Origin of the sequence: Aquabacterium sp. A3 (genome assembly GCF_038069945.1) — a bacterium.
Classification (GTDB): domain Bacteria; phylum Pseudomonadota; class Gammaproteobacteria; order Burkholderiales; family Burkholderiaceae_C; genus Aquabacterium.
Genome location: NZ_JBBPEV010000004.1, coordinates 55,996 through 112,169, shown reverse-complemented (window position 1 = coordinate 112,169; position 56,174 = coordinate 55,996). Strand labels below are relative to the sequence as shown.

Below are 56,174 nucleotides of genomic sequence, written 5' to 3'. Positions count from 1 at the left end.
AGATGCCGCTGGCCATCGGCCCGTTCCACGTCCTTGGCCATGACCTGGTTGAGCGATTCCAGGGCGGTTCGTGCGCCCTGGTACTGCATCAGCAAGCCCACGATCTGGCCTGCAGGCGCCAGCGCTCGCCCAGACAACATGGTGGTGGCGATCAAGCCCCCCATGGTGAGCTGGCGGTCGGTGATGAGGTAGACCCCGATGATGACGATGGCCACAGACGCCAGTTGTTGCAGGGTGGCTGTGGTGTAGACCGCGCCGGACGACAGGCGTCGCATGCGCACATTGAGGGTGGCCAGAAACTGGTTGGCTCGTTCCCAGCGGGCCTGTATGAGGTGTTCGGCACCCTGGGCCTTGATGGTCTCGATGCCGGTGAGGCTCTCGACCAGGGTGGCGTTTCGCTGCGCGGCGGTCTGGTAGGTGCTTTGAGACAGCTCGTGCAGTCGATGCTGCGCGATGTAGCCCATCACCAGGATGACGACGAACACGAGCACGGCGGGGATCACGAGCCAGGGCGAGATCCAGACGATGACCAGCAAGAACAGCAGCGCAAACGGCAGGTCGATCAGGGCCGTGACGGTGCTGGAGGCGATGAAGTCCCGCACCTGCTCGAAGCCCCTCAGATTGGAGGCAAACGAGCCCACCGACAAAGGACGATTTTCCAGACGCATGCCCAGCACGCGCTCCATCAGCCGCGATGAGATCAACACGTCGATGCGGGCGCTGGCTTCGTCCACAAAGTGGCTGCGCAGCACCTTCATGAACAGGTCGCTGCCCAGCACCAGCACCACGCCGATGGCGAGCACCCACAGGGTCTCGGTGGCGTGGTTGGGCACGACGCGGTCGTACACGTTCATGGAAAACAGCGGAAACGCCAGGGCGAACAGGTTGATGAGCAGCGCGGCCCACAGCACGTCGCGGTACACAAAACGCTGCGCCTTGACCGGCCCCCAGAACCAATGATCGGCCCGCTCGGCCACCGGGCGGGGCGTGCGCTCGTCAAAACGGAAGTGCGGGCGCGCGAACAGCACCAGACCGTTGTGGCGCTGGTTCAGTTCGTCTTCGCCCATCGACACGGCGCCCTGGCCGGCCTCTGGCAGCAACACGCGCCATTGGCCGGACTGCCGTGGATCGGGGCCCAGCAGCACCAGCACGCGCTGGTCGGGGCCCAGGAGGATGGCCGGCAAGGCGCGCTGATCGATGGCCGACCAGCGCATGCGCTGCAGCCGGGTGCTGAGGCCCACCCGCTCGGCGGCACGTTCGGCCAGGTTCAGCGGCAAGGGGCCGTCATCCAGTGGCAGGCCCGCCGACATCGAAGCGCGCGTGGCATTCAGGCCGTGCAGCCGCGCCACCTCGACCAGAGCGTCCAGCAAGGGGTCGGGGGTGACCAGGTCATCCCTCAGTCGGGGCTCTGCGGCGGGGGGCGGCGCGCCGTGCTCAGCGGCTGGCTTGGCGGAAGGCTGTTCAGCGTGCTCAGAGGTCATACATGGTCGATGGGGCCAGGGCGAATGCGCTGGTCTGCCCCGGGCTTCACCGTATATCGGCGCAATAGACGCCAAATTGACCCGTTTGACGTTCTTCGAAGTAGCGCTGCAGCGTCATGCGCACGGTGCGGAACGCCAGCTCATCCCAGGGGATCTCGTCTTCGCGGAACAATCGGGCTTCGATGGTTTCAGGGCCAGGCGCAAACTCGGTGTCCAGCAAGCGGGCGCGGTAGAAGAAGTGGACCTGTCCGGCGCTGACCACGTTGAGTACGCAATACAGGCCCTGCATCTCGATGCGGGCCCCGGCCTCTTCGTCGGTCTCACGTCCAGCACCCTCTTCAGTGGTTTCGCCCAGTTCCATGAAGCCGGCCGGCAGCGTCCAGAAGCCCTTGCGGGGCTCGATGTTGCGTCGGCACAGCAACACCTGGTCTTCCCAGACGGGCAGGGTGCCCACGACGTTCAATGGATTGACGTAATGGACGTGCCCGCAACCGGGGCAAACCGCGCGGTCGCGGTTGTCTCCCTCGGGTACTTTTTGCTCCACGGGGGTTCCGCAAACCTGACAGTGTTCGATGCGCCTAGTAAACCACATGCTGGCAGTGTATAGGGCAATACACTGCCAGCGCATCGGCGTTCACGGACGTTGCTGCGTCACCCAGGGGGCAAAGCACTCGGTGACGAGCAAGGGGGCACCTCGCCGGCGAAATACCGAGTGTCGGGCCCACACGGGCGCGGGCTGGTCGACGGTGACGTGCAGCCAGGCCCGCCGGCGGTGTGACCAGGCGCGCCCGTGCGCCGGCCACCGTTCACCGTCGAGCGCACCGCGCTGGATGTCGCCATCCGTGAACAGGATCTCGGCCAGGGGCCTGCTGCCCAGGCCCTTGATGGCACGCCAGGGGCCTCGGGCATCGACGGCGGAGGTGCAACTGCGCGCCCACACGGCCGCCCGCCCGTCAACCCACAACAGCACCTCGCGCACATGCCCGTGTGTCTGCCCCCCCAGGGCGGCAGATTCCCAGGCCCACAAGCGCTGGTGCCCCTGGCGCAGCACCTGGACACGCACGGCACCCAGGCGCCTGAGTCGGGCCGTCAGCGAGCCCGAGGCGCTCAGCCATGCACGGGTGTGGCCATGATGCCTGGCCTGACTGGGCGCAGCGGGTGCGCGGGCGGTTTTGACAGCGCACATGACGCAGGCGGGTGTGGGCGATCGCAGGTACAGTGAAGCCGCGATGATAGCGACCTCGCTTGACAGGACCCCACCCGTGACCGGCTTTGACACCCACGCCCTTCGTCAGTCTGGACTGCTGCCCGAACTTGGGCGGGGGGTGCGTGCGTGGTTCAGCACCAGAGACCACGGTGTCAGCCAGGCGCCCTATGCCAGCTTGAACCTTGGTGACCACGTGGGCGATGTGCCTGCGGCCGTTCAGGAGAATCGGCGGCGTGTGGCTGCCGTCGTGAATGCCGAGGTGGCCTGGCTGGCGCAGGTGCATGGCCCCCGCGTGCTCACCTTGCAGCGCCACGGCATGCCGCCTCAGGACGACCCTTGGCGACCGGACGCCGCATCGAGTCCGGTGCAGGCCGATGGCGCCATCACGGCCGATCCGGGCGTGGCCTGCGCAGTGATGGTGGCCGACTGCCTGCCGGTGCTGCTGGCCGCCCCAGAAGGTCGCGCGGTCGGGGCGCTGCACGCCGGTTGGCGAGGTTTGGCCGGCGCCGGCGCCATGCAGGGGCGCGGCGTGGTGGAGCAGGGGGTGACGGCCCTGTGTGAGCTGGCCTCTTGTGACCCGGCGGATGTGCGCGTCTGGTTGGGACCGTGCATCGGCCCCGACGCTTTCGAGGTGGGGGCGGTGGTCCTGGAGGCGTTTGGCGTGTTGCCGAGCTTGAACCCGCTGGCGCTGCCACCGCAGTTCAAGCCACTTGTGGCGTCGTCCCCACAATCAGAGCCCAAGTGGCGGGCCGATCTTCAGGGGCTGGCTGCGCTGCGGCTGCATGGGCTTGGCGTTCGGCACGTCCAGGCCACGGCCCTGTGCACCGTGTCAGACCCCGGGCGGTTCTTTTCGTTCAGGCGTGATGGCGTCACTGGGCGGATGGTGGCCCTCATCGCCCGGGACGTCGACGGACGCTGAAGCGGACAGCCTCGCCTCCTGGGCTTCTGCAGCCCGCCGCGCACGGCGCCGAGCGGGCGTGCTCAAGATGTACATGACGATGGCCACCGGCGCCACGCCATAAAACAAAAACGTGATGATGGCACCCAGGACGGTGCCTTGTGGGTGGGTGGCTTCTGCCACGGTCATCATGACCGCCACGTACATCCAGGCAATGGCAACGATCCACATGGTGTTGAAACAGGCTTTGGCACCGAGGTTGCTAGTTCGATCAGGACACGGGGGCCCACGCGGGTGTGTCGCCTGGATGCTGCAGTGCAGCAACGCCAAGTTTCACATCGCGTCAGAATACGGCAACATGAACGTGGCACGCTCAACTGGGCGGGTTCATCGACTCAACATGAAGGAGACATATGGCAGACACCTCGCGCACGCGGGCCGGATCTCGCACGCAGGCCGCCACTGGCGCCCGATCCAGCACGACGCGACGCCCTCGCGCCAAGGTTTCGCCGCAGGCCGGCACACCGGTGTCCGAGCCCGATGGTATGGACACCGGCGCTGGTGCTGCCCACGCCCGCCAGGCCATGCCTGACTGGAATCAGCTGTTGAGCAGCACGCAGCAGGCCTGGCAGGAATGGGCGGGCAAACTGCCGGCGCAATGGCAGACGTGGTCGCCGGCCGATTTGTCCGCCATGGGTGCCCCTGCAGGGCTGGACCTCGGGCGGCTGATGAAGGGCTTTGAAGGCTTGCCCGCGATGGGCGCTGGTCTGGGCATAGGTGGCGCCGTCACCGAGGCGTGGACGGCCATCGGCGGCAGCATGGCCGACACCGCCAAGTCGGTGGCGGGCCTCAGCGTGGCGCCCGAGCGCCTCAAGGCCATCCAGGAAGACTACCTCAAGCAGGCCAGCGAACTCTGGAACAGCACCCTGGAGCAAAAGGCACCCACGGGCTTGCGCGACAAGCGCTTTGCGGCCCCCGAGTGGCGTGACAACACGGCGGGCGGTTTCATGGCGGCCAGCTACTTGCTCAACGCGCAGACCCTGCAACGCCTGGCCGATGCCCTGCAGGGGGATGAGAAGGCCCGTCAGCGTGTGCGTTTTGCGGTGCAACAGTGGGTGGACGCGGCAGCGCCCTCCAATTACCTGGCCTTCAACCCCGAGGCCCTCAAGAAGGCCGTGGAGACCAAGGGTGAAAGCCTGCAGCAAGGCATGCAGCACCTGATGCACGATTTGCGTCAGGGCCACCTGTCGCAGACCGACGAGACCGTCTTCACGGTGGGGCAGAACGTGGCCACCACCGAGGGATCGGTGGTTTACGAAAACCCGTTCTTCCAGCTGATCGAGTACAAGCCCCTGACCGCGAAGGTGCATGAGCGGCCCTTCCTGTTCGTGCCACCGTGCATCAACAAGTACTACATCCTGGACCTGCAGCCAGACAACTCCCTGGTGCGTTACCTGCTCTCGCAGGGGCATCGTGTGTTCATGGTCAGCTGGGTGAATGCCGACGAGAGCCTGGCCAAGGCCAGCTGGGATGACTACATTGAGCAAGGCGTCATCCGGGCCATCGAAGTCACGCGTGACATCGCCCAGGTCGACCAGATCAATGCCCTGGGCTTTTGCGTCGGCGGCACCCTGATGGCCACGGCCTTGTCGGTGCTGGCCTCGCGCGGCGTCGAGCCGGTGGCCAGCCTGACCTTGCTCACCACCTTCCTCGACTTCTCCAACACGGGTGTCATGGACGTGTTTGTGGACGAGGCCATGGTGCGCATGCGAGAGATGAGCCTGGGCGCGGACAGCCCCACAGGGGGTGGGCTGATGCGTGGCACCGAACTGGCCACCACATTTTCATTTCTGCGGGCCAACGACCTCGTGTGGAACTACGTGGTGGGCAACTACCTGAAAGGTGAAATGCCTCCGGCGTTTGACCTGCTGTACTGGAACAGCGACAGCACCAACCTGCCGGGCCCGATGTACTGCTGGTACCTGCGCCACACTTACCTGGAAAACAAGCTGTGCAAGCCGGGGGCGGCCACCACCTGCGGCGTGCCAGTGGACCTGGGACAGATCAAGGTGCCTGTGTTCATTTACGGCTCCCGCGAAGACCACATTGTTCCGTGGGATGCGGCGTATGCCTCCACGCAGCTCATGTCGGGCGATGTCACGTTCGTGCTGGGGGCCTCTGGCCACATCGCGGGCGTGATCAATCCCCCTGAAAAGAAAAAGCGCAGTCACTGGGTGACGGGCTCGGGCGTGCGTCGTCTGCCCGCGTCTGCCCAGGATTGGCTGGCCTCGGCCCAGGAGCAGCCCGGCAGCTGGTGGCCGGTCTGGTCAGAATGGTTGTCGCCACATGCTGGCAAGATGGTGCCGGCGCCGCGGCAAGCAGGCGACAAGACCCATCCGGTCATTGAAGCTGCGCCAGGCCGCTACGTGTTGAAAAAGGCCTGACCGACCCACAAGGTCGGACAGGTGTACCCACCCTCGAAGGAGAACCTCCATGAGTGACATCGTCATCGTTGCAGCAACCCGCACCGCCGTCGGCAAGTTTGGCGGCACCCTTGCAAAAACCCCGGCCGCCGAGCTGGGCGCCATCGTCATCCAGGATTTGCTCAAACGCACCGGCGTGTCCGGCGAGCAGATCAGCGAGGTGATTCTGGGGCAGGTGCTGCAGGCCGGTTGTGGCCAGAATCCGGCTCGCCAGGCCGTCATCAAGTCGGGGCTGCCCAACGCGGTGCCGGCCATGACCATCAACAAGGTGTGTGGTTCTGGCCTGAAGGCTGTGATGCTGGCGGTGCAGGCCATCCGTGATGGGGACGCCGAGATCGTGATTGCCGGGGGACAGGAAAACATGAGCCTGTCGCCACACGTGGTGCCCAACTCGCGCGAAGGCATGCGCATGGGCGCATGGCAAATGGTGGATACCATGATCAACGACGGCCTGTGGGACGTGTACAACCAGTACCACATGGGCATCACCGCAGAGAACGTCGCCAAACAGTACGGCATCACCCGCGAAGAGCAGGATGCGCTGGCCTTGGCGTCTCAACTGAAGGCCGCTGCGGCGCAGGATGCCGGCCGCTTCAAGGACGAGATCGTGCCGGTGGTCATCCCGCAAAAAAAGGGTGATCCCATCGTCTTTGCCGCCGACGAATACCTCAACCGCAAGTCGACGGCCGAGGCCCTGGCAGGGCTGCGTCCGGCCTTTGACAAGGCGGGCAGCGTGACCGCAGGCAATGCCTCGGGCATCAACGACGGCGCGGCCGCCGTGATGGTGATGAGCGCGAAGAAGGCCGAGCAACTGGGGCTGACGCCCCTGGGCCGCATCGCATCGTATGCCAGCGCTGGCCTGGATCCGGCCACCATGGGCATGGGCCCTGTGCCAGCGTCGAAGCGCGCGCTGGCGCGTGCTGGCTGGCAGCCTGCCGACCTGGACTTGATGGAAATCAACGAAGCCTTTGCCGCGCAGGCCTGTGCCGTGCACAAGGAGATGGGTTGGGACACCAGCAAGGTGAACGTCAATGGCGGCGCCATCGCCATCGGTCACCCGATTGGCGCGTCAGGCTGCCGCGTGCTGGTCAGCCTTTTGCATGAAATGAACAAGCGCGACGCCAAGAAGGGCCTGGCGTCGCTGTGCATCGGTGGGGGCATGGGCGTGGCCCTGACCATCGAACGTTGACCTGCCCGAACCCTGAGATCATCCTTTTCGAGGAGCAATGAGATGAGCAAAAAAGTAGCATACGTGACCGGTGGCATGGGTGGCATTGGCACGGCCATCTGCCAACGCCTGTACAAGGACGGATACACCGTGCTGGCGGGCTGCGGCCCCAGCCGGGATTTCAACAAGTGGCTGGATGAGCAAAAGGCGCTGGGCTACACCTTCTACGCCTCGGTGGGCAATGTGTCGGATTGGGATTCGACCGTGGAGGCCTTCCGCAAGGCCAAGGCCGAACATGGCCCCATCGACGTGCTGGTGAACAACGCCGGCATCACCCGCGACGGCATGTTCCGCAAAATGAGCAAGGCCGACTGGGATGCGGTGATCGATACCAACCTCAACAGCCTGTTCAATGTGACCAAGCAGGTTCTTGACGACATGGTTGAGCGCAACTGGGGTCGCATCGTCAACATCAGTTCGGTCAACGGTGAAAAGGGTCAGTTCGGTCAGACCAACTACTCGGCAGCCAAGGCGGGCATGCACGGCTTCACGATGGCTTTGGCTCAGGAAGTGGCCAACAAGGGCGTGACCGTCAACACCGTGTCGCCGGGCTACATCGGGACTGAAATGGTGCGCGCTATCCGTCCAGACGTGCTGGACAAGATCGTGGCCACGATTCCTGTCAAGCGCCTGGGCACGCCTGAAGAAATCGCCTCGATGGTGTCGTGGGTGGCCAGCGACGAAGCCGGCTTTGCCACGGGCGCCGATTTCTCGGTGAACGGTGGCCTGCACATGGGCTGATCACGGCGTCGTGCCGCACAGCGAACAACACCGCGCCTGGCGCGGTGTTGTTGTTTCAGGCCAGCGCTTCTTGCTCGTGAACGAGGCGGTCCAGGGCCGCGCAGACTTCGGCAAAGCGGCCGCTGATCACGGTGCGACGGGCATCGCTGGGGTCGGTGCTGATGCGCACACGCTGCATGGCCGACGTGGAGGCCGCGCGACCGTTGACCAGGCCGCACTGGCGGTGCAGCGTGGCCGTCGCGCATGACGCCGGGGCCGTCCATGGTGTGATGGGGCGTGGGCGCACGGGCGCAGCCGGTGTTGGACGAGGTGACGTGCCATCCGCAGCCCCAGAAGTCTGTGCTGTTGGCTGCTGGTGTCTGTGGGCTGACGCCTGTGGACTGGTTTCTCGTGCGAAGAAGGCGCGAGCGAGGTGGTGAATCATGGTGAACTCCTTGGACTTCAGCGAAGTTCGGCAGGATTCATACAGGGCCCACCGCGCAGGATTGCACCGCAGAGGCTGCGGCACGAATGCCCGCCACCTGCACCGTGGGAGTGAAGAAAACCGTGTCAGAAATCCTTGCGGATCAGGCCCACGGCCAGGCCTTCAAGCTCGAAATCAGGGGTGTCAGGGCCCACGAGGATGGGCTCGAAATCAGGGTTTTCTGGCAGCAGGGTGACGCCTTGGGCGTTGCGCTGAAAGCGTTTCACCGTCACTTCGTCGCCCAGCCGCGCCACGACGATTTGCCCATTGCGGGCCTCGCGCGTGCGCGCCACGGCCAGCAAGTCGCCGTCGAGGATGCCAGCATCTCGCATGCTCATGCCCTTGACCCGCAAGAGGTAGTCGGGCGTGCGCGTGAACAGGGAGGGTTCGACCGCGTAACTTTGTTCGATGTGTTCTTGTGCCAGGATGGGATGGCCTGCCGCCACGCGCCCCACCAGGGGCAGCACCAGTTGCTCAAGGCCGGGCAAGGGAAGGTTACCGGCCGTCAGGCCACTCAGACTGCCCAGGCGGCTTTTGCCGGCAGAGGCTGGCGCGCGGCGGGTTTCGTGCAGCCCCCGCAGCGTGCCGGCTTTGAGCCTGATGCCTCGCGAGGTGCCGCCGACCAGCTCGATCACGCCTTTGCGGGCCAGCGCCTGCAGGTGCTCTTCGGCGGCGTTGGCCGAACGAAATCCCAGTTGATTGGCGATTTCGGCCCGGGTTGGCGGCGCACCTGTGGTGGCGATGGCTTGCTGGATCAGCTCGAAGATCTCTTGCTGTCGCGGCGTCAGTTTGGGGCTATCGTTGGACATCTCGGGGGCGCTCTGGAAGAACGTGGCGTGAACCGGATGTCTGTCATTTTATACAGTACTGTTGGTTTGTCCAGTTAATTTTTTGAGGTGTTGATGCGCACATTGTTGGTCTTGGGCACGGGCGGCACGATCGCTGGCGTTCAGCGTCACGGTGACCCGTCGGGGGGGTACACGGCGGCGGTGCTGGGGGTCGATGCCTTGCTGGACGGGGTCGATGTGCCCGAGGGCTGGCAGGTGCGCGCCCATCAGGTGGTGTCGATCGACAGCAAGGACATGCGGTGGTCTGTGTGGCAGGCGCTGGCCAGCAGGCTGGCCGAGGGCCTGTCGGATGAGGGCGTGGCGGGTGTGGTCATCACCCATGGCACGGACACGCTGGAAGAGACCGCCTGTGTGCTGGACTGGTTGCATGATCAGCGCAAGCCGGTGGTGCTCACGGGTGCCATGCGTCCGGCCACGGCCGATGATGCCGATGGGCCCGCCAATCTGCGCGATGCCTTGTCTGCCGTGCAGGTTTTGTCGTCCAGAGGCCTCGGGGGCACGTGGGTGGCCATGAACGCCTGCTTGTGGCCGGGCAGTCTGGTGCGCAAGGTTCACACACGGGAGGTGAACGCGTTTGATGCCGGCGGCGCCCAGCCTTTGGCACGCAGGCTGCCCGATGGGGTGTGGCAACCGGCGATACAGGCGTGGCAGGATGGGCCGTTCCGTGCGGTACAGGCGCCACTGTGGCGATGGTTTGCGACGCAGGCCCGCCCGCGGGTGGAGTGCGTGAGCAGCCACGCAGATGCCGATGGCTGGGTGGTGCGTGCGCTGCTGTCGGCGGATGGCGCCGCCTCATTGAAGGGACTCGTGGTGGCCTGCACCGGACACGGGACGGTTCAGGATGCGTTGGCCGATGCGCTGAACGAGGCCTGCGCGCAAGGGGTGCAGGTCTGGCGCAGCACCCGGGTGGCGCGGGGTGGGGTGCTGTCCCGTGCCGATGATCGATGGCCGGCCGCCGGGCCGCTGACGGTGGCCCAGGCTCGGGTGGCGCTGGCCTTGCACCTGCTTGGCGCGCCACAGCGAGGGTGTGTCCGTGCCTTCTTCGATCGGCCCGAGGTGTTCAAGGTGGCGTGATGCGCAGCGTCACGGGGCCCCCGCCAGCGCGCAGGGGTTGCTCGATGCCTGGCGAGGTTTCACCCATGGGCACGGTCCAGATGCGCGCGACGTGATCGCCCGCCGGCAGGTCGATGGTGACGCGGCCCATGCCGTCGGTCACGCCAAAGTACGGGGTGTCCACCACGTGGATGTGCGCCATCATCCGGTCGTGGATGTTGCAGCCCAGCGTGGCCGTGCCCGCCTTGTCGAAGATCACGGGCTTGGCTGGCGTGCCCGCATACAGCTTGATTTCGAACGTTTTGGTCGGTGAGAACGAGTACACGTGGTGTCTCACCGTGTCGAAGTTCGGAAAACTCACCGAGGTGCCGGTTTGCACCACCAGCAGACCTGGCACGAAGCTGCGCTGTCGTTGCCCCATGTCGGCGCTGGCGCTGGCGGGTGCCGTGCGTGGCGCTCCTTTCACCTGAATGGACACGGCCGCGTTGGCCACCGCGTCGCCGCCAAAGGTGATGAGGTTGATGGTTTGGGGCGCGGCGCCGGCCAGTGTGGCCTGCAGACAGCCGGCAGCCATGGCGGTACAGATCAGTGTGTGCTTCATGGCTTGACGATGTCCCGTCGGGTGGGGGCCAGGCGCTTGAGCAGTTCGTTCTTCGCGGCTTGTGGTGCGCCCGCGCGGTTGATCTCGTCGCGCAGCATGGTCACCATGAGGTCGAACTCCGAACCCGTGATGCCCAGGTCGGCGTGCGAGTTGGCCATGGTCTCGCCCTCGTATTGGCAAGGTCCATCGGCCACCTGGCACACATAAGCGGCCACGCTGTCTTTCAAGGTGCTCATCTTGACGCCGTCAAACGTGCGACGGGTGCGCGGGTCTGTGGAGACCCGGTCCATGGTGCGATCGGTGATGACCTTCAGGGCCTCGACACCGCCAAACTGTTGATACAGCGGTGCGGACGTGGGCGTGGCGCAGGCACTCAGCAAGAGGGCGCCACACAGGCTGATCGCGCGGAGGGTGGGGCCGCTGACGAGGCGCATCGGTGGCAGGACTGGGGCAGAGCGAAACATGAGGCCTCCGGTTGGCGTCAGACATGGATGGATCAACTACATCTTGCGTGTTATCGGCCGATATGGATGCAGACATGAGGGAGGAAATCTGAGCCTCCCGAGCCGAAATGGAGAGCCCCATGCATCAGATCCTCCCCCTTGCGCATGCCGTGCGCACCATCGCGCGCGTCGTGCCCTCATGTGCTGGCCGCCTGACGGCGGTCTGGGCCTTGGCGGTGCTGGGCTGGTCGGCGCCCGCCGCCGCCGGTGATCGCGTGCTGGGCACCTGGGGGGTCAATCAGGTGGAGGGGGCCGCGGGCGGCGGATTGACGCCTTGGGCGGTCATCGCCGGCCAGGGCAGCAGCAACCAGGTGGGTGGGTCGGCCTACGTCACCCGGCTCAAAACCGGCGGCAACTATGAGCTCCACGTGACGGGGGCGGCCCTTGGCATCCATGACCAGGTCGAACTCAATATGTCACGCTGGAGCTTCAAGCTCAGCGACGTCGTGCCTGGTCGCAAGCTGGAGATGACCAGCGTGGGTGTGAAGCTGAAAGTGGCTGGCGATGTCTTGTACGACCAGGATCGCTGGCTGCCGCAGGTGGCCGTGGGCGTGCAGTACAAGAACGCCGACACCAGCGACCTGGTCAAGGCCTTGGGCGCCAGCGCCACCTCCGACATCGAGGTGTATGCCACGGCCACCAAGCTGTGGCTGGGGGCGGCCTGGGGGCGCAACCTGATCGCCGCCGGGGCGGTGCGCATGACCAAGGCCAATCAGTTTGGCCTGTTGGGCTTCGGTGGCCAAGGTCAGGATGCACGCCGCCTGCAACTGGAAGGCAGCCTGGGCATCATGCTTCGTGACGATCTGGTGCTGGGCGCGGAATACCGCATGAAGCCCGACAACCTGGCGTACAACGAGGCGACCGCGTTCCTGGAGGAAGACCACGCCTGGGATGTGTTCGTGGCGTGGTTTCCGCACCGCCTTGGCAGCCTGACCCTGGCCTGGGTGAACCTGGGCAACATCGCTGGCAAAAAAGACCAGGCGGGTGTGTACGTCTCGGGGCAGCTGTCGTTCTGAGGTCGCCCCAGCGGCTCAGCGGCCGCCGCTGACATCCAGGATGGCGCCGGCGGTGTAGCTGGCTTGTGGCGACAGCAGCCACGCGATCGCCTGGGCGATTTCCTCGGGCTGTGCGGCGCGGCCCATCGGCAGTGCCGTGGCCATGCGCGATGCGCGGTCGGGCTCTCCGCCCCTGGCGTGGATGCCCGTGTCGGTGATGCCTGGGCGCACCGCGACCACCCGAATGCCTTCGGCCGCCACCTCTTTGGACAGGCCTTGAGTGAACACATCGATGGCACCCTTGCTGGCCGCATAGTCCACATACATGGCCGGCGATCCGCTGCGCACGGCACTGCTGGACACGTTGACGATGACGCCACCCTGTCCACCGTGGCGTGTGGACATCCGGCGCACGGCCTCTCGGGCGCACAGCATGGGGCCCAGCACGTTGACCGCCATCATGCGTTGAAGTCGTGAGCCGCTCATGGCCTCCAGTCGGGCCGTCTGGTCCACGATGCCGGCGTTGTTCACCAGGCCGGTCAGGCGAGGCAATTGGGCGTCGGCCGCTGCGAACAGTTTGAGCACCTCGGTCTCGTGGGCCAGATCGGCTTGCACCACCACCGCCTGCGGTGCGCCCAAGCTCAGGCAATCACGAGCCACCGCATCGGCCAGGTCGGTTCGATGGGCACAATGCACCAGCAGGGCATGCCCCTGGCGCGCCAGCAGACGGGCCAGGGCGGCGCCGATGCCCTGGCTGGCACCAGTGATGAGCGTGGTGGCGTGCATGGCGCCACTTTACATGCCTTAACCTGTGCTTCGCGTGCAAGACATCGACACCCATCACACTGCCCTCATGACAAGAGCAACAACATTTCAACGCGGTCGCCTCTGGCGCTGGGTACTGGCCTTGGCCGTTGTGGCCCTGGCGGCCTGGGGCATCAAGGCCATGTTCTTCTCGGCGCCTCAGGCCCCCGAAGTGATTTCGGTACCGGTGACCCGTGGGTCACTGGAAGACACCGTGCTGGCCACCGGCACCATCGAGGCCGAAAAAGAGGTCAATGTGGGGGCGCAGGTGTCGGGTCAGATCAAGCGCCTGCACGTGGTGCTGGGCGATGAGGTGCGGCAAGGCCAACTGATTGCGGAGATCGATTCCACCACCCAGGCCAACGCCTTGCGCAATGCCGAGGCGCAGGTGGCCTTGTTGCAAGCGCAGCTCCAGGCCCGGCGCGCCAGTCTGAAGCAAGCCCAGGCGGTGCTGGCCCGGCAGCAGGCCTTGTACGCGGCCGATGCCACCTCCAAGGCCGAGCTGGACGCGGCTGAAGCGGCACTGGCGGCCAGCGAGGCTGATGTGGCCGTGCTGCAGGCCCAGATCCGCCAGGCCTCGATCTCGATGGACACCGCCCGCGTGAACCTGGGCTACACCCGCATCCTTGCACCGATGGATGGGGTGGTGACCGCCGTGTTGGTGGAAGAGGGCCGCACCGTCAATGCGGCCCAATCGGCGCCCACCATCATCAAGCTGTCCAAGCTGGACCGGGTGCTGATCAAGGCCCAGATCTCCGAGGCCGATGTGGTGCGGGTCAAGCCCGACATGCCGGTGTACTTCACCATCCTGGGCGAGCCCTTGCAACGCTATGAGGCGCGGCTGCGCACCATCGAGCCCTCGACCGAGGCCGATCAGACCAGCACCACGACGACCACGACCAGTTCATCGAGCACCACGGCCATTTACTACAACGGTTTGTTCGAGGTGCCCAACCCCGAGCGCAAGCTGCGCATCTCCATGACGGCCCAGGTGTCCATCGTGTTGGCCCAAGCCGACGACGCCCTGCTGGTGCCATCGTCGGCGCTCGGCAGCCTGAACCGCAAGACACGCACGTACGAGGTGCGGGTGCTGGAGGGCGATCCGCAGCGGCCCGATGCGCAGAAGATCGTCAGCCGTCAGGTCAAGGTGGGCTTGAACAACCGGGTGCAGGCTCAGGTGATCGAAGGGCTGGCCGAGGGCGATCGCGTGGTGGTGGGGGACGCCGCCATGAACGGCGGTGACGCGGGCACGCGCCGTCGACCGGGCATGTTCTGACATGGCAGATCACAGCTTGATTTCAGAGGGCGCACCGGCGTTGCTGGAGGTGCGCGACGTCTGGCGCGAGTTTCCTTCAGGCGATGGCGTGATCGCCGTGCTCAAGGGGGTGAGCCTGCGGATCCAGGCCGGCGAGATGGTGGCCATCATGGGCGCCTCTGGCTCGGGCAAGTCCACCTTGATGAACATCCTGGGTTGTCTGGACCGCCCCAGCCGGGGCGAGTACCGGGTGGCGGGTCAGCTCACCGCCGAGATGGCGCCCGATGACCTGGCCCGTCTGCGCCGAGAACATTTCGGCTTCATCTTTCAGCGCTACCACCTGCTGGGCAGCCTGAGCGCCGCAGCCAATGCCGAGATCCCGGCCATCTATGCGGGGCTGCACGCTGTGCAGCGCCGAGAGCGCGCCGCCGCTTTGCTGGGGCGTCTGGGCTTGAGCGACAAGCTGGGCAACAAGCCAGGTCAGCTGTCTGGTGGCCAGCAGCAGCGCGTGAGCATCGCGCGGGCGCTGATGAATGGCGGTGACGTGATCCTGGCCGATGAGCCCACCGGCGCACTGGACAGCGCCAGCGGCGCCGAGGTGATGCGCATCCTGCAGGAGCTGCACGCCGAGGGGCACACCGTGATCCTGGTGACCCATGATCCCAAAGTGGCGCAGCACGCCCAGCGCGTGATCGAGATTGCCGACGGTCAGGTGGTGGCCGATCGGCGGCAAGACACGGTGGATGGCGATGCCGAGTCGGTGGCGCTCACCGCCACCGCACGCCGGTCGGGTAAGCCTGCGGCGCAGGTGTCGCCCTGGCGCAGCCGATGGGATCGATTCACCGAGGCTTTTGCCATGGCCTGGCGGGCCATGGGTGGCCATCGCCTGCGCACCTTGCTGACGATGCTGGGCATCATCATCGGCATCGCCTCGGTGGTCTCCATGGTGGCGCTGGGCGAGGGCTCGCGCCAGAAGGTGCTCAAGGACATCAGCGCCATGGGCACCAACACCATCGACATCTTCCCGGGCCGGAACTTCGGCGATCGCCAGGCCGGACGCATCCGCACGCTCGTGCCGGCCGATGCCGATGCCCTGGCGTCTTTGCCCTATGTGGACAGTGTGTCGCCCAGCGTCAGCACCAGCGTCACCTTGCGCCGTGGCAACACCGAGGCCACGGCCAACGTGACCGGCGTGGGTGATCAGTTCTTCAGGGTGAAGGGCTACACGATTGCCCAGGGGCAGGCCTTTGATGCCGACAGCGTGCGCAAGCAGACGCAGGAGGCCGTGATCGACCCGAACACGCGCAAGGCATTGTTCGGGGCCGAAGAAGACCCGGTAGGTCAGGTGATCTTTCTGGGGGCGGTGCCGGTGCGCGTGGTGGCCGTGACGGCGCCCCAGGAGGGAGGCTTCTTCATTTCAGACAACCTCAATGTGTGGGTGCCTTACACCACCGCCATGCGCCGCCTGACAGGACAGGCGTGGTTGCGCAACATCACCGTGCGCGTGAGTGACAGTGCCCCACCGGCTGCGGCCGAGCAAGGCATCACCCAGGTGCTGACACAACGGCATGGCAGCAAGGACTTTTTCACGCGCAACAGTGACAGCATCCGCCAGACCGTGGAGAGCACCACCCGCACCCTCACGCTGCTGATTTCGTCCATCGCCGTGATCTCGCTGATCGTGGGGGGCATTGGCGTGATGAACATCATGCTGGTGTCGGTCACCGAGCGCACGCAAGAAATTGGCGTGCGCATGGCCGTGGGGGCGCGCCAGAGCGACATCCTGACGCAGTTCTTGATCGAAGCGGTGCTGGTGTGCCTGATCGGCGGTGTGCTGGGCATCGCACTGGCACTGGCCATCGGTGTGGGATTTGCCACCCTGGGCAGCGATTTCAAGTTGATTTATTCCACCGGCTCCATCGTGATGGCGTTCGGGGTGTCGTCCCTGATTGGTGTGGTCTTTGGCTTTTTGCCAGCGCGCCGGGCCGCCCAGCTCGACCCGGTGGCGGCCTTGTCCCGAGAGTGATCAACGCATGACAAACAATGTTTCTTGGGCCAGACGTGGCGTGGTGTGGTGCGCCGTTTTGGCGATGTCGGGGTGCGCCAGCGTGGCCACCACGCCGTCGACCGCCGGACTGACGGTGCCGCAAGCATGGCAGCAGTCGAGCACACCCCCCGGTGACGACGTGGCCGTGGTGTCAGGTGCTCCCTGGTGGACTGCGTTGGGTGACGCTGAGTTGAACTCGCTCATTGACCAGGCCCTGGCCCGCAACAACGACCTGGCGCAGGCCGCCGTGCGGGTGCGTCGGGCGCAGTTGGTGGCGGGCCAGGCGGCCAGCGATCAACTTCCCGAGGTGTCGGTTCGTGGCAATGCCAGCACGTCCGAGTCCTTGAGTTCTGGCGCTCGCAGTACCCGCTCGTATGGCGCCACCGCCTCGGTCAGCTGGGAGCTGGACCTGTGGGGTCGCCTGGCCGCCAACCGGCAGGCCGCCGAGCTGGAGGCCCAGGCCACCCAGGCTGATCGAGACGCCGCCGCCTTGTCCTTGTCGGCCACCGTGGCGCGGCTGTACTGGCAACTGGGTTACCTGAACCAGCGCGTGGTCGTGAGCGAGCAAAGCATCGAATACGCCCGCGAGACCTTGCGTCTGGTGCGTGCACAGTATGAAGCGGGTGCGGCCTCTGGCCTGGAGATGGCGCAGGCCACGCAGTCGCTGGCCAATCAGCAGGCGGCCCACACCCAGTGGCTGCAGCAGCGGGTGGAGGCCCTCCATGCCCTGGCCTTGTTGCTGGATGGGCCGCCAGGCTCGGTGGCCAGCGACGAGCGCCGCATGCTGGCGCTGACGGAGCTGCCGCCCCTGCAGGCCGGGGTGCCGGCGGCGGTGATGACACGGCGCCCGGACCTGCTGGCCAGCGAACTGCGCTTGCGCAAGACCTTGGCGACGGTGGACGCCACACGGCGAAGCTTTTACCCCGCGCTCACGCTCACCGGCAGTGTGGGCACGGCATCGGACGCCCTTGGCGAGGCTTTGCGCAACCCGGTGGGCACCCTGGGTGCCGGCCTGGTGTTGCCCTTCATCCTGTGGCGCGACATGCAGCGCAACGTGGCCATCTCACAGGCCGACCATGAGCTGGCCGTGCTGGCCTACCGGCAGGCGTGGTACCAGGCCCTGTCCGAAGTGGAGGATGCCTTGTCGGCCGAGCGGCAGTTGGCTGCGCAAGGCGAGCAGCTGGCCATGGCCGCCCAGGCCGCCCGTCAGGCCGAACGCCTCAGTGAGGCGCGGTACCGCGCGGGGGCCGCGCCATTGAAGACCTGGCTGGATGCGCAGGAAAGCCGGCGGCAGGTGGACATCAACCTGGCCCTGAACCGCCTGAACCTGCTGCAGAACCGCGCGACGCTGATGCAGGCCCTGGGCGGTGGCGTGTGAGCGCGCCGATGCGAACTGTGTATGCTGGCGGGCATGATCACCGTTCACCACCTGGAAACCTCTCGCTCGCAGCGCGTGCTGTGGCTGCTTGAAGAGCTTGGCCTTCCTTATGAGATCAAGCTGTACAAGCGAGATCCCAAGACCAAGCTGGCCCCGGCCGAGCTCAAGAAGATCCACCCGCTGGGCAAGTCTCCGGTGATCACCGATGGTGACCTGGTCGTGGCCGAATCTGGCGCCATCCTGGAGTACCTCGCTGAACGCTACGGCCCGCAGGCCGAAGGCGAGGCGGCCCGGTTGCTGACACAGGCAGGCACGCCCGAGCATCTGCAGCTGCGCTACTGGATGCATTACGCCGAGGGGTCGCTGATGAACTGGCTGGTGATGAAGTTGGTGTTCATGACCATCCCCACCCAGCCCATGCCGTTTTTTGCGCGGCCCATCGCGCGCATCCTGTGTCAGCAGGTGCAGGCCAAGCTGATCGACCCCAACCTGCAGTCGGCGGCCACCTTCATCAACCAGCACCTGGGCCACAACGCCTGGTTTGCCGGTGAGCGACTCACCCTGGCGGACTTCCAGATGAGCTTTGCGGTGTCTGCGTTGATGTCGCGCGGCGACATGGCCGCTCAGTGCCCGGCCATTCGCGCCTACGCCCGCAAGATGGAGGCACGCCCGGCGTACCAGCGTGCCCTGGCCAAGGGTGGCCCGGTGATCATGGGCGCTTGAGCGCCAGCCTCATGCGGCGGCGCCGCGGCGGCCGCTGCTGGCCAGCTTCAGCACCTGCAGGTAGCTCGGAGCCACCGGTGCGGCGTGTTTCTCTCGCAGCCAGCGGTGCATCTGCGGCAGGCGGTAGTAGGGCACCGAGGCCATCACGTGGTGTTCCAGGTGGTAGTTCACGTGCACCGGCGCCACCGTCATGCGGGCCAGCCAGCCAGCGCGGGTGGTGCGGGTGTTGAGGAACATGTCCCGTGAGCGGGGCAGGCAGCCGTGCTCGGCGATCGAGCGGATGCGCACGAACAGCGGCAACCAGCAAAAAAAGGCCACCAGCCAGGCGGTGTACAGCCAGGCCTGACCGAGGGCGGCCAGCACACCCAGCAACACACCGTTGGTGATGAGCAGGGGCCCCATGTTGCGCACGGTGGTCATGGCGATGTCCCACCAACTGCGCCCGGTCTGGGGCAGGCGCTCGATGTGGTTGGCCACCGTCCACTTGAACACACCTGCATCCATCATCACCAGGCCAAAAGCGATCTTCAGGCCAGTCAGGCCGGTGATGTCGCGCACCATCTTGCGCGCCAGCGATGCTCGGCTGACCGGGTAGTCGGCGTGCAGCGTGATGTCGGGATCTTCGTCGGTGCCCGTTTGGGTGTGGTGCCCGAAATGATGCACCTTGTACTTGGGCAGGTTCTGCCAAATGGGGCGGGCACACAGCCAGTCGGTCAGCACGTCGTTGGCCCAGCGGTTCTTGAACAGCGTGCCGTGAGAGCCTTCATGCTGCAGGATCGCCAGACACAACTGCCGGCCCGCGATCACGGCGCTGGCCAGCAAGAAGGTGATCACCCCGGGCCACAAGGCCAGGGCCGCGAATGCCGTGGCGATGACACCCCAGGTGGAGGCGATGGCCCAGGCCCCGCGCAGGTCAGAGCGCTGCGTCAGCCAGGCGATCTGGTCGGGCGTGAAGAGCTCGCTGAGCTTGCGGCGCGTGGCCGCGGGCATCTGGTCAGTGCGTGGTGTGGCGCTTTGGGTCATGGGCGTCTTTGGAGGGTTTGCCTCTGGCAGGCAGGTGTTGAAGCAGGCGGCGCCAGATGTCGTGTCCTGCACGGTCGAAGGCCACGACGGCTTCGGTGAATGCGCGGCGCGCCTGGGTGTCGACCAGCGGCTCGGGCAGCAGCGGATCGAACACCAATTGGCGGATCGCCTCGTTGCCCAGCAGGTACGACTCGCGCGCGGCGGTTTCGGCGTCCAGATCGTGGCTGCGTGCCAGCCACGCGTCCAGGCGCTGATGGGTGCGGCGGTAGGCCTGGGTGAGCCCCTGGCCATCCCAGAGGCTGCGTGCGCGGGTGTCCAGGGCGGTGTCCAGATCGCGGGCGATGAACACCGGTGCCTGGGCGGGCAAGCCCAGACGCTGCAGGCGGTCTCGGGTATCTGCAGCCCCACCCAGCAGGTTGGCTGGCCGCACATGCAAGGCGTCGTTCAGCGGTTTCATGCCCATCAGGGCCAGTGCGCGATCGCGCACGCGCAGGGCCTTGCGGTCGCTGCGTCCAAGCTCGGCGGTGCACACCATCAGCCAGTCGCCCGTCCAGGGGATGGTGCGAACCTCTGCGCTGCGCCAGCTGGAGAGCTCATCGGCGAGGCTGGCGGCGGCCGGGCCCAATTGGTAGGCGCCACGGCCTGACGAGGCCAGCAAGCCGGCCGCACCCAGCCTGACCAAGGCCACACGCACGCTGTTTTCACGGATGCCGAACAGGCTGGAGGCCAGCACGGCATCGCTGGCTTCCAGCGGGTCACCATCGGCCGCCAGCAGCAGGTTCAGGATCAAGGATTTGGGGCTGGGCGCGGTCACGGGTAAATCATTACCTGATGTGTTTGATATTGTCATTCTGTGTAATGTTTTGACGGGTGTCAAGTGTGAAGCACCCGGGAACCTGCGTCCGTTTCGGGGGTCAGTGCACGGTGGCTGGCTACACTGTGCCGCTGCGAGGGGCGTGATCAACAGCGGGCCATGGAAAGGACGGACATGCGGATGTCTTGGCGTTGTGTGGGGTGGGTGGTGCCCGCCGTCTTGATGGGTTGGGTGAGCGGGGCGCAGGCGCACCGCGCGCACCAGCATGGTGTGGCCGCGCTGGAGGTGGCCATGGACGGTGAGCGCCTGGAGTTGACCCTGCACGGCCCACAAGACAACGCCGTGGGTTTTGAGCATGCGCCCCGCACGGCGGCCCAGAAAAAGGCGCTGGCCCAAATGCACCAAAGCCTGCAGCAGGCTGATCGCTGGTTTTTGACCAACCCTGAGGCGCGCTGCACGGTTCAGGCGCGGGACATCGAGAGCGACCCCGAGCACAACGATGAGCACAGCGACATCGAAGTCTCGCTCAGCTACCGGTGTCAGGCCCCCGACCAACTGCGGGCGCTGGTGGTGATGCCCTGGCAGGCCTGGCCACGTTTGCGCCAGTTGCAGGCCACGGTGGTGGGCCCCCAAGGGGCACGCAAGGTGGTGCTCAAGCGGCCCGTCGGGCAGGACCAGGTCGTGTTGCCCTTGGCCGGTGGTCGCTGAGTGACGGTGAAGGTGTCGATGACGGCGTCGGAGGCGATGGCGGCAGCAGGCGCGCGGTCGGACTGGGCCGTGCACATCAGCGGGCTCAGGCACCGTTGGCCCGGTGCCCCACATGATCTGCTGAACATCGGTGAGTGGGGCGTGCGTCCGGCGCAGCGCGTGCTGGTGCTGGGCGCCAGCGGGTCGGGCAAGAGCACGCTGCTGTCCTTGCTCGCGGGCGTTCATGTGCCGCTGGATGGGCAGGTGAAGCTGCTCGGGCAAGACTGGGCGGGCTTGTCTGCGGCCCGGCGAGACACCCGGCGTGCTGACCATGTGGGCTACATCTTCCAGCAGTTCAACCTGCTGCCTTACCTGCCTGTGGTGGACAACGTGACCTTGCCCTGCGGGTTCTCGGCCCGCCGGCGTCAGCGTGCGGGGGATGTGCAGGCCAGCGCCCAGGCCTTGTTGGGCCACCTGGGCTTGCCCGAGTCGTGCTGGTGGCGCCCTGCAGCCGACCTGTCGGTGGGCCAGCAGCAACGCGTGGCGGCGGCGCGTGCCCTGATCGGGGCGCCCGAGGTGCTGATCGCCGACGAACCCACCTCGGCCCTGGACGACGACACCCGGGACCAGTACATGCAGGTGTTGTTGCAGTCGTGTGTGCAGGCGGGTGCTGCCCTGATCTTTGTCAGCCATGACCGGCGCCTGGCCGCCCATTTCGACCAGGTCTGGGCGCTGGAGTCTGGCACCTTGCGGGTGTGGTCATGCGCGTGAGCCACGCAGGCCGTGCAGGCACCTTGTGGACGCTGGCCTGGCGCAGCGCGTGGAGCCGCCGTTTTGTCCTGTCCCTGACGGCGATGTCGGTGGCCTTGTCGACCTTCCTGCTGCTGACCCTGGAGCGCGTGCGCGCCGACACCGAGGCCAGTTTTTCGCAAGCGGTGTCGGGGGTTGACCTGATCGTCGGCGCGCGCTCGGGTTCGCTGCAGTTGCTGCTGTACTCGGTGTTTCGCGTGGGGCAGCCCAGCAACAACATCCGCATGAGCAGCCTGGAGGCGCTGAAGCAGCATCGGTCGGTGGCCTGGGTGGTGCCTTTGTCCCTGGGCGACAGCCACCGTGGATACCCCGTGGTGGCCACCACCCTGGCGTACTTCGAGCATTTCAGGCATGGCCAGCAGCAAGCGCTGGTGCTGGCCCAGGGTCGGCGTTTTGACGGTGTGCACGATGCCGTGCTGGGTGCCGAGGTGGCCCGCCGTCTCGGCCACCGGCTGGGGGATGCCATCGTCCTGTCGCATGGCGATGGCGCATTGGCCGGCAACGACCATGACGATCATCCCTTCCGCGTGGTGGGCGTGCTGGCCGCCACCGGCACGCCGGTCGATCGGTCCATCCACATTAGCCTGGAGGCCATGGACGCCCTCCATGCGGGCCCCGTCCAGGGATTTGACATGCAGGCTTTGGGCCTGCGGCCACAGCGCGAAGTGACCGCCGCCTTGGTGGGTTTGACATCCCGTACCGCGGTGTTTTCGGTGCAGCGTGCCGTGTCCGCCTACCGTGGCGAGGCCTTGATGGCGATCCTGCCCGGGGTGGTGCTCGATGAAATGTGGCAAACCCTGGGCGCCGGTGAGCGCACTTTGCGCCTGGTCAGCCTGCTGGTGGCGGCGGTGTCTTTGCTGGGCCTGGTGGCCGTGATCATGGCGGGGCTTGACGCCCGGCGACGCGAGTTGGCCGTGCTGAGGGCCGTGGGGGCGGCGCCCGCGCAGGTCTGGTCCTTGCTGGCCATCGAGTCGGGTCTGGTGGTGACGCTGGGGGTGGTGCTGGGCACCCTGGCGTCGCTGCTGGCCTGCTGGGCCTTGTCTGACTGGGTGTTGATGCAGACGGGGGTGGTGTTGAGGCCCTGGGACTGGGCTCACGCACAATGGATGGTGCTGGCGGGCTTGTTGATGGCGGGCTGGCTGGCCGGTTTGTGGCCGGGTTGGCGGGCCTATCGCTGGGCCTTGAGTGACGGGCTGGCGCCCAGGGTGTGAGAGGGCTGAGATGGGTGGTCTGCACAGAATGTCGACATGGCTGCTGGCGGGGGCGTTGGGCTTGGCGCTGATGCCCGGGCTGGCTGCGGCACAGGGGGGCAAGTCGGCCTCATCGGCCGAACGGCACATTGCCTGGCAGGAACTGGTGCCCCCGGGATGGAATCCCACCGAGATCCTCAAAGAGAAGTTCAACGACCCCCAGTTGCCGATGCTCAGCGACGACAACCCCAAGGTGCAGGCCTTGATGGACGAGATGCGCAAGCTGTGGGACACCGCGCCCGTCAATCCAGCCATGGATGGCGTGCGCGGGCGCATCCCGGGTTATGTGGTGCCGCTTGAAGACGGCCGCGCGGGGTTGAAGTCGTTCCTGCTGGTGCCGTACTACGGGGCCTGCATCCACACGCCACCACCGCCTGCCAATCAGATCATCCACATCACCCTGGACAAGCCGGTGAAGGGCTACCAGACGATGGACACGGTGTGGGTGCACGGCACCCTGCGCACCGAGCGGGCCCAATCAGAGATGGGGGCCAGTGCCTACCGCATCCACGCAACCAGGGTTACCCCTTACGAGCGACGCACACCAGAGGCGGCCCCCTGACCGTCTGGCCGCCATCAAGGCGTCGGTAAGCCGGTGGGGGTATCCCAAACTTGCGGTGCATCAAAGAAGCCTGCGCCCGGGCAAACCACAATCGGCTCATTCGTGGATGGAGATCGAGTCGACATGAGCGATGCCGCCAAGCATCTGGCCCGCAACGTCGCGGACACCTTGGGCCAAACCTACCTGTTTGCAGGCACGTCCGCCGAGCTGCGTCAACGCGTGGTGGCGGGCTCTCAGGTGCGTCGTGTGGCGCGCGCCGCCTTGTTGTTCGAAGCCGGGCAGCCGTCCGAGGGGCTGTTCATCGTGCTGAGCGGGCAGGTCAAGCTGTTTGCCCGCGCTGACAATGGCCAGGAGAAGGTGATCGAGGTGGTGTCGCAACTGGGGCACCTGGGTGAGTCCATCGTGTTCGATCACGCCACCCACGTCACCAACGCCCGTGCCCTGAGTGAAACGGTCGTGTTGCTGGTGCCTGCCGAGGTGCTGTTGCACGAGTTGTCGCAAGATCCCGCGCTGGCCACGCACATGCTCATGGGGTTGGCGCGACGGCTCAACGCCATGATCCGCGACATCGAGGCACTGACCCTGCGCTCCAGTGTGCGGCGGGTGGTGGATTACCTTTTGCGCGCCCAACCCGGGCAGGGGCCCAGCGCCACCGTGTCCTTGCCGTTCAGCAAGAGCACCTTGGCGTCGTTGTTGTCGGTGACGCCCGAGCATTTTTCTCGCATCCTGCACGAGCTGCAGTCCAAAGGATTGATCGCCGTGAACCGCCGCGACATCCACATCCCCGACACGAGCTTGCTGGCGCAGGTGGCCTGAGCCCCGGCCACGCGCGGCTCAGGTCAGCACCACCACGGTCTGCCCGGCCGTCACGCCGCCGCCCTCGCTGCAGCGCACGGCCTGCACCGTGCCCGCCATGGGCGCCAACACCGGGAACTCCATCTTCATCGACTCGACCACGGCCAGGGTCTGGCCTTCGGCCACCGCCTCGCCTGCGGTCACCAGCACCTTCCACACGCTGCCAGGCACCGGGCTGCCCACGGCCGTGGCGCCCTCGGGCAAGGCGTCGTCATCGGGCGGGGCCTCCATCGCCAGTTCGCTCAGGCTGCCGTCCTGGCCCGAGGCCTTCCAGCGCTCGCGCTCGTCATGGAAGGCCTGGCGTTGCTGGGTGCGGAAGGCCTCGATGCTGTCGGCCTCATCGCGCAAAAAGCGTCGGTAGGCGCCCAGGCTGAAGCTGCCGTGCTCGATCTTCAAATGGCAGCGACCGGCAGGAAAGTCGCGCCGCATCTGGGCCAGCTCGGCTTCACTGACGGGGTAGAAGCGGATCTGGTCGAAGAAGCGCAGCAGCCAGGGCTTGCCGGGCTCGAAGTCGCGTGCGCCATGTCGCGCGTCGCGCCAGCGGTTCCACATCTGCACGGTGCGGCCCACGAACTGGTAGCCGCCTGGGCCCTCCATGCCGTACACACACAGGTAGGCGCCACCGATGCCCACGGCGTTCTCGGGCGTCCAGGTGCGGGCCGGGTTGTACTTGGTGGTGACCAGGCGGTGGCGCGGGTCCAGCGGCGTGGCCACGGGGGCGCCCAGGTACACATCGCCCAGGCCCATGACGAGGTAGCTGGCCTCGAAGACGGTGCGCTGCACGGCGTCGATGCTGTCCAGGCCGTTGATGCGGCGGATGAACTCGATGTTGCTGGGGCACCAGGGCGCATCGGGCCGCACGGACTGCATGTACTTGTCGATGGCCTCGCGCGTGGCCGGGTCGTCCCACGACAGGGGCAGCCACACGGTGCGGGTGGGCACGCTCAGATCGTCGATGGCAGGCAGGCTGGCCTCGGCCTCATGGATGGCGGCCAGCAAGCGAGCCCGGGGCAGGGTGGTCGGGTCCACATGCAACTGCAGTGAGCGGATGCCCGGGGTCATGTCCACGATGCCGGGCAGCAGGCCTTGATCGCGTTGGGCCTGCAAGGCCTGCATCAGGGCGTGCACGCGAAAGCGCAGCTCCAGGTCCAGCACCAGGGGACCGTACTCAATGAGCACGTAGCGGTCGCCGGCCTGGCGGATGCAGCGGGCGGGGGTGTCGCCCTGCGCGGGGCGTTGCTCAAGGATGGGGCTCAGCACCTGGCCCACGTCATGCGCGGGCACACCGGCCGGCAGCACCGGGGCCGGGCCGGTGCCGGCCAGGTAGGCATCCTGCGCGGCCTGCAGGGCCAGGGCCTGCTCGATGTGGATGGCGTGGAAGCGCACCGTGTCGCCCGCCTTGAGCTGGCCGAGCTTCCAGCGCTCGGCGGCCACCACCACGGCGGGGCAGACAAAGCCGCCCAGGCTGGGGCCGTCGGGGCCCAGGATCACGGGCATGTCGCCCGTGAAGTCGATGGCGCCGATGGCGTAGGCGTTGTCGTGGATGTTGGAGGGGTGCAGGCCGGCTTCGCCGCCGTCGGTGCGGGCCCACTGGGGTTTGGGGCCGATCAGGCGCACGCCGGTGCGGCTGCTGTTGTAGTGCACCTGGTAGTCGGTGCCGAAGAAGGTGGCGATGTCCTCGGGCGTGAAGAAGTCGGGCGCACCATGCGGGCCATAGAGCACGCCGATGTCCCAGTGACGGGTGAGCGTGGGCGGGGAGCTGGGAACCTTGGTGGGGAGGGCGGTTGGTTCTGCGCTGGCGATGTCATCAGCCACATGCACATGCAGCAGATCACCCGTGCGCAGGGTGCGGCCCGCGTGGCCGCCAAACTGGCCCAGGGTGAAGGTGCTGGCGCTGCCCAGGTACAGGGGCACATCCAGCCCGCCATGCACGGCCAGGTAGGTGCGTGCACCGCCTTTGGCCAGGGGCGCGGTGCCCAGCTTCAGGGTGCTGCCGGCCTTCAGCGTCCAGGCGCGGTTCATGGCCTCGTCGGCCGGCAGGGGCTGGCCGTTCACCCACACGGGCATGGGCGCGCCGCACAGGGCCACGCGCAGGTCGGCATGCGCCTTCAGCGTGGGGCCGGCCACCGTGCATTCCAGGGCGGCCACGCCCGGGGCGTTGCCCACCAGGCGGTTGGCCAGGCGCAGGTGCAGGTCGTCCATCGGGCCCGAGGGCGGCACGCCCACGTCCCAGTAGCCCAGGCGGCCAGGCCAGTCCTGCACGGTGGTCTGCACGCCGCCATCGATCACCTCCAGCGCACGCGGTTGCCACACAAAATCACCCAGGCTGCGGGTGACCACCTCGCCCTGCACGAACACCGGCGCGGCCGTGATGGCGCGCAGATAACGCAGATTGGTCTCGATGCCCGCCAGTCGGGTGTCGGCCAGGGCCTGCTGCAACTGGCGCACGGCCTGCTCGCGCGTGTTGGCCGTGACGATGAGCTTGGCCAGCATGGGGTCGTAGTGGGGCGGCACCTCGGTGCCCGTGTCCACCCAGCCGTCCAGTCGCACGCCGGGCGGAAAGCTCACCGCGGTCAGCACACCGGCACAGGGCTGAAAACCGCGCGCCGGGTCTTCAGCGTACAGCCGCACCTGGATGGCCGCACCCTGGGGTGCGGGGGCCACCAGCGGCCAGCGCTCGCCTTGCGCCAGCTTGACCATCCACTCCACCAAGTCCACACCCGTGACCTGTTCGGTCACGCCGTGCTCCACCTGCAGTCGGGTGTTCACCTCCAGGAAGTAGAAGGCGCCGGTGTCGGCATCCAGCACGAACTCGACCGTGCCCGCCGAGCGGTAGGCCACGGCCTGGCCCAGGCGCACGGCCGCGGCCAACAGGGCCTTGCGGGTGGCGGTGCTCAGGCCTGGGGCCGGGGTTTCTTCAATCACCTTCTGGTTGCGGCGCTGGGCCGAGCAATCGCGCTCGCCCAAGGCCACCACGGCGCCCTGGCCATCGCCAAACAGCTGCACCTCGATGTGGCGGGCCCGCTCGACAAATTTCTCCAGAAACAGCCCGGCGTCCTTGAAGTTGGCGCGGGCCAGGCGTTCCACGGCTTCCCAGGCCGCCTCCAGCTCGGCTTCATTGCGCACCAGGCGCATGCCGATGCCGCCACCCCCGGCCGTGCTCTTGAGCATCACCGGGTAGCCGATGCGCGCGGCCTCGGTGCGCGCATGGGCCGCGTCGCTCAGCAAGCCACTGCCGGGCAGCAAGGGCACCTGGTGCTGTTCGGCCAGCGCCCGTGCCGTGTGCTTCAGGCCAAAGGCCCGCATCTGCTCGGGTGTGGGGCCGATGAAGGCGATCCCAGCGTCTTCGCAGGCCTGCGCAAAACCCGGGTTCTCTGACAGAAAGCCATAACCGGGATGGATGGCACCGGCCCCGGTCTCTCGGGCGGCTTGCAGGATGCGTTCTGCATTCAGGTAGCTCTGGGCCGCCGGTGCCGGCCCGATGCACACGCTGGCATCGGCCAGGGCCACATGGCGCGCATCGGCGTCGGCCTCGGAGTACACCGCCACCGACTTCAGGCCCATGGCCTTGAGCGTGCGGATGATGCGGCAGGCAATGGCGCCGCGGTTGGCAATCAGGACGGTGTCAAACATCTTGGGCATCCCAGACCAGGAACTGCGCCGGGGTGGGGTTGTAGGCGTTGCAGGGGTTGTTGAGCTGGGGGCAGTTGGACACCAGCATCAGGATGTCCATCTCGGCGCGCAGCTCCACGTACTTGCCCGGGCCCGAGACGCCATCGGCGAAGGTGAGCTGTCCATCGGCCGTCACGGGCACGTTCATGAAGAAGTTGACGTTGGGCACCAGGTCGCGCTTGCCCAGGCCAATGTCGGCATGCTGCAGCGCGATCAGGTAGTTGTCGCGGCAGCTGTGCATGTACTTCTTTTGCAGGGCGTAGCGCACCGTGTTGCTCTCGGCCGCGCAGGCGCCACCCAGGGTGTCGTGCCGCCCGCAGGTGTCGGCCACGATGGTGAGCATGGGCCGGCCTTCGCTGCTCATCAGCACCGAGCCGGTGGTCAGGTAAATGCCGCCTTGCGCCAGCATGGTGTCGGTGGCGCTGTAATGCTCGGCCAGATCCTGGGCGTTGTAGAAGATCACGTCCACGGCCTGGTTGCCCTCCAGGTCGACGATGCGCAGGGTCTGGCCTTGCTTGAAGTGCAGCAAATAGGGCTCGCCCGAGGGCAGCACGTGGTTGACCACGGCGTGGGCCGGGTCGAGGGGGCTTTCCTGGATGCGGATGGCGGTGGCGGTCATCGCGGGCTCCTGCTCACATCAGAGGTAGTACATGTCGGCGTTGTGCAGCGCACGGGCGCACTCGGGGCGGAAGCGCCGGTTGAAGTCGTGCGCGTCGGCGGGGCCGGATTTCCACGCGGCCAGGCCCACCTTGCGCGGCGCGTAGGTGGGGCTCGGGTCCAGCGGGTGGGGTGCGGTGGAGATGGCGATCAGCGTGTCCATGTCGAAGCGCAGCTCCACCATCGCGCCCGCCGGCGCATGCTCGGGCGCAAACTGAAAACGCCCCTCGGCGTCCACCGCCACCTTGCTGAAGAAGTTCACCGACGCGATCAGATCGCGGCGGGCCAGACCGTACTTGCCGATCTCGATCAGCAGGCCATCCTTGCCACTGCGGAACATGCTGTTGCGGTGGGTGTGAAAGCGCTGATCGCCGTACTTGGCGTGCAGGCGTTCGGCGTCCAGCAAGGCGCCCAGCGGGTCGTGCCAGCCCAACGTGTCGGCGGTGATGCTGGCCAGCGCGCGGCCCATGTCGCTCATCAGCACGTGACCACGGGTGTAATGGGCCGTGTGCTGCGCCTTGAGCGAGTCGGGCATGTTGTAGCGCTCCAGCTTTTCGCGGGCGTGGTACAGCACCATGCTCAGGTTGGCCCCGGCCTCCAGGGCCACCATGCGCAGGCGGCTGCCTCGGGGCATCACCCAGGACCAGTGGCAGCCCCCGGGCACGATCTCGGACCACATCACTCGCTCGGCGGGCAGGTCAGGCGCAAAGCGCTGCCAGACGCTGGGGGCGTCCACCGGCTGGCTTCCAGGCGGGTTCTCGGGGATGGCGAAGGTCGTGGACATGCGGGGCTCCAGACAGGTTGGACACGCGAGAGGACACTTCGTGACGTCGAAGCGAACCTCCCGGGCTTTTGTCCCGCCGTGGAGCCCAGGCCAGTGTGGATGCTGACCGGGGCCGGCTGCTCTCGGACCAGACACCTTGAGTGATCAAGGTCGGAACCCTAGCGGCCCTTTCGGAGAACGACGTGGTGGCCGTTCCTCTCGTGTGCTGAGTGTATGCACGATGTGTGCCATCGCGCTGCAGTGGGGGTATGGGGCGCGGTGCACCAAGCTGGCGCAGCGCCAGCCATCACAGCGGCTGGGTGCGTGCCTCCAGCCAGTGCAGGGCGTCGCCCGACACCCGGGGCGACAGGCGTCGCCGCACCTCGGCATGGTAGGCGTTGAGCCACGCCACCTCGTCGTCGCGCAGCAGGCTGCGGTCGATGCAGCGGGTGTCGATGGGGCACAGGCTCAGGGTTTCAAAGGCCAGGTACTCGCCATGTTCGGGCGTGCCCGGGGCGGCGTTCGGCACGGCCGGGGGCAGGGCCACGTTCAGCACCAGGTTCTCGATGCGGATGCCCCACTGGCCCGGCCGGTACAGGCCGGGCTCGATGGACGTGATCATGCCCGGCTGCATGGCCATGTCCGGCACCGGGATGGCCTTGGAGATGGATTGCGGCCCCTCGTGCACGTTCAGGAAGTAGCCCACGCCGTGGCCCGTGCCGTGGCCGAAGTCCAGGCCTTCGGCCCACAGGGGTGCACGGGCGATGGCGTCCAGCATGGGCGACAGCGTGCCGCGCGGAAAACGCGTGCGCGACAGCGCCATCGTGCCTTTGAGCACCAGCGTGAAGTCGCGCTGTTGCGCGGCCGTGGGTGTGCCAATGGCCCACACGCGGGTGATGTCGGTGGTGCCGCCCAGGTACTGGGCGCCCGAGTCGATCAGCAGCAGACCTTCGGCCGTGAGGCCCTGGGGTGTGCTGAGCACGGCGTACGAGGCCGGTGTGGCGCGGTAATGGGGCAGGGCGCCATTGGCGTTGAAGCCGGCGATGGTGGGAAAGCTCAGGCACACGTAGCCGGGCTGGCGCGCCCGTTCGGCCGTCATGCGCTCGTCGATGGTCAGCTCGCTGACGTGCTCGCGACCCAGGGCCTGCTCCAGCCAGGCGTAGAAGGCGCACATGGCGGCGCCATCGGCCTCCATCGCTTCGCGGATGAAGCCCGCCTCGACCTCGGTCTTGCGCGATTTGGCCAGCGTGCTGGGGTTGGTGGCCTCGATCACGCGCACGCCCTCGGGCACGGCTTCACGCAGGCCCCAGGTGATGCGCTTGGGGTCGATCAGCAGGATGCTGTCTGCGGGCAGGGCGCGCAGGGATTCAGCGGCCTGCCCATAAGGCGCGAGGCTCACGCCATCATTAGCCAGGCGTTGTGCCAGCTCGGGCGCGACCTTGCCTTCGCCCACGAACAAGGTGGCCGACTCCAGTCCCACCAACGTATGGCCCAGAAACACCGGGTTGTAGTCCACATCGGCGCCGCGCAGGTTCAGCAGCCAGGCCAGGTCGTCCAGCGTGGCCACCCAGTGGTGCGTGGCGCCCTTGGCGCGCAGGGCCTCGCGCACGGCAGCCAGCTTGTCGCGGCGGGGTGTGGCGGCATGGGGCGGCAGGTGTTCATACACGGCGGCGGTGGGCAGGGCCGGGCGGTCGGGCCAGGCGCCTGCCAGCACATCGTCGGCCGTGTGCAGCGCCCAACCGGCCGCACTCAAGGCCTCGCGCAGCGGGGCCACGCTGCCCAGGCTCAGCACCTGGCCATCCACGGCCAGCACGGACGGTGCACCGGTATCGCCGGCGGCGCCCGACGTGGGCTGATCACGCAGCCACTGCACATAAGCCGGCACGGCCGGGCCATCCAGCTTCACCAGATCAATGCCGGTGCCAGCCAGTTCGGCCTCGGCCTGCTCCCAGTAGCGGCTGTCGGTGAACAGCGCTGCCGCGTGGGCCGACACCAGCAAGGTGCCTGACGAGCCGGTGAAGCCGCTCAGCCACTCGCGCCCCTGCCAATGCTCGGGCAGGTACTCGGACAGGTGGGGGTCGCTGCTGGGCACCAGCACGGCTTGCCAGGCACGCTGGAGCATGTGCGCGCGCAAGGCGCTCAGTCGGTCGGTGGCGGTGGCAAGCAGGTCAGGCATGGCGGGCTGGGCAAACGAACAAGGTGTTCATGTTGCCATGCCAAGAAGGCCCTGCGCATTCAAGCGTCGGTGGCCGACTTGCTGTTGGGGCCGTCAGGCACCCGCACCAGCATCTTGCCGGGCTCCAGCGCGTGTGGATCCGGGAAGACGCGGGCGTGGCGCTGTGAGGTGAAGTAGGCCCAGGCCCAGTCCATCAGCACCAGCATGCGGTTGCGGAAGCCGATGAGGAAGTACACGTGCACGAACAGCCAGAACAGCCACGCCGCAAAGCCGCTGAAGCGCAGCTGTTTTTTGGTGAAGGGCACATCGATCATGGCCACCGCAGCCCGCTTGCCGATGGTGGCCAGTGAGCCGTAATCAAAGTAGCGGAAGGATTGTGTCTCCAGCCCCTTGAGGCGCCGCATGATGTTGAACGCGGCCTTGCGCCCCATCTGCTTGGCCCCGGGGCTGACGCCTGGTACGGGCGTGGGCGCGGCGGGATCGAGGTAGCTCTTGGCGCTGGCCAGATCACCCACCACGTAGATGTTGGGGTGGCCTGCCACCGTCAGGTCGGGTTCCACGATCACTCGGCCCGCACGGTCCAGCGCGCAACCTGTGGACTTGGCCAGGGCCTTGCCCAGAGGGGATGCCGCCACACCCGCCGCCCAGATCACGGTGCGCGTGGGCAGGAAGTGGGACACCACCTGGGGCGAGCCCTCGGGCCCTGGTTCGGTGGTGTCGTAATGGATGCCGAAGGCCGTGATGTTGGTCACCTTGGCGCCAGGCAGCACCTCGGCCCCCAGGCCTTCCAGTTGCTCCTTGGCGCGCTGCGACAGTTCTTCCGTGAAAGTGCCCAGCACACGCGGCGCACCTTCGAGCAAGATGATGCGGGCTTCGCGCGAGTCGATGTGCCGGAATTCGGCGCTCAAGGTCTGCTGGGCGATCTCGGCCATGGTGCCGGCCATCTCGACCCCGGTGGGGCCTGCCCCCACCACCGCGAAGGTCAGCCAGGGCACGCGCTTGGCCGGGTCGGTTTCGCGCTCGGCCTGCTCGAAGGCCGTCAGCACCCGCCGGCGGATGGTGAAGGCATCGCCCAGGGTTTTCAGGCCGGGCGCGTAGCGGGCCCAGTCGTCACGGCCAAAGTAACTGTGCGTGGCCCCTGCGGCCACGATCAGGTGGTCGTAATGCAGGTGCTCGCCCGCGTCCAGCACGATGCACGACGAGGCCGTGTCGATGCTGGTGACCTCGCCCATCAGCACCGTGAGCTGCCCGGTGGCGATCTGCTGACGCAGCACATGGCGAATGGGGGCCGCGATGGCCGGGGCAGGTAGCCCCGCCGTGGCCACCTGGTACAGCAGGGGTTGAAACAGGTGGTGGTTGGTGCGGTCTACCACCACGATGTCCACAGGCGCATCGGCCAGGGCTTTGGCCGCCTCCAGCCCGCCAAAGCCGCACCCCACGATGACCACCCGCGGGCGCGCCTCGTCAGAGCGTGCAGGCGATGAGCGGCGAGAGCGGGGGGTGAACCAGGCCATGTGCAATGAATGATGAGCAGGCAACTGAACGCGCTGCAGTCATTCAACGGACAACGCGGCGAACCGGGGTTTATACCAGTGATGTGCCGCCCCATGTGCCTTTGCACCACGCTGGTGCGCCCCTCATGTGCGGGGAACTGTCGTCAATTGACGGCTAATTTCTGACAACTTGCGTTATCTGATTCGGTGCGCGTGTCGCTCAGGATCAGGCGCGCCTTGCCTTGCCGTTTGGCCTGGTACATGGCCGCATCCGCCCGCTCGCACAGGCTCTGTTCGGTGTCGTGGCGCTGGTAAATGGCCGCACCGATGCTGGGGGTCACCTGTGCCATGCCTTGCAAGGCGCCGTTGCCCAGCGCCAGCGGTTCGCTCACCCGCTGGATGATGCGTTCCCCGATGCGCAGCAGCTCTTGCGGGTGACCAGCGCCTTCCAGGATCACGGTGAACTCGTCGCCGGCCAGGCGGCACACACAGTCGGTGTTGCGCACACATTGCAGCAGTCGTGCCGCGACCTCTTGCAGCAGCACGTCGCCGCCTGCATGTCCCCAGCGGTCATTGACCGCCTTGAAGCCGTCCAGGTCGATGAACAACACGGCCAGCGTCTGTGGCGTGCGCCGGGCGCGCGCCATGGCCTGCCGCAGTCGTTCGCCGAAGGCACGGCGGTTGGGCAGGCCCGTCAGCATGTCGTTGCGTGCCTGCTCGGCCAGCTCGCGCTGCTGGGCCTTGAGCACCGAGATGTCGCTGAACACCCGGATGTGCTGTGTGATGCCCATGGCGTCTTGCCTCAAGGTGCTCACGCTGAGCCACACGTCCAGGGTTCGCCCGTCTTGCCGCACCTGCTGACTCTCGCCCACCCAGCGCTGCCCCTTCAGCAGCGCATGGTTGATGCCCTGTAAATGGCTCTCGCGCAGGGGGGGCATGCCCAGCAACTCGGCAAACTGTCCCATCACGTCGCTCATCGCCAGCCCGCTCATGCTCAGGAAGGCAGGGTTCACACGCACCACACGGTCCATGGCATCGGTGATCACGATGGCTTCGCCGGTTTCGTCGATCACCCTGGAGGCCAGGCGCAACTGGTCTGCAGCCTGTCGTTGTTCGGTCACGTCGATCGCGATCGAGAGGATGTGGTCCAGCGCGCCGTCCATGCCGTGCACGGGCGTTTTGATGAGGTTGACGATGCGGTCACCGTCCTGGGTGTGAAACACCAGGTCTTCATAGACCTGGGAGGCGCCGCCGCTCATCACGCTGTGGTCTTGCTGTTCAGCCCGCCGGGCAATGTCCAGGGGCAGCACCTCATGGGGTTGTTTGCCCAAGACCTGTTCGGTCGGCAGGTTCATGATCCGGGCGGCCACCTCGTTCCACACCACATATTGGCCCCGGTTGTGCTCGCGGGTGCTGCGGGCATAGGCGGCCATGGGCAGGCTATTGACCAGTGTGCGGTAGAAGGTTTCCTGCTCTTGCAGGGCCTGCATGGAATGGCGCACGTCGGTGATGTCCCGGGTGAGCACCACCACCCCATCGGGCAGGCGGATCATCTGATGGTGCAGCCACCGCAGTCCGCGAGGGGCGTCCGGCGTGGGAAGCGAGTGTTCGTCCTCCTGGCGCATGCCGGTGTGCCAGCACTGATCCAGCCGGGTTTGAAAGGTCTCTGGCCAGGCGCTGGGCAGCACGTCAAACAGCATGTGCCCCAGCAAGGCGCCAGAGGGTGCAACGTACAGTGCGTGGGCGGCGGCGTTGGCTTCGGCGATCTCGTAGCCCATGGCGCGCCCCATGATGTCCTGACGCGGCTTGAGCACCAGGGCGGCGTCCATGTGGCCCTCCGTGAGCATCTGCCAGCGTTGTTGGGCCAAGGCACTGTCGCGCTCGGTGGCATGGGCGCGACGCATGAGGGCAACAGCCCCCAGCAGGGTCACTGCCAGGCAGGCAGCACCCAGCCACTGGATGGTGGTGGAGGCAGGAGACGACAGCACATGACCCACGCTGACACTGGCGCAAACCAACAACCCCAGGGTCATGGGCCACGCGTGGCGCAGGAAGGTGGGCGTCCCCATGCGCACCGTGGACACGGTTGAGAACATGGACACCCCGACTGCAAAACACAGTGAACGGGTTTTCGGACGTCTCAGACGCGACTTGAGTCACGTTTGGCAGGGAATTAACCCTCAGATGTCAGTGCTCAGGCCGCGGCGCGTTGCGTGCCACGCAATGCCAGCCAGGTTTGCTGCAAGAGCCTGGCGTCGGCGCTGGCGCGGTGCCGCTGAAGGCCGGCCGATTGCGCCACGCGGCGTTTGGCCTCATGCCATTGCGCGGCGTCCTGGTCGTTGAGCAGGGCCCGAAGATTTTCCAGGCGGAACCGGGGGCTCACCCCGGCCACTTCATACAGTCGGTTCAACCATGTGTAGTCGTGCGCCCACGCGTCAGAGTAGACCGTCATGCCACCCAGCCGCTCATTGAGCAAGGCACACAAGGCTTCCGGGCTGCGTCCGTGTTGAACCAGTTGCTCGCGCAGGATGCCGTGCACGGCAGCGGCTTCGGGGTCCCAATGTTGCCAGTCTGGTTCGGGGTGCACCAGGCTGCACCACGACGAGCCGTCCGGCAAGACAAAGCCGATCTCGATCGGGTAGCTGCCCAAGCCAAACCCGGAGGCCTCGATGTCGAGGATGGCGGGTGGTTCGTGGTGACCGTGCTCAGGCGCTGGTGATGGAGATGACATGAAACCCTGCGGATTGTTGTGATTGTTGGGGACGGCGGACGCAGCAACGCGCGGTGCCATCGCGCGAGTGTCGCATCCTCAGTGCATGCTCAATCTTGGGGTTTGAACGGTTTTCGCTCATCTAATTCATTCACGTAGTGCGTCAGCCCCAGATCCTCTCGCATCAGGAAATCCGATACCGCATGACGCAGGCCGGGGTGCGCCAGCCAATGGACCGAGTTGGTCGTCACTGGGAGCAGGCCCCGTGCCAGCTTGTGCTCTCCTTGAGCGCCACCCTCGAAGCGGCTCAAGCCCTGGTTGATGCACCAGGCCAGTGGCTGGTAGTAGCACGCCTCGAAATGCAGACAGCTCACCGCCTGCAATGCACCCCAATAACGACCGTAGGCCACACCCTGCGCCCGGTCGACGGCCAGCAAGGAGCAGGCGATGCGCTCGCCTCCTTGCCTGGCAACGAACATGACCCAGTGCGGCGCCAGGCGCTGGCCCACCGTCTGCCACAGTGCCTCGTTCAGGTAAGGGCGTTGTCCGTGGGCGTGGTACGTGTCCTGATAGCAGCGGTAAAAAAACGCCCAGTCTTGTTCGCTGGCCTGCGGCCCTTCGATGACGTCGAATTCAACGCCGGCGTCGTGCACCTTGCGCCGCTCCTGCAAGATCTTCTTGCGCTTGTCGCGATGCAGGGTGCTCAGAAACTCCTCGAAGCTGGCATACGGCTGCGGGCGGCGGTTGGTCCAGTGAAACTGAACGCCGTGCCTGAGCAGCCAACCCTGTCGAGACGCCAGCTGAGCCTCTTCATCAGAGACGAACAAGGCATGGGCTGACGACCAACCTTCCTGGGTGCATCGTTCCTGCAAAGCCGCCAGCAGGCGATCCTGCAAGGCTGTGCGCAAGGCGGGCGAGGCTTCAGGGGTGGTCAGCAGCCGCTGGCCCGGAATGGGCGAGAAGGGGGACGCACTGAGCAGCTTCGGAAAGTACTGTCGGCCTTCCCTAGACAGTGCCCGATCGTGTGCGTCAGCCCACGCCCAGTCGAACACGTACTCGCCGTAAGAGTGGCTTTTCAGGTAAAGCGGGCAGGCCGCCAGCAGATCGCCCTTGGCGTCATGCAGGGCCGCAAACTGCGTTTGCCACCCCGTTTCGGTGCAGGCGCAGCCGTGGATCTCCAGGGCCAGCAGCCATTCGTGCGTCAGAAAGGGGCGCGCTCCGGACACCCCCTCCAACAAGGCGTTCCATGCCTGTCCGTCGATTTCTCGCACGCTGTGGTGCCAGCGCAGCTGCAGGCCCGCTACCATGCGGTCTGTGTCTGGCGCGGGGGCGCCACCCGTCTGAATGTTGTCCATGAACCGTGAGCCATCTGCCGCACCCAGCACTGCGCTGAACGTGGCCTTGTTGCAATTCAATCCCGTGGTGGGCGATCTGGCCGGCAACGCCCGTCAGATCGTCGATCAAGCCCGCCTAGCGTATGCCAAGGGCGCACGCCTGGTGGTCACGCCTGAAATGGCCCTTTGCGGCTATCCCCCTGAAGACCTGCTGCTGCGGCCCGCGTTCATGCAGGCCTGTGACGCCCAGGTGGCCCACGTCGCCCAGGCCCTGGCCGACCTGCCTGATTTGCACCTGGTGCTGGGCCACCCGGTGCAAGGCCCGGGTGACGACGTGCGCACGCGCTCGTGGTCGGTGCCCCGGCGGCTGAATGCCGCCAGCTTGTTGCAGGGCGGTGTGGTGCGCGCCACGTACGCCAAGCGAGAGCTGCCCAACTACCAGGTGTTTGACGAGCGACGCTATTTTGTCTCGGGCCGGGAGGCCGGCCTGGGCCCGGTGGTGGTCGATGTGCTGGGCTGGCGGGTGGGCCTGCTGGTGTGCGAAGACGCCTGGTTTGACGAACCGGCCCTGGCCGCCCAGTCGCTGGGGGCCCAGGCCCTGGTGGTCATCAATGCCTCACCCTTCCACGCGGGCAAGCGCGGCGAGCGCGAAGCCCGCATGGGCGACCGCGCCCGCAACCTGGGCCTGCCTCTGGTCTACGCCCACCTGACCGGGGGGCAGGACGAGGTGGTGTTTGATGGCGCTTCGTTTGCGGTGGACGCCCACGGTGCGGTGGCCGCCCGGGCGGCCAGTTTCGCTGACGAGACCCTGCAGGTGACCTTGCTGCCGGGCGGCGCGGTGCAGGGGGCTGTGGCCCAGCCCCTGTCAGACGAGGCCGAGATCTGGGCCGCGCTGGTGTGTGGCGTGCGCGATTACGTGGGCAAGAACGGTTTTCCGGGCGCGATCATCGGCCTGTCGGGCGGCATTGATTCAGCCCTGGTGCTGGCCATCGCCGTTGATGCCTTGGGGGCGGACAAGGTGCGCACCGTGATGATGCCTTCGCCCTACACGGCCGACATCTCCTGGATTGACGCGCGTGACATGGCCGACCGCCTGGGCGTGCGGCACGACGAAATCGCCATCGCGCCCGAGTTCGAGGCCTTCAAGACCTCGCTGGCCCCGCTGTTCGAGGGCCGGGCCGAGGACACCACCGAAGAAAACATCCAGGCCCGCATCCGGGGCACGCTGCTGATGGCCTTGTCCAACAAGTTTGGCGCCATCGTGCTGACCACCGGCAACAAGAGCGAGATGGCCACGGGCTACTGCACCCTGTACGGCGACATGGCCGGTGGTTTTGCCGTCATCAAGGACCTGGCCAAGACCCTGGTCTATCGCCTGGCGCGCTGGCGCAACACCCAGGCAGCGGCCTCCGGGCAGCTGGAGCCCATTCCCGAGCGCATCATCACGCGCCCGCCGTCGGCCGAGTTGCGTCCCGATCAGACCGACCAGGACAGCCTGCCCGAGTACGAGGTGCTGGACGCCATCCTGGAGCGCTACATGGAGCTGGACCAGTCCATCGACGAGATCGTCGCGGCCGGCTTTGCCCAGGCCGATGTGGACAAGGTCACCCGCCTGATCAAGATCAACGAGTACAAACGCCGCCAGGCGCCCGTGGGCATCCGCATCACCCACCGAGCGTTTGGGCGCGATTGGCGCTACCCGATCACTTCGCGTTTTCGCGCCTGACCCTGCGTGATGACAGGGGTGTGCTCGCGACATCGCGGTAGTCGTGATTAAATAGTGTTCATTGCGCTGCAACACGCGCCACCTTTTTCCTGACTCTGGAGCTTCACCATGAAACAGATCACCGCCATCATCAAGCCCTTCAAACTCGAAGAAGTTCGTGAGTCTTTGGCCGAAGTGGGTGTGACCGGCCTGACCGTGACCGAAGTGAAGGGCTTTGGCCGCCAGAAGGGGCACACCGAGCTCTACCGTGGCGCAGAGTACGTCGTGGACTTCCTGCCCAAGGTCAAGGTGGAGGTCGTGGTCAAGGACGACGACGTGGACCGCTGCATCGAAGCCGTCGTGAAGGCCGCCAAGACCGGCAAGATCGGTGATGGCAAGATTTTCGTCACCCCCGTCGAGCAGGTGGTGCGCATCCGCACCGGCGAAACCGACGAAGCCGCCGTGTGATCCACGCGGCCGTGCTGGCCGCGTTCAGATCTGATCCGACACGCCACCCGAGGCCACCAAGGCCTCATCCGGTGGCGTGTTTGTTTTCAGGCGATCCGCCTCGGCCGCCAGGCGGTCCAGCAGGCGTTCGGCATCGGTGTCCACCAGCAGCAGCTCTTGCACATCGGGCCACAGAAAGCCATGGTCTTTGCTGCGCTCGATGAAACGCAACAGCTCGTCGTAGTAGCCGCCCACGTTGAGCAGGCCCAGCGCCTTGCGGTGGTAGCCCAGCTGACGCCAAGTCCAGACCTCAAAGATTTCCTCCATCGTGCCGATGCCGCCTGGCAAGGCCACGAAGGCGTCCGAGTGCAGCGCCATCTGGTGCTTGCGCTCGTGCATGTTGCCCACCACCTGCAGTTCGGTCACGCCGCCGTGGCCCATCTCGCGCACCATCAGCTTTTCAGGGATGACGCCCAAGACCTCGGCGCCGGCCTGGAGGGCGGCATCGGCCACGGCGCCCATCAGCCCGGTGCTGCCGCCACCGTAGACCAGACGCCAGCCACGTCGGCCGATGCTGTCGCCCACGTCCACCGCACTTTGGCGAAACAAGGGAAGGTCTCCATCACGGGAGCCGCAGTACACACACAAGGACAAGGTCATGGGCAGGGTCCGAAATCGGGCAAACGTGGGTCAGGCCTGGGGCAGGTCAGGGCGCGTGTCGATCACGCGGGTGCCGCTCAGCAGGTCGTGCAAAAACTGGCGGCGCGGCAACAGGAAGCTCGACAGCGCATACAGCGCCACCCACAGCACCATGGCGCCAAGGATTTGGCGGGTGCTGTGCCACTGAAGCCACTGAGCCGCCAGGATGGGTGGCACGAACCACGTCCACATCGTCAGGTAACGCCACGCCACCTGTGCGGGGCTGAGCCGGCCACCCGTGGCGGTCACCAGCTTCAAATGCCAGGTTTTCATGGCCAATGTCTGTCCGGTGTGAAACCAGCACCAGCCAAAGTACAGCAACAGCACCAGTGCCAAGGTCAGGCCCAGGCCCGCCCGGCCGTGCAAGGCGTGCCGTTGGTCGGTCACCACGCCATAAATCAGGGCCACGGGCACCACGATGCCGAACAGCAGGACCCCTTCGTAGATGAACGAGGTCATTCGCCGTCGCAGGCTCGGCGCCACGGCACTGGCGCGCACGACGCACTCTTCAGGCGTGAGGGGACGGTAGGTGGGCGGACGCCAGAACGACATGGGGCAGCAGCAGGGGGTGGCAAGACAGCGCGCAACGATACACCAGAGCGCGCAGCCTGGTGCCTCGGATCAGGGCTCGCTGTGTCGCTTGCGCTGGCCAGGGGCGACGACCATGCCCGTGCTTTGTGCACCCTTGCGGGGCAGCAAGGTGACAGGGTCCACGAACCCGTCCGTGGCCGCGATCTTGGGCAGTCCCGTGTGCTGGTGCAGCGCGGGTGAAGCCGGTTCGGTCACCAGGCGGGTGGTGGCACCCTGGGGGGCCTTGACGGTGGTGGGGGTCACCACGCGACCAGACACCCGGGCACTGGGGGTCACGGCGGGCACGACATTGGTCTTGCGGGGATCGTTCTGGCGTTCCTGCTTGCGACGCCAGTCTTCTTGCTGGGCCATTTCGCGAGGGCCTGCCAGGTGGTCCGGCAAGCGCACAGGCTGGCTGCGGCGTTGCGCCTGGCGCGCCAGGTCTTCCCGCTCTTGTGGCGGCAAGGCCTGGTAGGCCTGCCAGCGACGCTGGCGCTCCTGGGTGCTCAAGCCTTGCGCCTGCTGATAACGCGCCCGTGCTTCTCCACGCCGAATCGGGTCCATCCGGGCCCAGGCGGCCAGGCGTTCCTTGAACCGTTGTTGTTCCGGCGGGCTGAGCTGGTCGTACCGGCTGGCCACGGCGGCCCACTTGCCACGGCTGGTGTCGTCCATCGCATTCCACTGGCTGGCCAAGGGGGCCAACACCCGCTGTTGCTGGCCAGACAGGGCCTGCCACTCCGGGGCGTCGCCCAAAGCGTTCAGGGGGTTGGCCAGCACGGTGGCGCAGCCCAGGCTGCAGAGCATCACCATGACCCGACCCCATCTCGCCACGGCCTGGCCGGCACCTCGCGCGGGTGCGGGCGTCATGTGCGACCCCGTCATGAGCGGCTCCGATCAGACAGCTCCAGGGCTTCCTGGATCAGATCGTCCACCTGCAGGGGCAGGTCTTGGGCCTGGGGCTGCTCGGGTGCCGAGGGCTGGCGAAGGAACTCGGCAAAACCTGGGTCGGCGTAGGCAGCCGGCGGCAGGTCGTCCGTGAGCAAGGCCATGTCCACCTCGCTGGTCGCCTGCACCTGCGCCTGCTTGTGCCACACATGGATGCCCCACAGGCCGAGCACCAGCACCAGCACGGGCAGGACGGACGCCAGGCGCCAACGCCAGGGCAGGGGGTCATCGTGCAGCGGCGCCTGCCACGGGGCCAGCGACCAGTCGCTGCCACGGCCTGCGCCCGCCAGTTGAATCTGCCCCACCGCATCGGCGGCGGCCACCGCAACGCGCGCGGGCTCGGCTGCCCGAGCGGCAGCAGCCAGCCCGTCCAGCGCCTGCAGCCGCGCCACGCGCAAGCGCTCGCTGATGTCGTGCGGCAGTTGCGTGGCGCCCTCGTGAAGTCGGGCACCCACGCGCAGGGCGAACCGGGCCTCCAGGGCCTCGGCGCGTGCGTCAGAGAGGTTGTCCAATTTGTTCACAATGTGATCCCACGAGATTGCAGGGCGCGAGCCAGGGCCTGGACCGCCCGTGAACAGTGGGTTTTCACGCTCCCTTCGGAGCAACCCATGATCGCGGCGGTCTCGGCCACATCCATCTCTTCCCAGTAACGCAGCAGGAAGGCCTCCCGTTGACGTGCCGGCAGTCGCTGGATCTCTTCTTCGATCTGGGCCAGCACCTGGGTGCGGCTGGCGCCGTCGTCAGCCCCTTCGGCCAGTTGATCGTCCACCCGCAGGGCCGACAGCAGGTCAAAGCCGCCGTGCTCGTCGTCGCTGTCCTCGGCTTCGAAGTCGCCGAGGTTCATCATCACGGCGTTGCGGACCTTCTGGCGGCGAAACCAGTCCAGTGTCGCGTTCGACAAGATGCGCTGAAACAGCATGGGCCATTCGGTCGCCGGCCGGTCGCCGTAGCTTTGCACCAGACGGATCATCGCGTCCTGGACGATGTCCAGCGCCGCGTCGTCGTCCCGCACGGCATAAGCGGTGCGTTTGAAGGCCCGACGCTCCACGCCTTTGAGAAAGTCGTCCAGCAAAGCAGCCTGGTCTGGGGAGGGGGCAGAACTCAAGGTCAACGTCAGGTCAGGGGCGGGAGGTGCTGGCGGCGGCCCGGCGGTGTCGGGTCGGTGGCCGAACAGGGTGAAAGCCGGCGGATTATGGCATCGGGCCGCCGACCCTGGGGGGGCGCCCTGGGGAAAACTTGAATTGCCTCTCAGGAATGCGATAATCGACGTTTTGCGCCATCTCGATCTGGCTTGGCGCGGGTGTGTCAACCGACCATCCGAGCGGGCCGCGCAGGCTCCAAAACCGCCTCACAAGGGCGAGCACACGGCCATCCGTGGTCGCAGTGCTGCTGGTTGTTCCTTGACTGGAGCGGCCCGTGTGGAGGGGCACCGATCGTTTTTCGTTAGAGAAAATCTGAAAGGTCATCCATCATGGAAATCTCGTCTGCGGACATGAAACGCGCCGGCACGGCCGACGCCAACGCCGCTTCGCCCTCTGGCGAAGTCCTCAACGGCTCGGACATCCTGGTCCGCTGCCTCCAAGCCGAAAACGTCAAGTTCATCTGGGGCTACCCCGGCGGCGCCGTGCTGTACATCTACGACGCGCTGTACAAACAAGACACGATCGAGCACGTGCTCGTGCGCCACGAACAGGCCGCTGTGCATGCCGCTGACGGCTATGCCCGCGCCACCGGCGACGTCGGCGTGGCCCTGGTCACCTCGGGCCCTGGCGTCACCAACGCCATCACGGGCATCGCCACGGCCTACATGGACTCCATCCCGATGGTGATCATCACGGGTCAGGTGCCCACGGCCGCCATCGGCCTGGACGCCTTCCAGGAGTGCGACACCGTCGGCATCACCCGCCCCATCGTCAAGCACAACTTCCTCGTCAAGGACGTGGCCGATCTGGCCGCCACGATGAAGAAGGCTTTCCACATTGCGCGCACCGGCCGTCCGGGCCCCGTGGTGGTGGATGTTCCGAAGGATGTGTCGCTCAAGACCACCGCCTTCCACTATCCCGAAACCGTGGAAATGCGCTCGTACAACCCGGTGCGCAAGGGCCACGGTGGTCAGATCCGCAAGGCGGTGCAGTTGTTGCTCAACGCCAAGCGCCCCTACATCTACACCGGTGGCGGCGTGCTCATGGCCGAGGCCTGCGCCGAGTTGCGTGAGTTGGTGGACATGCTGGGCTACCCCTGCACCAACACCCTGATGGGTTTGGGTGCCTACCCGGCCACCGATCCCAAGTTCCTGGGCATGCTGGGCATGCATGGCACGTACGAGGCCAACATGACCATGCAGAACGCCGACGTGGTGATCGCCGTGGGCGCCCGCTTCGACGACCGCGTGATCGGCAACCCCAAGCACTTTGCCCAGGTTGAACGCAAGATCATCCACATCGACATCGATCCGTCGAGCATCTCCAAGCGCGTGAAGGTCGACATCCCCATCGTGGGCGACGTGAAAGACGTGCTGCAGGAAATGCTGGCGCAGATCAAGGAGTCGCAGCTCAAGCCTGACCAGAACGCCCTGGCCGCCTGGTGGAGCCAGATCAACGAGTGGCGCAAGCGCGATTGCCTGAAGTACAAGCACTCTGACGAGGTGATCAAACCCCAGATGGTGGTTGAAAAGCTGTGGGAGCTCACCCGCGGCACCGACTACTACGTCACCTCCGACGTGGGCCAGCACCAGATGTTTGCCGCGCAGTTCTTCAAGTTCGATGAGCCGCGCCGCTGGATCAACTCTGGCGGTCTGGGCACCATGGGCGTGGGCCTGCCTTATGCCATGGGCATCAAGCTGGCCAAGCCCGATGCCGATGTGTTTTGCATCACCGGCGAAGGCTCCATCCAGATGTGCATCCAGGAGCTCTCCACCTGCCTGCAGTACAACACCCCGGTGAAGGTGCTCTCGCTGAACAACCGCTACCTGGGCATGGTGCGCCAGTGGCAGCAGCTGGATTACGGCGGCCGCTACTCGCACAGCTACATGGACGCGCTGCCTGACTTCGTCAAGCTGGCCGAAGCCTATGGCCACGTGGGCCTGCTCATCGAGCGTCCCTCGGATGTGGAAGGCGCCCTGCGCGAAGCCATCAAGCTGAAAGATCGCAGCGTGTTCCTGGACATCCGCACCGACCCCACCGAAAACGTGTGGCCGATGGTGCAGGCGGGCAAGGGCATCTCCGAGATGCTGCTGGGCTCCGAGGAACTCTGACACCGTCGTCAATCACCCAGCGCCGCAACCGGTCTGTGCAGGCCGCCCCTTGCCGGGGGCGTGTCGGGCCCAGGCCCTGAGCGGTGGCTGAACACACCAACCTATTCACATCGCACCCGGGGTCACAGCCTGCCGGTTACCGCCGACAGGCCCAGGAGCCCCCCAAGGACGATCACCATGAAACACGTCATTGCCCTGCTGCTCGAAAACGAGGCAGGCGCCCTGTCCCGCGTGGTGGGCCTCTTCTCGGCCCGTGGCTACAACATCGAGAGCCTGACGGTGGCCACCACCGAAGACCCCTCGCTGTCGCGCATGACCATCGTGACCACCGGCTCCGATGATGTCATCGAGCAGATCACCAAGCACCTCAACCGCCTCATCGAGGTGGTCAAGGTGGTCGATCTCTCTGAAGGCCCCTTCACCGAGCGCGAACTCATGCTCATCAAGGTTCGCGCCGTGGGCAAGGAGCGTGAAGAGATGAAGCGCATGGCCGACATCTTCCGTGGCCGCATCATCGACGTCACCGACAAGACCTACACCATCGAACTCACGGGCGACTCCGCCAAGCTCGACGCTTTCATCGAAGCGATCGACCGCGCCGCCATCCTTGAAACCGTGCGCACCGGGACCAGCGGGATCGGGCGCGGCGAGCGCATCCTGCGCGTCTGAAGAAGGCGCGACGGCGCTTACTCACTCCTCCCGCTATTTCCTGAATCCACCAACAGTTTTTCCGACGGAGCTACACACATGAAGGTCTATTACGACAAAGACGCTGATCTGAGCCTGATCAAGGGCAAGAACGTCACCATCGTTGGCTACGGCTCGCAAGGCCATGCCCACGCCCAGAACCTGCGCGATTCCGGCGTCAACGTGACCGTTGGCCTGCGCAAGGGCGGTGCCTCGTGGTCCAAGGCCGAAGGCGCTGGCCTGAAGGTTGCCGAAGTCGACGAGGCCGTCAAGGCCGCCGACCTGGTGATGATCCTCCTGCCCGACGAGAACATCCCTGAGGTGTACAACAACAACGTCGCCCCCAACATCAAGAAGGGTGCCACGCTGGCGTTTGCTCACGGCTTCAACGTGCACTACAACCAGGTCGTGCCCCGCGCTGACCTGGACGTGATCATGGTCGCCCCCAAGGGCCCTGGCCACACCGTGCGCTCCGAGTACCTCAAGGGCGGCGGCGTGCCTTCGCTCATCGCGGTGTACCAGGACGTGTCGGGCAAGGCCAAGGACATCGCCCTGTCGTACGCGGCTGCCAACGGCGGCACCAAGGGTGGCGTGATCGAAACCAACTTCCGTGAAGAAACCGAAACCGACCTGTTCGGCGAACAGGCCGTGCTGTGCGGTGGCGCTGTGGAGCTGGTGAAGATGGGTTTTGAGACCCTGACCGAAGCCGGCTACGCACCTGAAATGGCCTACTTCGAGTGCCTGCACGAGCTGAAGCTGATCGTCGACCTGATGTACGAAGGCGGCATCGCCAACATGAACTACTCCATCTCGAACAACGCCGAGTATGGTGAGTACGTGACGGGCGTGGAAGTGATCAACGAGAAGTCGCGCGAAGCCATGCGCAACGCGCTGAAGCGCATCCAGACCGGCGAATACGCCAAGATGTTCATCCTGGAAGGCAAGACGAACTACCCGAGCATGACCGCTCGCCGTCGCCTGAACGCTGCTCACCCGATCGAGACGGTCGGTGCCGAGCTGCGCGCCATGATGCCCTGGATCGCCAAGAACAAGCTGGTGGACCAGTCGAAGAACTGATCTGAATTGATCTGATCTTCAAAGCAGGCCGCGAGGGGCAACCTTCGCGGCCTGTTTGTTTGTGGGGTGCAGGGGCTCAGGGCTGGAGCACGTAGTGTCCGGGCGCGTCGGGCAGTTTGCGACGGCGTCCGGGCAGTCCCATGCGGGGTGGTGAGGTGGGCGCGCCAGAGTGCTGTGCCAGCCAGGCCTGCCATTGCGGCCACCACGAGCCTTCGGTGTGGGGCACGCTGGCCTGCCAACGCTCGGGCGAGACATACGCCTCGGTGGGGGGGCGGTGGTGCAACTGGAAGTGGCGGCCCTTGTGGCCGGGCTCGCTGACGATGCCGGCGTTGTGGCCGCCGCTGGTGAGCACGAAGGTGACGTCCAGCGGCAGCAGGTGCAGCTTGTAGACCGACTTCCACGGCGCCACGTGGTCGGTGACCGTGCCCACGGCAAAGCAGGGCACCCGGATGTCCGTGAACCAGATGGGCTTGCCATCGACCTCGTAGCGCCCGCGCGAGAGCTCGTTGTCCAGAAAGAGCTTGTGCAGGTATTCAGAGTGCATGCGGTAGGGCATGCGCGTGGTGTCGGCGTTCCAGGCCATGAGGTCGTTGGGGCGATCACGCTGGCCCAACAGGTAGTGGTTCAAGGCGCGCGACCAGATCAGGTCGTCGGCGTGCAGCAACTGGAAGGTGCCGGCCATCTGCGAGCCCTTGAGGTAGCCCTGCTGGGCCATCATCGATTCGATGAGTTCCACCTCGCTCTCGTTGATGAACATGAGCAACTCGCCCGCCTCGGTGAAGTCACCCTGGGCGGCCAGCAGCGTCATCGAGGCCAGCCGGTCGTCGCGATCGCGGCCCATGGTGGCGGCGGCGATCATCAACAGCGTGCCGCCCAGGCAGTAGCCGGTGGCGTGCACCTTCTGATCGGGCACGATGCGCCCAATGGTGTCCAGTGCGGCCATCACGCCCTGCTGTCGGTAATCCTCCAGGCCTTTGCAACGGTCTTCCAGCGTGGGGTTTTTCCACGAGATCATGAACACGGTGTGCCCCTGATCCACCAGGTACTTCACCATGGAGTTGTGGGGCGACAGGTCAAGGATGTAGTACTTCATGATCCAGGCCGGCACGATGAGTACGGGCTCGGGGTGCACGACCTCGGTGGTCGGGCTGTACTGAATCAACTCGATCAGGTCGTTGCGCAAGACCACCTTGCCCGGGGTGATGGCCACGTTGTCTCCGGGCTTGTAGGCCTCGGTGCCCGCTGGCGGGAGCCCGCGCACCAGGCGCTGGGCATCATCGGCCCAGTTCATCGCGCCTCTCACGAGGTTGGCGCCGCCTTCGGTGGCCGTGGCCGAGAGCACATCCGGGTTCAACCAGGGGATGTTGGCCGGGTTGAAGACGTCCAGCCATTGGCGGGCGGCGAAGGCCGCGATGTCTTCATGCCGGTGATTCAAGCCAGGCACACCGTGGGTGGCGCGGTGCCACGCGCGCTCCATCAGGTGAAAACCTTGGGCGTAGACGTTGAAGGGCCACTGTTGCCAAGCCTCGCTGGCAAAGCGCCGGTCGGGCAACCGGGCTGGCCATCCGTGCTGATCGGTGGCTTGCCTGGCGTGCGTCAGGTCGGCGGCGGCTTGCGCGACGTCGTCGCCTGCCTGCTTGAGCAGGTCCAGTTGCTTGCCTGGAGAGATCAGAAGGTGAGACAGCCAGTCCAGGTAGACCAAGCTGGTCTGGATGGGCGAGATGCCGCTCATCAACTGCCCGATGTCACCATGCACCTGACGGTCCAGGGCCCGAACCCAATCGTCCCAGCCCATGTCTTGAGGAGGGCACTCACTCATCACCGACTCCTGAACAGTCTCGTGTCCGCATGCTTTTGAGCTTGGCATGGGGGCACGCAGGGGTCAAGCGTCGAGCTTGATCCGGATCATGAATCGGGCGTTTGTGCCAAAGCTGCTGAGGCTGCGCTGCAGGCCTGGGTGGCTCAGCGCCACGGCTTGAAAGCCTTGTCGGTGCCAGTAAGCATGGGCGTCGCCTACGGCCACCAGGGCCAGTCCCTCCAGGGCCCATCGATGGGCCAATGCGGCGGCCTGTGCCACCAGGCGGTGGCCGGCGCCGGTGCCACGCGCCTCGGGGGCCACCGCCAGGTCATGCAGGTAAAGCCAGCGAGGCTGGCGTGGCGCCTGCCAGTCGCTGGCGTGCAGCACGGGCAGGTGGTCTTCATCGATCGGCAGACACCAGAGGTAGGCGCTGACCTGGCCGTGCTGCTCGGCCACCCAGGCGCCATCGGGTGCCTGGGCAAGCTTGTTGGCAAAGGCCTCGCGGGGCTCATGGTAATCCGGCAGGTGGCACGTGGCCTGGATGCGCATCACCGCGTCAAGGTCGGATGTCAACATGGGCCGAATGAGCGCGGCGGTCAGGGGCATGGGTGTTTTCCTGGGGGACGATGAATTGAACAAACGCGCCGACTTGAACTCACAATGGAGAGTTGAAGGCGTGTCCTCGTTTCCTGACCCAGGCTGTTTGATGATCAAGTACCAGAATTCTTCCTCAAAATCGTTCATGGTGGCTGGCGTGGCGCTGGCACTGGCCGTGGGGGCCGGAATCTGGTGGTCGGGGGGGCGTGCGCCCACGACCGACGACACCAGCAACACACCCGCCGCCGGTCAGGGCCTGTGGCCTGTCGCCGGGGTGGGCGATGCGCCCGCGCCGCTGCCCATGGCGTCTGGCCCGTCTTTGGCGGACGCCCGCCCGGACGGGGTGGGGCCGGAAGACTGGGAAACCCTGCTGGCGGTCATGGGGCGCATGGGCATGAGCAAGGAAGACGCTCGTCAATTGGTGGGCCTGGTCAGGTACCAGCGTGATTTTGAAAAGATGCAGACCCTGGACCAGGAAAAAGACGCGATGGCGCGCCGCCGCATCGCTGAATCCCTGAAGGCCGAACTGCCTCAGCGCGTCAAGTCGGGCGAGTTCACGCTGATGGAGTCGGCGTTCATGGGGGCGGCCTTGATCGCCGAGCTGGAAACCGACGATGCCAAACGCACCTCGCAACTGACGCAGTGGCAGGCTGAAATCGCCATGCTCGTGCCCGAAGCCGACAGCGAGGTGGCGATTGCCAAGCTGACCAGAGAAACCGAATGGAAGCGGCGCATGGCCGGCGCCTTCATGGAGTGGGAGGCGCAAGGTGACGCCACCACGCGCACCGAAGCCAAGCTGGAGCAGGCCATGGAGGCGGCCCGCCGCGAGTTCAACAGCAGCGCCCGCTGATCAGGCGCTCAGGCTGGGGCGCTGGGCCAGGTTCGTGCGCCAGCGCAACAGGTGCGGGTGGTCTGGCCCGGGTTTGAACTTGATGACCCGCGCAAAATCCACCAGCACCACGGCCGTGATGTCGGCCAGGCTGAAAGTGTCAATGGCCACGTGATCGCGTGTGGCCAGGTGGTCGTCCAGCACACGAAAGAAGCGATGCGCACGGTCCAGACCGCGTTGAGCGAGCTCCGGAATCTGCGCCACATTGGCCGCCCCCGTCAAGGCGCGGTCTTTCATGGCAGGGCTGGTGTTGCGGAAGGCTTCGGCCACCGCCAGCAGGCCTTCGTATTCCAGACGCGCGTTCCAGCTGGCCACCAGGGCTTTTTCAGTGGGGTTGCGCCCCAGCAGGGGTGGGTCAGGTTGCACCGCTTCGGCCCAGGCGATGATGGCTGCGTTGTCTTGCAGCACCGTGCCGTCGTCCAGCACCAGTGCGGGCACCGTGCATTGAGGATTGATGGCCCGGAAGGCCTCCCCGAGGTGTTCTCCGGTGACCAGATTCACTTGCACGGTGTCGTGCGCGATGCCTTTCTCACTCAGCAGGATGCGGGCGCGCCGGGGGCTGGGGGCCATGGTGAAGTCGTATAGCGTGGGCATGGTGCTTGTCTGGCGTGAAAATCACATCGTGCGTTGTGACGTGTCGGGTGTAAATCCCTTGTAAACCCTGTCCACAATGCCCATGTGCGGTGCGTTGAGGATTGAACGGGGCTGATCGGCCCTGCAAGGAGTGTGGATGCACTGGTTCAAACAGCATGCAGCCAAGTGGTTGCTGGTGGCCCTCGGGGGGCTGGCGGGGGTGACGGGTTTGTTGCCCGTGCCCGTGGTGGGCGTTGGCATGGCGCAGGCGGCCACGCTCGAGGGGCAGCGCTTTGAGCCCACGGTGCAGCTCGCCGACCGCACCTTGCGCCTCAATGGTTTGGGCTTGCGGGGCGTGGCGTGGATCAAGGCCTTCGTGGCCGGCTTGTACCTGCCGTCCACCACCCGTGATGCGGGCGTGGCCCTCAGCATGCCTGGCCCCAAGCGCTTGCAGTTGAAGGTGATGCTGGAGGCGCCAGCGGCCGAGTTGAGCAAGTCGCTCAACCGGCGGGTGCGCCGACATGAGCCCCCCGCGGTGCATCAAAAGCTGGCGCCCAGGCTGGAGGCGCTCACCGCCGACATCGATGCCATGGGCACCCTGAAGGCCGGCGATGTGATCGACCTGGATTACGTGCCCGACCAGGGCGTGATGTTGCGAAAAAACGGGGTGCCGGTCGGCCGGCTGCAGCCGGGTGAGGACCTGTACCGTGCCGTGCTCAAGGTGTTCATTGGTGATCACGCGATCGACCAGCGCATGAAAGACGGGCTCATGCGCGGTGGCGTGAAGACATGATCCGCGCCAGGGGGCCGGGGCTGGGGTCGGGTGACGACCCGGTGCTGGACCGCTTTCTGCAAGCCTTGTGGCTGGAAGCTGGGCTCAGCGACAACACCCTGGCCGCCTACCGCAGGGATTTGACGGGCCTGCTGACATGGTTGGCGAGCCAGGATGGTGGCGCCCGGCTCTTGTGTGAGGTTCGCGAACCGGACCTTCACGCGTACAGCGTCGCCCGCCATGCCGACACCCGACCCAGCTCGGCGGGGCGGCGTTTGAGCACCTTCCGCCGGTTCTTCAAGTGGGCGGTGCGCGAGCACCTGATCACCGAAGACCCGACCTTGCGCCTGGCGGCGCCACGCCTGCCTTCTCGCCTGCCGGGCACCTTGACCGAGGCCCAGGTGGAGGCCTTGCTGGCGGCCCCGGACACACAGCAGGCGCTGGGCCTGCGCGACCGCGCCATGCTGGAGCTGCTGTATGCCAGCGGACTGCGCGTGAGCGAACTCGTGACCTTGCAGCACTGGCAGGTGATGCTGCCCGAAGGGGTGGTGCGTGTGACTGGCAAGGGCAGCAAGGAGCGACTGGTGCCCTTCGGTGAAGAGGCCGGCTTGTGCCTGACTCGTTACCTGGCGTCGGCACGGCCAGAGATACTGGCGGGCCGGCAGTCGGATGATCTGTTCGTGACGGTGCGCGGCGCGGCCATGACACGCCAGATGTTCTGGAAACGCATCAAGCAACTGGCCGTTCAGGCAGGCATCCGGCAAGCCCTGTCTCCCCACACGCTGCGCCACGCCTTTGCCACGCACTTGCTCAACCACGGAGCCGACTTGCGTGTGGTGCAGTTGCTGCTGGGGCACGCCGACATTTCAACCACCCAGGTCTACACCCACGTAGCGCGAGAGCGCTTGCGGCAGTTGCACGAGCGACACCATCCGCGGGGGTGAGCCGCGCCTGGACGGGCGGCGTCAGTCCACGCCCAGCAAAAACGCCATTTCTTCGTCGGTGAAGCCCGCCGCCTTGCGCGCTGCCTCATTGAAGGGCGGTCGCAGCCGAGGCGCCTCGTACTGGCGAACCAACTGGGGATACAGGGTGACGGCGTCCAGCCCACGCTGCCGGCACAGGTGATGAAACCAGTGGTTGCCCACGGCCACATGCCCCACCTCGTCGCGCAGGATGATGTCCAGGATCTGCACGGCGGCGTGGTCACCGGCGCGGTTCAGTTTCTCCTGGATCAGGGGGGTGGCGTCCAGGCCCCGGGCTTCCAGGGTGCGGGGCACCAGGGCCATGCGGGCCACGATGTCGTCGGCGGTGCGCTCGCACATGGTCCACAGACCATCGTGCGCGTCAAAGTCGCCGTAGTCCCAGCCCATGGCCTGCAGGTGTTGGCGCAACAGGGTGAAGTGCAGTGCCTCTTCACTGGCCACGCGCAGCCAGTCCTGGTAGAACAAGGTCGGCATGCCGTCAAAGCGCCACACCGCATCCAGCGCCAAGTTGATGGCATTGAACTCGATGTGGCAGATGGCGTGCAGCAGGGCCGCACGCCCCTCGTCCGTGAAGGGGCTGCGCGAGGGCACCTGCTTGGCCGGCACCAAGTGGGGGCGCACCGGACGTCCCGGCATGGCGGCCTGTTGCGCGGCGTTCAGGGCCAGGCGCTCCTGGCACACCGCGTCGTCCAGCAGGGTGGGGTGGCTCAGGCACTCGGCCTGCAGCGCTTGCGCCTGGGCAGCCTTGGCGGCCGGATCAGGCGTCAGCAAGGTGTTCAGAGCGTGGTGTCTGAGGCTCATTCCTGCCAGGTGACCCAGCCCATGTGGGCCGTGACCAGGATGAGGATGCCGAAGGCGATGCGGTACCAGGCAAACGGGATGAACGTGTGGCTTGACACATAACGGATCAGCCAGCGCACGCACACCCAGGCCGACAGGAAAGCGAACACCAGACCCGTCATGAACGAGGGCAGATCGGCCACGCTCATGATGTCCCACTCTTTGTACAGGCTGTAGACGCCCGCACCCACCAGCGTGGGAATGCCCAGGAAGAAGCTGTAGTCGGTCGAGGCCTTGCGCGACAAGCCCATCAACATGCCGCCAATGATGGTGGCGCCTGAGCGGCTGGTGCCCGGGATCATGGCCAGGCACTGGATCAGCCCCACCTTGACGGCGTCGGACAGTGTCATGTCGTCCACCGTTTCAACGCGGGACCGCGGGTTGCGTGCCGCCAGGCGCTCGGCCCACATGATGATGAAGCCGCCCACGATGAACGCCACGGCCACGACCGTGGGGGTGAAGAGGTGCGCCTTGATGGCCTTGCCGATCAGCAGGCCCATGACCACGGCAGGCAGAAAGCCCACGATGACGTTGATGGCAAAGCGCTGAGCCTGCGGATCAGAGCCGAGGCCTTTGACCGTGTCGGTGATCTTTTGCAGATACACCAGGATGACCGCCAGGATGGCGCCGGTCTGGATGGCGATCTCGAACACCTTGGCCTTTTCTGCGCCCACCGAGTCTGCAAACCCCATCAAGGCGTTGGCCAGGATCAGGTGTCCGGTGCTGGAGATGGGCAGGAACTCGGTCAAGCCTTCCACGATGCCCATCAGGGCTGATTTCACGAACACCACCAGATCCACGGGCTTGTCCTGTCCTGTCAGTTGGAAAACGGACATCTTAGGGGAACACCATGACGGCACGGCACACAAAGGCCCAGGGGCCCCCAGGGACAGGGGGGCTTGTCTACACTGGACGACATGACCTTGATCTCTTCCCGTCATCCCGCACAGCAACCCGAGGCCTGGGCGAACCAGTTGGTGCGCCTGCACGAACGGGTCGTTGCGGACGGCGGGCTGGGGCTGGGCACACCCTGGCAGGCCACGCCATTGCCTCAACCCCGCTGGGTGGCCACCAACCCGGCGCTGGCCACCGCACTGGGTTGGCCAGAGGATTGGGCCGAGCACCACGACGCCTTGCAGGTGTTCAGCGGCAATGCGGTGTGGCCGGGCATGGTCCCGTTCAGCTCGGTGTACTCCGGCCACCAGTTTGGTGTCTGGGCGGGCCAGCTGGGAGATGGCCGGGCCCTGACCCTGGGCCAGATCGACACCCCGCTCGGGCCGCAAGAATTGCAGCTCAAAGGGGCCGGCATGACGCCTTATTCACGGCGTGCCGACGGGCGTGCCGTGTTGCGCTCGTCCATTCGTGAGTACCTGTGCAGCGAAGCCATGCATGGTCTGGGCATCCCCACCACGCGGGCCTTGTGCCTGACGGCCTCACCTCACCCGGTGGTGCGCGAGTCGGTGGAAACCGCCGCGGTGGTCACGCGAGTGGCCCCCTCGTTCATCCGCTTCGGGCACTTCGAGCACTTTGCCTATGCGCGCAGCGGCGATGGGCAGACGCCCGCCTTGCACAGCCTGCAGGCCTTGGTGGATTTTGTGATCACGCACCACGAGCCAGACCTGCAGGGCCACCCGCAGCCTGTGCTGGCGCTGTTGCAGCGCGTGGTGGAGCGAACCGCAGGGCTGATGGCGGCATGGCAGGCGGTGGGCTTTTGCCACGGGGTCATGAACACCGACAACATGTCCATCCTGGGCCTGACCATCGATTACGGTCCATTCGGGTTCATGGACGCGTTCGATCCCGATCACATCTGCAACCACTCGGACCACCAGGGACGCTACAGCTGGAACAACCAGCCGCAGATCGGCTACTGGAACCTGCGCGCACTGGCCCAGGCGCTGCTGGCCCTCTTGCCCCGGGGCGAGGACAGTGTGTCGGCGGTGGTGGAGGTGTTGCAGCGCTATGAGGACGTGTTCGTGCAGGCCATGCACGCCCGCTGGATGGACAAGCTGGGCCTGACGACGAGCCAGGACGACGATCGCACGCTCGTGCTGGACCTTTTGCAGCTCATGGCGGCCAACCAGGCTGATTTCACGATCACCTTCCGGCGCCTGTCAGGGTTTGACAGCCGTGCGGTGCCGGGTGCCGATGGAGGCCCGGTCAATGCGGCCATCCGCGATCTGTTCATGGACCGGGATGCCTTCGATGCGTGGGCCCTTCGTTACGCCAGCCGCCTGCGGGCCGAAGGGTCGGTGGACGCGGAGCGTGCGCAGCGCATGCGTGGTGTGAATCCGCTTTATGTGTTGCGCAACCACCTGGCAGAAACCGCGATCCGCCGTGCGCAAGATGGTGACGACAGCGAGGTGCGGCGTTTGCACCGCGTGCTGCAAACGCCTTTTGACGAGCAGGTCGGCTGCGAGGCCGACGCTGATTTTCCGCCCAGTTGGGCGCAATCCATCGAGGTGTCCTGTTCATCATGAGCGACGATCACAACTACCCGGTGCGCAAAAGTGATGCCGAATGGCGCGCCCAACTGGACCCCCTGAGCTACCAGGTGACCCGCCACGCGGCCACCGAGCGCCCGTTCACCGGGCGGTTCTGGGACCACTTTGACAACGGCATCTACCACTGCATCTGCTGCGGCACGCGCCTGTTCGAGTCGCACACCAAGTTCGATGCCGGCTGTGGCTGGCCCAGCTATTGGGCGGCCGTGAATGACGAGGCCATCGAGCGGGTGCTGGACACCAGCCATGGCATGGTGCGCGTGGAGGTGCGCTGCCGGCAATGCGGGGCCCACCTGGGCCACGTGTTTGACGACGGCCCCG

The 56,174-nt window shown here is 66.1% G+C and carries 53 protein-coding genes and 1 riboswitch (2 of these 54 only partly in view); of the genes, 25 read left to right on the top strand and 28 right to left on the bottom strand.

Translation table 11 applies throughout. The annotated features are described in order from the left end of the window. The 3 genes in view from WNB94_RS13640 to WNB94_RS13630 are tightly spaced (at most 46 nt apart) and all read right to left on the bottom strand, a layout consistent with a single transcriptional unit that may run on beyond the window. Positions 1-1,481 carry the 5' portion of a type I secretion system permease/ATPase gene (locus tag WNB94_RS13640; RefSeq protein ID WP_341390963.1) on the bottom strand. Its footprint begins 736 nt before the window's first position, so the window shows 1,481 of its 2,217 coding nt (coding positions 1-1,481); it begins with the start codon at positions 1,479-1,481; its stop codon lies off the left edge, out of view. Between the two features lie 46 nt (positions 1,482-1,527). After that, positions 1,528-2,073, bottom strand: coding sequence for an NUDIX hydrolase (locus tag WNB94_RS13635; protein ID WP_341390962.1), 546 nt, complete (start codon positions 2,071-2,073; stop codon positions 1,528-1,530). 42 nt (positions 2,074-2,115) lie between these two features. Continuing rightward, positions 2,116-2,667, bottom strand: a complete 552-nt coding sequence (locus tag WNB94_RS13630; protein WP_341390961.1) for a chorismate--pyruvate lyase family protein — start codon at positions 2,665-2,667, stop codon at positions 2,116-2,118. Between the two features lie 76 nt (positions 2,668-2,743). Here WNB94_RS13630 and pgeF point away from each other — a divergent pair, with 76 nt between their 5' ends. The 4 genes from pgeF (at position 2,744) to phbB (ending at position 8,038) form a co-directional block, all read left to right on the top strand. Beyond that, positions 2,744-3,607 carry a peptidoglycan editing factor PgeF gene (gene pgeF, locus WNB94_RS13625; RefSeq protein WP_341390960.1) on the top strand — a complete coding sequence of 288 codons (864 nt, stop codon included), beginning with the start codon at positions 2,744-2,746 and terminating at the stop codon, positions 3,605-3,607. A gap of 734 nt (positions 3,608-4,341) precedes the next feature. Next, positions 4,342-6,030 carry a class I poly(R)-hydroxyalkanoic acid synthase gene (gene phaC, locus WNB94_RS13620; RefSeq protein ID WP_445819083.1) on the top strand — a complete coding sequence of 563 codons (1,689 nt, stop codon included), beginning with the start codon at positions 4,342-4,344 and terminating at the stop codon, positions 6,028-6,030. A gap of 49 nt (positions 6,031-6,079) precedes the next feature. Next, positions 6,080-7,258, top strand: a complete 1,179-nt coding sequence (locus WNB94_RS13615; protein ID WP_341390959.1) for an acetyl-CoA C-acetyltransferase — start codon at positions 6,080-6,082, stop codon at positions 7,256-7,258. A 42-nt stretch (positions 7,259-7,300) separates the two neighbouring features. Then, complete coding sequence (gene phbB, locus WNB94_RS13610; RefSeq protein WP_341390958.1) at positions 7,301-8,038, top strand: acetoacetyl-CoA reductase; 738 nt, start codon at positions 7,301-7,303, stop codon at positions 8,036-8,038. A gap of 55 nt (positions 8,039-8,093) precedes the next feature. Here the strand turns inward: phbB and WNB94_RS13605 are convergent, their stop codons facing one another. Continuing rightward, the gene (locus WNB94_RS13605) at positions 8,094-8,324 is read right to left on the bottom strand and encodes a hypothetical protein (RefSeq protein WP_341390957.1); all 231 of its coding nucleotides are present in this window, start codon (positions 8,322-8,324) and stop codon (positions 8,094-8,096) included. 263 nt (positions 8,325-8,587) lie between these two features. After that, positions 8,588-9,310: a transcriptional repressor LexA gene (lexA, locus tag WNB94_RS13600; protein ID WP_341390956.1), complete on the bottom strand. Its 723-nt coding sequence runs from the start codon at positions 9,308-9,310 to the stop codon at positions 8,588-8,590. A 93-nt stretch (positions 9,311-9,403) separates the two neighbouring features. On the opposite strand from lexA, the gene WNB94_RS13595 reads away from it, so the two are divergent. Beyond that, positions 9,404-10,423, top strand: coding sequence for an asparaginase (locus WNB94_RS13595; RefSeq protein ID WP_341390955.1), 1,020 nt, complete (start codon positions 9,404-9,406; stop codon positions 10,421-10,423). Here WNB94_RS13595 and WNB94_RS13590 read toward each other — a convergent pair. Then, entirely contained in the window at positions 10,410-11,003 is a 594-nt protein-coding gene (locus tag WNB94_RS13590) for a methylamine utilization protein (RefSeq protein WP_341390954.1), read from the bottom strand. The genes WNB94_RS13595 and WNB94_RS13590 overlap by 14 nt on opposite strands. Further along, positions 11,000-11,467, bottom strand: coding sequence for a group I truncated hemoglobin (locus WNB94_RS13585; RefSeq protein ID WP_341390953.1), 468 nt, complete (start codon positions 11,465-11,467; stop codon positions 11,000-11,002). The genes WNB94_RS13590 and WNB94_RS13585 overlap by 4 nt, the downstream gene beginning before the upstream one ends. 119 nt (positions 11,468-11,586) lie before the next feature. Here WNB94_RS13585 and WNB94_RS13580 point away from each other — a divergent pair, with 119 nt between their 5' ends. Continuing rightward, the gene (locus WNB94_RS13580) at positions 11,587-12,522 is read left to right on the top strand and encodes a DUF3034 family protein (protein ID WP_341390952.1); all 936 of its coding nucleotides are present in this window, start codon (positions 11,587-11,589) and stop codon (positions 12,520-12,522) included. A 15-nt stretch (positions 12,523-12,537) separates the two neighbouring features. Here WNB94_RS13580 and WNB94_RS13575 read toward each other — a convergent pair whose 3' ends face one another. Next, positions 12,538-13,287: an SDR family oxidoreductase gene (locus tag WNB94_RS13575; protein ID WP_341390951.1), complete on the bottom strand. Its 750-nt coding sequence runs from the start codon at positions 13,285-13,287 to the stop codon at positions 12,538-12,540. Between the two features lie 67 nt (positions 13,288-13,354). Here WNB94_RS13575 and WNB94_RS13570 point away from each other — a divergent pair, with 67 nt between their 5' ends. The 4 genes from WNB94_RS13570 to WNB94_RS13555 are packed head-to-tail and all read left to right on the top strand — an operon-like array spanning position 13,355 to position 18,708. Then, the gene (locus WNB94_RS13570; protein ID WP_510166942.1) at positions 13,355-14,581 is read left to right on the top strand and encodes an efflux RND transporter periplasmic adaptor subunit; all 1,227 of its coding nucleotides are present in this window, start codon (positions 13,355-13,357) and stop codon (positions 14,579-14,581) included. Between the two features lies 1 nt (position 14,582). After that, entirely contained in the window at positions 14,583-16,586 is a 2,004-nt protein-coding gene (locus tag WNB94_RS13565; RefSeq protein ID WP_341390950.1) for a MacB family efflux pump subunit, read from the top strand. Between the two features lie 7 nt (positions 16,587-16,593). Beyond that, positions 16,594-17,985: an efflux transporter outer membrane subunit gene (locus tag WNB94_RS13560; RefSeq protein WP_341390949.1), complete on the top strand. Its 1,392-nt coding sequence runs from the start codon at positions 16,594-16,596 to the stop codon at positions 17,983-17,985. A 33-nt stretch (positions 17,986-18,018) separates the two neighbouring features. Then, the gene (locus WNB94_RS13555) at positions 18,019-18,708 is read left to right on the top strand and encodes a glutathione S-transferase family protein (protein WP_341390948.1); all 690 of its coding nucleotides are present in this window, start codon (positions 18,019-18,021) and stop codon (positions 18,706-18,708) included. A 9-nt stretch (positions 18,709-18,717) separates the two neighbouring features. Here WNB94_RS13555 and WNB94_RS13550 read toward each other — a convergent pair whose 3' ends face one another. Next, on the bottom strand, positions 18,718-19,731 hold the full coding sequence (locus WNB94_RS13550) for a fatty acid desaturase family protein (protein ID WP_341390947.1): 1,014 nt from the start codon (positions 19,729-19,731) through the stop codon (positions 18,718-18,720). After that, positions 19,703-20,545, bottom strand: a complete 843-nt coding sequence (locus WNB94_RS13545) for a PaaX family transcriptional regulator C-terminal domain-containing protein (protein WP_341390946.1) — start codon at positions 20,543-20,545, stop codon at positions 19,703-19,705. Before WNB94_RS13545 ends, WNB94_RS13550 begins: the two co-directional genes overlap by 29 nt. Positions 20,546-20,719: 174 nt before the next feature. Here WNB94_RS13545 and WNB94_RS13540 point away from each other — a divergent pair, with 174 nt between their 5' ends. The 5 genes from WNB94_RS13540 (at position 20,720) to WNB94_RS13520 (ending at position 24,670) form a co-directional block, all read left to right on the top strand. Continuing rightward, a complete protein-coding gene (locus WNB94_RS13540) occupies positions 20,720-21,253 on the top strand; it encodes a ZrgA family zinc uptake protein (protein WP_341390945.1) in 534 nt (177 codons plus the stop codon). 18 nt (positions 21,254-21,271) lie between these two features. Next, positions 21,272-22,003, top strand: coding sequence for an ABC transporter ATP-binding protein (locus WNB94_RS13535; RefSeq protein WP_341390944.1), 732 nt, complete (start codon positions 21,272-21,274; stop codon positions 22,001-22,003). Then, entirely contained in the window at positions 21,994-23,253 is a 1,260-nt protein-coding gene (locus WNB94_RS13530) for an ABC transporter permease (protein WP_341390943.1), read from the top strand. Before WNB94_RS13535 ends, WNB94_RS13530 begins: the two co-directional genes overlap by 10 nt. Positions 23,254-23,281: 28 nt before the next feature. Further along, positions 23,282-23,854: a DUF3299 domain-containing protein gene (locus tag WNB94_RS13525; protein ID WP_341390942.1), complete on the top strand. Its 573-nt coding sequence runs from the start codon at positions 23,282-23,284 to the stop codon at positions 23,852-23,854. Between the two features lie 123 nt (positions 23,855-23,977). Then, on the top strand, positions 23,978-24,670 hold the full coding sequence (locus WNB94_RS13520) for a Crp/Fnr family transcriptional regulator (RefSeq protein ID WP_341390941.1): 693 nt from the start codon (positions 23,978-23,980) through the stop codon (positions 24,668-24,670). A gap of 18 nt (positions 24,671-24,688) precedes the next feature. Here WNB94_RS13520 and uca read toward each other — a convergent pair whose 3' ends face one another. The 8 genes from uca to WNB94_RS13480 all read right to left on the bottom strand — a co-directional run bounded on the left by uca (position 24,689) and on the right by WNB94_RS13480 (position 37,535). Then, positions 24,689-28,342 (bottom strand): urea carboxylase, encoded by a 3,654-nt coding sequence (uca, locus tag WNB94_RS13515; RefSeq protein WP_341390940.1) that lies wholly within the window; start codon positions 28,340-28,342, stop codon positions 24,689-24,691. Next, positions 28,335-29,000, bottom strand: a complete 666-nt coding sequence (locus WNB94_RS13510; RefSeq protein WP_445819076.1) for an urea amidolyase associated protein UAAP2 — start codon at positions 28,998-29,000, stop codon at positions 28,335-28,337. The genes uca and WNB94_RS13510 overlap by 8 nt, the downstream gene beginning before the upstream one ends. Positions 29,001-29,018: 18 nt before the next feature. Beyond that, positions 29,019-29,717, bottom strand: coding sequence for an urea amidolyase associated protein UAAP1 (locus tag WNB94_RS13505; protein ID WP_445819082.1), 699 nt, complete (start codon positions 29,715-29,717; stop codon positions 29,019-29,021). Between the two features lie 160 nt (positions 29,718-29,877). After that, positions 29,878-29,995, bottom strand: a riboswitch (guanidine-I (ykkC/yxkD leader). Between the two features lie 113 nt (positions 29,996-30,108). Beyond that, entirely contained in the window at positions 30,109-31,977 is a 1,869-nt protein-coding gene (locus tag WNB94_RS13500; protein WP_341390938.1) for a M24 family metallopeptidase, read from the bottom strand. A gap of 59 nt (positions 31,978-32,036) precedes the next feature. Next, positions 32,037-33,491 carry an NAD(P)/FAD-dependent oxidoreductase gene (locus tag WNB94_RS13495; RefSeq protein WP_341390937.1) on the bottom strand — a complete coding sequence of 485 codons (1,455 nt, stop codon included), beginning with the start codon at positions 33,489-33,491 and terminating at the stop codon, positions 32,037-32,039. Between the two features lie 143 nt (positions 33,492-33,634). Then, positions 33,635-35,566: a sensor domain-containing protein gene (locus WNB94_RS13490; protein ID WP_341391121.1), complete on the bottom strand. Its 1,932-nt coding sequence runs from the start codon at positions 35,564-35,566 to the stop codon at positions 33,635-33,637. A 98-nt stretch (positions 35,567-35,664) separates the two neighbouring features. Continuing rightward, positions 35,665-36,201 (bottom strand): 3'-5' exonuclease, encoded by a 537-nt coding sequence (locus tag WNB94_RS13485; protein WP_341390936.1) that lies wholly within the window; start codon positions 36,199-36,201, stop codon positions 35,665-35,667. An 89-nt stretch (positions 36,202-36,290) separates the two neighbouring features. After that, entirely contained in the window at positions 36,291-37,535 is a 1,245-nt protein-coding gene (locus WNB94_RS13480) for a GNAT family N-acetyltransferase (protein ID WP_341390935.1), read from the bottom strand. Between WNB94_RS13480 and WNB94_RS13475 the strand changes: the two genes are divergently transcribed. Together WNB94_RS13475 and WNB94_RS13470 are read left to right on the top strand one after the other, a co-directional pair. Continuing rightward, positions 37,534-39,240, top strand: a complete 1,707-nt coding sequence (locus WNB94_RS13475; protein ID WP_341390934.1) for an NAD+ synthase — start codon at positions 37,534-37,536, stop codon at positions 39,238-39,240. The genes WNB94_RS13480 and WNB94_RS13475 overlap by 2 nt on opposite strands. Before the next feature lie 108 nt (positions 39,241-39,348). After that, positions 39,349-39,687, top strand: a complete 339-nt coding sequence (locus tag WNB94_RS13470) for a P-II family nitrogen regulator (protein ID WP_341390933.1) — start codon at positions 39,349-39,351, stop codon at positions 39,685-39,687. A 24-nt stretch (positions 39,688-39,711) separates the two neighbouring features. Here WNB94_RS13470 and WNB94_RS13465 read toward each other — a convergent pair whose 3' ends face one another. From WNB94_RS13465 to WNB94_RS13445, 5 genes are all read right to left on the bottom strand, one after another. Beyond that, positions 39,712-40,326: an LOG family protein gene (locus tag WNB94_RS13465; protein WP_341390932.1), complete on the bottom strand. Its 615-nt coding sequence runs from the start codon at positions 40,324-40,326 to the stop codon at positions 39,712-39,714. Positions 40,327-40,356: 30 nt separating this feature from the next. Next, complete coding sequence (locus tag WNB94_RS13460; protein ID WP_341390931.1) at positions 40,357-40,917, bottom strand: RDD family protein; 561 nt, start codon at positions 40,915-40,917, stop codon at positions 40,357-40,359. Between the two features lie 69 nt (positions 40,918-40,986). Continuing rightward, entirely contained in the window at positions 40,987-41,745 is a 759-nt protein-coding gene (locus tag WNB94_RS13455) for a DUF3106 domain-containing protein (protein ID WP_341390930.1), read from the bottom strand. Positions 41,746-41,813: 68 nt separating this feature from the next. Then, the gene (locus tag WNB94_RS13450) at positions 41,814-42,392 is read right to left on the bottom strand and encodes a DUF3619 family protein (RefSeq protein WP_341390929.1); all 579 of its coding nucleotides are present in this window, start codon (positions 42,390-42,392) and stop codon (positions 41,814-41,816) included. Positions 42,393-42,397: 5 nt separating this feature from the next. Further along, a complete protein-coding gene (locus WNB94_RS13445) occupies positions 42,398-42,985 on the bottom strand; it encodes an RNA polymerase sigma factor (protein WP_341390928.1) in 588 nt (195 codons plus the stop codon). A 366-nt stretch (positions 42,986-43,351) separates the two neighbouring features. Here WNB94_RS13445 and WNB94_RS13440 point away from each other — a divergent pair, with 366 nt between their 5' ends. The 3 genes from WNB94_RS13440 (at position 43,352) to ilvC (ending at position 46,897) form a co-directional block, all read left to right on the top strand. Then, complete coding sequence (locus WNB94_RS13440) at positions 43,352-45,133, top strand: acetolactate synthase 3 catalytic subunit (RefSeq protein ID WP_341390927.1); 1,782 nt, start codon at positions 43,352-43,354, stop codon at positions 45,131-45,133. A gap of 177 nt (positions 45,134-45,310) precedes the next feature. Further along, positions 45,311-45,802 (top strand): acetolactate synthase small subunit, encoded by a 492-nt coding sequence (gene ilvN, locus WNB94_RS13435; RefSeq protein ID WP_341390926.1) that lies wholly within the window; start codon positions 45,311-45,313, stop codon positions 45,800-45,802. 78 nt (positions 45,803-45,880) lie between these two features. Continuing rightward, positions 45,881-46,897, top strand: coding sequence for a ketol-acid reductoisomerase (gene ilvC / locus WNB94_RS13430; RefSeq protein WP_341390925.1), 1,017 nt, complete (start codon positions 45,881-45,883; stop codon positions 46,895-46,897). Positions 46,898-46,973: 76 nt separating this feature from the next. Here ilvC and WNB94_RS13425 read toward each other — a convergent pair whose 3' ends face one another. Next, entirely contained in the window at positions 46,974-48,716 is a 1,743-nt protein-coding gene (locus WNB94_RS13425) for a PHA/PHB synthase family protein (protein ID WP_341390924.1), read from the bottom strand. A gap of 63 nt (positions 48,717-48,779) precedes the next feature. After that, complete coding sequence (locus tag WNB94_RS13420) at positions 48,780-49,301, bottom strand: GNAT family N-acetyltransferase (RefSeq protein WP_341390923.1); 522 nt, start codon at positions 49,299-49,301, stop codon at positions 48,780-48,782. Between the two features lie 70 nt (positions 49,302-49,371). On the opposite strand from WNB94_RS13420, the gene WNB94_RS13415 reads away from it, so the two are divergent. Continuing rightward, positions 49,372-50,142, top strand: coding sequence for a hypothetical protein (locus WNB94_RS13415; protein ID WP_341390922.1), 771 nt, complete (start codon positions 49,372-49,374; stop codon positions 50,140-50,142). Here the strand turns inward: WNB94_RS13415 and WNB94_RS13410 are convergent, their stop codons facing one another. Next, positions 50,143-50,775, bottom strand: a complete 633-nt coding sequence (locus tag WNB94_RS13410) for a glutathione S-transferase family protein (RefSeq protein ID WP_341390921.1) — start codon at positions 50,773-50,775, stop codon at positions 50,143-50,145. Between the two features lie 136 nt (positions 50,776-50,911). Between WNB94_RS13410 and WNB94_RS13405 the strand changes: the two genes are divergently transcribed. Together WNB94_RS13405 and xerD are read left to right on the top strand one after the other, a co-directional pair. Next, positions 50,912-51,547 carry a chalcone isomerase family protein gene (locus WNB94_RS13405; RefSeq protein ID WP_341390920.1) on the top strand — a complete coding sequence of 212 codons (636 nt, stop codon included), beginning with the start codon at positions 50,912-50,914 and terminating at the stop codon, positions 51,545-51,547. Continuing rightward, on the top strand, positions 51,544-52,470 hold the full coding sequence (xerD, locus tag WNB94_RS13400) for a site-specific tyrosine recombinase XerD (RefSeq protein WP_341390919.1): 927 nt from the start codon (positions 51,544-51,546) through the stop codon (positions 52,468-52,470). The genes WNB94_RS13405 and xerD overlap by 4 nt, the downstream gene beginning before the upstream one ends. Before the next feature lie 21 nt (positions 52,471-52,491). Here xerD and WNB94_RS13395 read toward each other — a convergent pair whose 3' ends face one another. Then, complete coding sequence (locus tag WNB94_RS13395; RefSeq protein WP_341390918.1) at positions 52,492-53,310, bottom strand: ferritin-like domain-containing protein; 819 nt, start codon at positions 53,308-53,310, stop codon at positions 52,492-52,494. Continuing rightward, positions 53,307-54,185, bottom strand: coding sequence for an undecaprenyl-diphosphate phosphatase (locus tag WNB94_RS13390; protein ID WP_445819075.1), 879 nt, complete (start codon positions 54,183-54,185; stop codon positions 53,307-53,309). Before WNB94_RS13390 ends, WNB94_RS13395 begins: the two co-directional genes overlap by 4 nt. A gap of 81 nt (positions 54,186-54,266) precedes the next feature. Here WNB94_RS13390 and WNB94_RS13385 point away from each other — a divergent pair, with 81 nt between their 5' ends. Next, positions 54,267-55,829 carry a protein adenylyltransferase SelO gene (locus tag WNB94_RS13385; RefSeq protein WP_341390917.1) on the top strand — a complete coding sequence of 521 codons (1,563 nt, stop codon included), beginning with the start codon at positions 54,267-54,269 and terminating at the stop codon, positions 55,827-55,829. Continuing rightward, positions 55,826-56,174: the 5' portion of a peptide-methionine (R)-S-oxide reductase MsrB gene (gene msrB / locus WNB94_RS13380; RefSeq protein ID WP_341390916.1), read on the top strand. It continues 71 nt past the right edge of the window; the window shows 349 of its 420 coding nt (coding positions 1-349); the start codon lies at positions 55,826-55,828; its stop codon lies off the right edge, out of view. Before WNB94_RS13385 ends, msrB begins: the two co-directional genes overlap by 4 nt.

Bases quoted from the DNA above. Each gene is read 5' to 3' on its own strand.
- WNB94_RS13635 (WP_341390962.1), bottom strand. From the start codon at position 2,073: ATGTGGTTTACTAGGCGCATCGAACACTGTCAGGTTTGCGGAACCCCC.
- WNB94_RS13630 (WP_341390961.1), bottom strand. From the start codon at position 2,667: ATGTGCGCTGTCAAAACCGCCCGCGCACCCGCTGCGCCCAGTCAGGCC.
- phaC (WP_445819083.1), top strand. From the start codon at position 4,342: ATGGGCGCTGGTCTGGGCATAGGTGGCGCCGTCACCGAGGCGTGGACG.
- WNB94_RS13615 (WP_341390959.1), top strand. From the start codon at position 6,080: ATGAGTGACATCGTCATCGTTGCAGCAACCCGCACCGCCGTCGGCAAG.
- phbB (WP_341390958.1), top strand. From the start codon at position 7,301: ATGAGCAAAAAAGTAGCATACGTGACCGGTGGCATGGGTGGCATTGGC.
- lexA (WP_341390956.1), bottom strand. From the start codon at position 9,310: ATGTCCAACGATAGCCCCAAACTGACGCCGCGACAGCAAGAGATCTTC.
- WNB94_RS13595 (WP_341390955.1), top strand. From the start codon at position 9,404: ATGCGCACATTGTTGGTCTTGGGCACGGGCGGCACGATCGCTGGCGTT.
- WNB94_RS13590 (WP_341390954.1), bottom strand. From the start codon at position 11,003: ATGAAGCACACACTGATCTGTACCGCCATGGCTGCCGGCTGTCTGCAG.
- WNB94_RS13585 (WP_341390953.1), bottom strand. From the start codon at position 11,467: ATGTTTCGCTCTGCCCCAGTCCTGCCACCGATGCGCCTCGTCAGCGGC.
- WNB94_RS13580 (WP_341390952.1), top strand. From the start codon at position 11,587: ATGCATCAGATCCTCCCCCTTGCGCATGCCGTGCGCACCATCGCGCGC.
- WNB94_RS13575 (WP_341390951.1), bottom strand. From the start codon at position 13,287: ATGCACGCCACCACGCTCATCACTGGTGCCAGCCAGGGCATCGGCGCC.
- WNB94_RS13570 (WP_510166942.1), top strand. From the start codon at position 13,355: ATGACAAGAGCAACAACATTTCAACGCGGTCGCCTCTGGCGCTGGGTA.
- WNB94_RS13565 (WP_341390950.1), top strand. From the start codon at position 14,583: ATGGCAGATCACAGCTTGATTTCAGAGGGCGCACCGGCGTTGCTGGAG.
- WNB94_RS13560 (WP_341390949.1), top strand. From the start codon at position 16,594: ATGACAAACAATGTTTCTTGGGCCAGACGTGGCGTGGTGTGGTGCGCC.
- WNB94_RS13555 (WP_341390948.1), top strand. From the start codon at position 18,019: ATGATCACCGTTCACCACCTGGAAACCTCTCGCTCGCAGCGCGTGCTG.
- WNB94_RS13550 (WP_341390947.1), bottom strand. From the start codon at position 19,731: ATGACCCAAAGCGCCACACCACGCACTGACCAGATGCCCGCGGCCACG.
- WNB94_RS13540 (WP_341390945.1), top strand. From the start codon at position 20,720: ATGCGGATGTCTTGGCGTTGTGTGGGGTGGGTGGTGCCCGCCGTCTTG.
- WNB94_RS13535 (WP_341390944.1), top strand. From the start codon at position 21,272: ATGACGGCGTCGGAGGCGATGGCGGCAGCAGGCGCGCGGTCGGACTGG.
- WNB94_RS13530 (WP_341390943.1), top strand. From the start codon at position 21,994: ATGCGCGTGAGCCACGCAGGCCGTGCAGGCACCTTGTGGACGCTGGCC.
- WNB94_RS13525 (WP_341390942.1), top strand. From the start codon at position 23,282: ATGTCGACATGGCTGCTGGCGGGGGCGTTGGGCTTGGCGCTGATGCCC.
- WNB94_RS13520 (WP_341390941.1), top strand. From the start codon at position 23,978: ATGAGCGATGCCGCCAAGCATCTGGCCCGCAACGTCGCGGACACCTTG.
- uca (WP_341390940.1), bottom strand. From the start codon at position 28,342: ATGTTTGACACCGTCCTGATTGCCAACCGCGGCGCCATTGCCTGCCGC.
- WNB94_RS13510 (WP_445819076.1), bottom strand. From the start codon at position 29,000: ATGACCGCCACCGCCATCCGCATCCAGGAAAGCCCCCTCGACCCGGCC.
- WNB94_RS13505 (WP_445819082.1), bottom strand. From the start codon at position 29,717: ATGTGGTCCGAGATCGTGCCCGGGGGCTGCCACTGGTCCTGGGTGATG.
- WNB94_RS13500 (WP_341390938.1), bottom strand. From the start codon at position 31,977: ATGCCTGACCTGCTTGCCACCGCCACCGACCGACTGAGCGCCTTGCGC.
- WNB94_RS13495 (WP_341390937.1), bottom strand. From the start codon at position 33,491: ATGGCCTGGTTCACCCCCCGCTCTCGCCGCTCATCGCCTGCACGCTCT.
- WNB94_RS13490 (WP_341391121.1), bottom strand. From the start codon at position 35,566: ATGTTCTCAACCGTGTCCACGGTGCGCATGGGGACGCCCACCTTCCTG.
- WNB94_RS13485 (WP_341390936.1), bottom strand. From the start codon at position 36,201: ATGTCATCTCCATCACCAGCGCCTGAGCACGGTCACCACGAACCACCC.
- WNB94_RS13475 (WP_341390934.1), top strand. From the start codon at position 37,534: ATGAACCGTGAGCCATCTGCCGCACCCAGCACTGCGCTGAACGTGGCC.
- WNB94_RS13480 (WP_341390935.1), bottom strand. From the start codon at position 37,535: ATGGACAACATTCAGACGGGTGGCGCCCCCGCGCCAGACACAGACCGC.
- WNB94_RS13470 (WP_341390933.1), top strand. From the start codon at position 39,349: ATGAAACAGATCACCGCCATCATCAAGCCCTTCAAACTCGAAGAAGTT.
- WNB94_RS13465 (WP_341390932.1), bottom strand. From the start codon at position 40,326: ATGACCTTGTCCTTGTGTGTGTACTGCGGCTCCCGTGATGGAGACCTT.
- WNB94_RS13460 (WP_341390931.1), bottom strand. From the start codon at position 40,917: ATGTCGTTCTGGCGTCCGCCCACCTACCGTCCCCTCACGCCTGAAGAG.
- WNB94_RS13455 (WP_341390930.1), bottom strand. From the start codon at position 41,745: ATGGTGATGCTCTGCAGCCTGGGCTGCGCCACCGTGCTGGCCAACCCC.
- WNB94_RS13440 (WP_341390927.1), top strand. From the start codon at position 43,352: ATGGAAATCTCGTCTGCGGACATGAAACGCGCCGGCACGGCCGACGCC.
- ilvN (WP_341390926.1), top strand. From the start codon at position 45,311: ATGAAACACGTCATTGCCCTGCTGCTCGAAAACGAGGCAGGCGCCCTG.
- ilvC (WP_341390925.1), top strand. From the start codon at position 45,881: ATGAAGGTCTATTACGACAAAGACGCTGATCTGAGCCTGATCAAGGGC.
- WNB94_RS13425 (WP_341390924.1), bottom strand. From the start codon at position 48,716: ATGAGTGAGTGCCCTCCTCAAGACATGGGCTGGGACGATTGGGTTCGG.
- WNB94_RS13420 (WP_341390923.1), bottom strand. From the start codon at position 49,301: ATGCCCCTGACCGCCGCGCTCATTCGGCCCATGTTGACATCCGACCTT.
- WNB94_RS13410 (WP_341390921.1), bottom strand. From the start codon at position 50,775: ATGCCCACGCTATACGACTTCACCATGGCCCCCAGCCCCCGGCGCGCC.
- WNB94_RS13405 (WP_341390920.1), top strand. From the start codon at position 50,912: ATGCACTGGTTCAAACAGCATGCAGCCAAGTGGTTGCTGGTGGCCCTC.
- xerD (WP_341390919.1), top strand. From the start codon at position 51,544: ATGATCCGCGCCAGGGGGCCGGGGCTGGGGTCGGGTGACGACCCGGTG.
- WNB94_RS13395 (WP_341390918.1), bottom strand. From the start codon at position 53,310: ATGAGCCTCAGACACCACGCTCTGAACACCTTGCTGACGCCTGATCCG.
- WNB94_RS13390 (WP_445819075.1), bottom strand. From the start codon at position 54,185: ATGTCCGTTTTCCAACTGACAGGACAGGACAAGCCCGTGGATCTGGTG.
- WNB94_RS13385 (WP_341390917.1), top strand. From the start codon at position 54,267: ATGACCTTGATCTCTTCCCGTCATCCCGCACAGCAACCCGAGGCCTGG.